The organism is Nostocoides sp., assembly GCF_037045025.1.
Taxonomy (GTDB): Bacteria; Actinomycetota; Actinomycetes; order Actinomycetales; family Dermatophilaceae; genus Nostocoides_A.
The window spans coordinates 115344-173014 of record NZ_JBAOHM010000019.1; the positions used below are offsets into that span (position 1 = coordinate 115344).

Consider the following 57671-nt stretch of genomic DNA (forward strand, 5'->3'; position numbering starts at 1 on the left):
CGCGCGGCTCGGACACGACCAGCGCCGCGACGGTATCGGGGAGGTCGCCGAGTAGCTCCAGCCCGGCGGGATCGGTCAGCACGGCAATGGCGCCCTGGGCGAGCGCCTGGGCGGCGAAGCGGGCGCCGTGCGTGTGCGCGCCCGGGAGCGCGGCATACAGATCGCCCGGGCGCACGGTGCGCGAATCGAGGCTGACCCCGGTCACCGACGCGGCAGCGTGCCCGAGCGGGGTGACGCCAAGGAGCCGCGCCAACCGAGCGATGGGCACCGGGCTGCACTCGGCCGGCCGCGGCAGCGGAGCGGTCACCGGCTCACCCCGGGCCGGCGCCGATCGCTCGGCGATCGGCGAGCACGGCCGGATCGTTGATATTGGGTGGCGTATCCAGCTTCAGCTTGAGGGCGGGCGGCCGGCTGCCGGTGGGTGAGGGCGGGATCTGCAGCGACTGCAGCGCATAGGTCATGACGTCGCGGAAGACGGGGCCGGCCACATACCCACCGTAGTAGCCGTTCTTGGGGTCTTGGATGATCACCGACACGACCAGGCGTGGGTCATCCGCGGGAGCGAAGCCAATGAACGAGGAGGTGTAGCCGGAGTATTTCCCGAGCTCTTTGTTATAGCGCGAGGCAGTTCCGGTCTTACCCGCGACGCGGTAGCCGTCGATTTGAGCTTCCGGCGCCGTGCCGTCCTTGCTCACGACACCTTCGAGCATGGCGGTCAACTCGGTCGCCGCCTGCGGGGAGATCACCCGAACGCCGTCGGCCCGCGGCGTCGGGACGAACTCGCCGTCCTCGTCGGCCACAGCGTCGATCAGCGTCGGCGGCATCCGCAACCCGCCATTGGCGATCGTCTGATAGACCATCGCCGCCTGGATCGCGGTGATCGAGACACCCTGGCCATACATGACGGTGTAACGCTGCGAACCGTTCCACTTGCTCGACGGATAGAACAGGCCCGGTGACTCACCAGGGAACTTGGCGCCAGACAACGCGCCGATCCCGAACTTGCGGAAGTAGCTCTCGATCGTCGCTGCGGAGAGTTGCTCGCCGGCAAGGATGATCCCGGTGTTGCTCGACTGGGCCAGGGCCCCGGCGAAGGTCAGATATTCGGTGTCGTGCTTGTGGGCATCCGTGAACGGCTTGTCCGAGCGATGCATCGAATAGGGAACGATCATCGAGGTGGTGGGGGTGACCTTGCCCTCTTCCAGGGCCGCCGCCGCGGTCATCACCTTGGCGGTCGATCCGGGCTCGAAGACCTCGGTGAAGGCCAGGTTGGTCAGTGACCCGGACGTCACGCTGATGTGGTTGGGATCGAAGGTCGGATACGACGCCAGCGCGAGCAGGTTGCCCGTGCGGACGTCCTGCACGACGACCGTGCCTGACCGGGCCTGTGTCTCGCGAACCTTGCGAGCCAACGCATTTTGCGCCCACCACTGCAGATCGTTGCGGATCGTGAGCCGGACGTCGTGGCCCCGCCTGGCCGAGCTGTCGCTCACCTTGCCATTGGGCAGCCGCACTCCGTCCTGGCCGACCTCGTAGGACAGCTGACCCATCTGGCCGCGCAACTGCTTGTCGAGGACGCTCTCGATCCCGCCCTTGCCGCTCTGGCCTTCGTCGACGAACCCGACGAGGCTGGCGGCGGTCGTCGACTGGGGGTAGCGGCGGATCGAGGTGCGTTCGCTGGTGATTCCGGGAATGCCCAGGTCCGCGATCTTGTGCCAGGTTAGGGGTGAGATGTTCTTGGCGAGGATGTAGTACTTGCGCGTCCCGGTGAGTTTGCTGGCCAAGCTCGCCTGGTCGATCCCGAGCAGGGGCGAGAGGTCCGCGGCGGCTCCCGTGACGCCGACCGTGGTCAGCTTCGTGCCGATCCGCTTCTCGTATTCGGTGACCGCCTGCTGGTTGACGATCACGGTGCGTCGCTCGATGCTCGTGGCGAGAACGGCGCCGGTCGCGTCGGTGATGGTGCCGCGCATGGCGGGCTCGGTCTCCTTGACCGTGCGGATGGCCAGGCCGGCATTGGAGGGGGCGCCGGCGTCGAGCGCCTGGACCCGGATCAGTTGGGCGGCGAACAGGCTGAACACCACCAGGAAGCCGACGAAAAGCGCGCGCGAGCGGGTGCGCGGGTTTGCGCCGGGCACAGCGATCACCAGCCCACGCCCGCGCGGCGGGCCAGGAGGACGCCCGCCGGGAGACGCCTGGCCGGCCGGGGCACTCGGGCCCGAAGGACGGCGACTGGCACTCGCACTGCGGTCGGCGCGGGGCCGAACTAGGGCTGGCGTGGACGTCTTTCGAGGACTCACGTTGGGCTATTCCTCCGTGGGCTCGCCGCCGGGCACCCCGGGCGGCACCGCTTCGCCCGGTGTCGTCTCGGTCGGTGTCGTCTCGGTCGTCGGGGTCAGGCCGGGAGTGGATGTAGCTTGCCCGGTATCGGTGCTCGCACCGGGGGTGGCTGCGCCCGCCGGCGGTTGCGGCGAACCCACGTCGGGTGCGGCGGAATCGCTTGTGGTGGCAGGCGAACCGCTCGAGGGGGCCGACCCATCGGCCGACTGACCCGCGGCCGCATCCGGTGGCGTCGACGGATCGGTGACCACGCTGAAGTCGCTGCTCGTCGCGGCCTCGGCGGAGCCGAGCACCCGGGCCTGCTCCAGGGAAATGAAGGCCGGCGAGGCGGCGGGAACCATGCCGAGGGCCAGCGCCTGCCGGGCGAGCGCCGCCGGTGCACGCACGGCGTCGAGTTCGTCGGTCAACACCTCCTGACGGTCGGCGAGGTAGCTAGACTCGACCGCCAACCGATTGCGGGTGTAGGTCCCCTCGGCCAGTCGCGTGTTGATCAACAGCGTGAGCAGCAAGCCCGCGACCAGCGTGACGAGCATGCCGACAGCGAACCACGCCTGATTGGTGGCAACGCGCCCCGGAACGATCCGCAGTGACGGGCGGCCGCCCCGGCCCCGCCGCACTCGCGCCCGGGTGTGGGCGAGCGCCCGCGGACCCGGCGCCGAGCGCAAGGTCGGTTTGGCGCCGTCGCGGGTCAGCTTGACCGCAGTCTGGGTCAAAGCGCCACCCCCAGTTGACTCGGCTCGCTCAGGCGGGTCCGCTCGGCGGCCCTGACCCGGACCGAGGCCGAGCGCGGATTGCTCGCCTGCTCGTGGGCATCGGCTCCCTCGGCGCCGCGAGTGAGCAGGCGCAGATAGGGGGCGTCCTGGGGCCGCTCCACCGGCATACCAGGCGGCGCGCTGGAGGTAGCTCCTGCTCGCAGAACGGTTTTGGCGATGCGGTCTTCCAAGGACTGGTAGGACATCACGGCGATCCTGCCGCCGACGCCCAGCCGGTCGATGGCCGCCGGAAGCGCCCGGGACCAGGTGGCGAGTTCGTCGTTGACTTCGATACGCAAGGCCTGAAAGGTGCGCTTGGCGATGTGGCCGCCGGTGCGCTGCGCGGACTGCGGAATCGCTGTCGCTAGCACCTCAACCAACTCTCCCGTAGTCGCGAACGCCCGGACTGCCCGCCGCGCGATGATTGCCGAGGCCACTCGTTGGGCATACCTTTCCTCGCCGTAGTCGCGCAGAATCCGGACCAAGTCGGCCCGATCATAGGTATTGACCACGGCCGCCGCGGTGATGCCGCGCCGTTGGTCCATCCGCATATCCAGCGAAACATCGAATCGGTAAGCGAAACCCCGCTCAGGCTCGTCCAATTGCAGCGATGAGACCCCCAGGTCGAACAAGATCGCGGCCACCCGCGTGATGCCGCGCTTGGCCAGCACCTCGGGCAACTCGTCATAGACCGCATGGACGAGTTCGACCCGATCGCCATGGGGACCAAGGCGGTCAGCGGCGAGCGCCAGCGCCTGCTCGTCACGATCGAGCCCGATGAGCCTCGCCGTCGGCGCGACGTCCAGCAGGGCGCCCGCGTGACCGCCCAGACCGACGGTGGCGTCGACCACAACCGCGTCCGGCGCGCTCAGCGCGGGCGCGAGCAACTCGACGATCCGCTCGCGCAGCACCGGGACGTGCCGCTCGGCCGGCGGTGGCGCCTGGCTCATCACCGAGGTCCCTTTCGTGCTGGGCCGCAGGAGGTGGGTCCCCCGCTCTGCTCGGGCGCGAGCCCCGTGGGGTGTCGTGTCGATGGCCCATGGTCCCCATCCGCCGCCCGGCGCGGGGGAAGGCGCGCCGGGATTGCGGCTGGAGGCCACGAGCCACCGAGAGTTCGACGGATGGGGTGAGATCGCTACAGCAGGACGACTCCTTCCTCGTCGAGCGCATCCAGGACGTCGTCGCTCGATGCCTCCACGGCGGCAAAGGCGGCACTGTCCCAGACCTCGAGATAGCTGCCCTGACCGATCACTGCGCACTCGCGCTCGAGTCCGGCCCACTGACGCAAGGCGGTCGGGATGGTCACCCTGCCCTGCCGGTCGACGGTCTCGGTCGAGGCGTGCGCCAGCAGCGCCCGGCGCAGGTGACGCACATTGCGGCTGGCCGAGGATCCCGCAGCCAGCCGGTCGAGAACGCGGTCCTTGAACACCGGATACGGATAGATCGTCACGCACCGGTCCGGTCCCTTGGTGACGACGATGCGCTCGCCGAGGTCGTCGCGGAAGCGCGCCGGGAGGAAGAGCCGGCCCTTGTCGTCCAGCCGCGGGGTATGGATCCCGAGGAACTCGCCGTCCGGCATCTGCCGTCACCTCCCTCACCCACCCAATCGCCCGATTGCACCCGATTTCCCCACTTTACCCCACTACCCACCCCCGTGGGCCGACGGACGGTGATCATTTCCGCCCGGCTGCGGGCGCTGACGTGCTCGGATACGGGTGGGGTGAGGTGGGGAACTTCGCCGGGTGATTCTGCGTCCTTCCATAACAAGTCGGTCCGAACCGCTAGGACCGGCCCGCCTCGTGGGGCAAGATGCCTAAGCCGGTCCGGTGCCGGCCGCGGCGACGAAGGGGTAGATCGGTGACACAGCACGACCAAACGAGTGCGACGACGTCGTCAACTCAGCGCGCGCGTGGGCTCGATGAGGTGCTCGAGGTGACGACCAGCCTGGCCACCTCGATGGGCACCGTCATCCAGGGCAAGCCGGAGGTGATCCAGACGGCCCTGACCGCGCTGCTCGCTGAGGGCCACCTCCTGCTGGAGGATGTTCCGGGCGTCGGCAAGACGATGCTCGCCAAAACGCTCGCGCGCTCCATCGACTGTTCCGTGCGGCGCATCCAGTTCACTCCAGACCTGCTGCCGAGTGATGTCACCGGCGTCAGCGTGTTCAACCAGGATGTGCGGGCCTTCGAGTTCCGTCCCGGGGCGATCTTCGCCAATGTCGTCGTCGGCGACGAGATCAACCGGGCCTCACCCAAGACGCAGTCGGCGCTGCTCGAATGCATGGAGGAGGGCAATGTCACGGTCGACGGACGGACCTACACCCTCCCGCACCCGTTCATCGTCATGGCCACGCAGAACCCGATCGAGATGGAGGGCACCTATCCCCTCCCCGAGGCGCAGCGTGACCGGTTCATGGGCCGGGTTTCGCTGGGCTACCCCAACCCGCGCAGCGAGGCCGACATGCTCCTCTCGCACGGCCAACGCTCCCCGCTCGACGAGCTGCGACCAGTGACCGATGCGGCCACGGTGAGCCGGATGATCCACGCGGTCCGCACCGTGCACACCTCGGAGTCGATCCGTGCCTACATCGTCGACCTCGCGCGCGCCACCCGAGAGAATGCGGCCATTCGCCTCGGCGCCTCCCCGCGGGCGACCTTGCACCTGCTGCGTGCCTCCCGGGCCCACGCCGCGCTCGCCGGGCGCGACTACGTCCTGCCCGACGACGTGCAGGCGATCGTCATCCCGGTGTGGAGTCACCGGTTGATCCTCACCGGCGAGGCCGCGCATGCCAAGCGCTCGCCCGCCGACGTTGTGCGCACGATCATTGATCGGGTGCGCATCCCCTCGCCCGGCTTCTAGCAGGCGGCATGCGACACGTCACGGAGTCCTTGACGCTGCGGGGGCGCTGCTTCCTGGCCGCCGGTGCCGCCCTCGTGGTCTGTGGGCTCGTGCTCGGCTTCCGTGATATCACCCGGCTCGGCGTGCTCGTCGGCGGTCTGCCCCTCATCGTCGGGCTCATCGGCGTGCGCCGTGGACTGGCGCTCACGACCGAGCGGGAGGTCATCCCCTCTCGAGTGCGGATCGACGAGACCAGCGATGTCACGCTCGTCGTCACCAACGCGGGGTCGTCCGCCACACCGATCCTCATGGCCGAGGAACAGCTGGACTACGCCCTCGGCGACCGGCCGCGCTTCGTCGTACCCCGCCTGGGGCCCGGCGAACGGCAGCTGCTGCCTTATCGGGTGCGGTGCAATGTGCGCGGGCGCCACCGTCTCGGGCCGCTCGGTTTGCGAGTCACAGACCCATTCGACCTGACCGTGCGCCTGGCGGTCGTCGCCGACATGGGCGAATTGATTGTCCTGCCTCGAGTCCTCGACCTGACCGGCGGCGGCACGTCGGGCGGGCTGGGCACCGAGGGCACCATTCCGCACATGGTGGCCCTGCACGGGGAGGACGACGTCTCCGTCCGGGAATACCGCGACGGGGATGACTTGCGCCGCATCCATTGGCCGGCGACGGCACGCACCGGCGATCTCATGGTCCGCCAAGAGGACCGGCCAGCCAAACGCCGCGCCGTCGTCCTCCTCGATGACCGGGAGGTGACCAGCTCCGGTCCGCGAACCGCCGGCTCGTTCGAGTGGGCGGTCACGGCGGTCGCCTCGATTTGCGCGATGCTCATCGACGCCGGGCTCTCCACCCATCTCATCCACGGGGGCGGGTGCCTCGAGGCCGCCACCGAAGAGCCGCTGGATCTGGACGATCTCCTCGAATCGCTCGCCCTGGCAGAGCCCGGCCCGAGCGACGCCTTCAGCCAAGGACTCTCGATCGCTGCCGACCGGGTCGGAGATGGCGCGCTCGTCGTCGCCGTGACGGGTCCGCTCGCCGAGTCGGACGCGTTGACGCTCTCCCGGCTGCGATTGGGTGGCTCGGCCGCCATTTGCCTCGTCATGGATCTCGGCGGCAGCGGCAGCAAGGATGCCGCCGCCGCCGCCGCCGAACTGCGCACCCAGGGTTGGGCCAGCGCTGTCGTCGAGAACGGCAGGTCGGTCCCCGAGGCGTGGGCCCAAACAACGTCCGATCTGGTCCAGGCGCGCCGATGAACCGCGCAGCCCGGCCTCTCGACGCGGTTCTCGCCCTCGCCGCGCTCTGGGCCGCGCTGGCGCCGCTGCGGTTGCTGTTCGACTCCTTCGCCTGGGTCAACCCAGCCCTCGGGATCACGCTCGTCATCACCGTCGTCGGGATCCTCGCCCGCGGCGTTTTGGGAGCGCGGTGGCTGGTCGTCGCCCTGCAGGGTCTGGCGGCGGTAGAGGCCTTCAGCTACCTGCATTTGCGCGGGCACCTGTGGCACGGATTGCCCATCCGAGACGCGTTCTTGTCGCTGAACTACCTGCTCTATGACGCGCGGATGACCGTGATGCAGTATGCCGCGCCAGCGCCCGCGGATCGAGGCATCGTCGTCGCTCTCAGCCTGATCATCGGTTGCCTGGCGCTCTGTGTCGATGCCGCCGCCGTCACCCGGCGCTCGCCCGCCGTCGCCGGGCTCGGGCTGCTCGCCGCCTATCTGCTCACCGCCACGAACTCGGGCGATCCGCTGCCCTGGCACGCGTTCGCCCTTCCCGCGGGACTTTGGCTGATCATGCTGGGTCGCAGCGGAATCGACGGGTTGCGCCGCTGGTCCACGGCGATCCCCCTGCGTAGCGGACGCGCCGGCGGACGCGGGAGCAACCCATCGGACGGCTTCGCGGATGCCGCGCGCAATCTCGGGATTGTGAGCGTCGTCGCGGCCCTCGTCATCCCCTGGGCCGTGCCGCATCCCTCGACTCGCTTCCTCAGCGAGGGCCTGGGCACAAGCAGCGACGGCGAAGGTGGAAAGGTCGAGTTGGCGACAACCTTAGACCTCAAGCGCAACTTGGAGGATCGCAGCCAGGCGGTGTGGGTGCGCTACCGCAGCACCGCGGCCGCGGCCGCGCCGCTGCGCGTCGCGGTCCTCGGCGAATACGGGCCGGACGGCCGCTTCCGGGAGAGCCGCGTCTATCCGGCGACCCCGGTGGACGGCAACGGCGCACCGATCGCCGGCACACCCGACCTGCGCGAGATCGGGAGCATGGTCAAGCAGGACGGCATCGCGGTCGAGGAGAGCCGCCTGGACGCCCCACAGATCGCCCTCCCGGACGGCGTGGTCTCGCTCTCGTTGCCCGACGGGGTCGAGGCCACCCGCTTTGGTGACGGGAGCATCGACGTCAGCGAGCCGGCCGCGAGCTACAGCGCCGAGTTCACGACGATCTCGCCCACCCAGGATCTCCTCGAACAGTCCGATGTGACCGAGGACGGCATCTCGGTCCTTCCCGGGGTGGCCCTCCCGGGGCCGGAGTCGCTGGTCGTCGAGCGCGCGGCCACGGCGCGGCTCGATGCCATTTTGGAGCGGATCGTCCCGGACGGCGCCTCGGACCTGGATGCTGCGGTGGCCATCCAGGACTATCTGCGCTCGGACCAGTTCACCTACAGCCTCACCCTCATCGGACCGACCCAGGACGCGAACGGCCGGCTGGTCAACCTCGACCCCGTCTCCCACTTCTTGATGACCAAGCAGGGGTATTGCCAGCAGTTCGCGACCGCGATGATCATGCTGGCGCGCCGGCACGGCATACCGGCCCGAATGGTTGTCGGCTTCCTCCCCGGCACGCTCGAAGCCGGGGTGCGGCAGGTGCGGGCCGCCGACGCGCACGCCTGGCCGGAGCTGTTCTTCGAGCCGATGGGGTGGGTTCGCTTCGAACCCACTCCGGGTTCGCGGAGCGGCGCGGTCCCGTCCTACACCCGGCTCTCCGATAACCGGCCGTCGGCCAGCCGGTCCAGCACGTCCAGCGGGAGCCGGGCACCAACGCAGCGCCCCGATCAGCCGGAGCTGAACGAGCCCGGGACGCGCGACCCCTCGGCATACGACAAGCCGGTCTGGGAACGCCTAGGTGACCTGCCCCGCAGGTCCTGGGTGGTCATCGCGGGGGTCCTCGGGCTGCTCGGAAGCCTCGTCGTCCCGGTGACGGCGGCCCTGCGGCGGCGCCGGCGCCTGACGCGGGCCGCCGACGAGGCAATGCGGATCGAGGTGCGCTGGCTCGATTTGGTCGAGCGTCTGGGCGATCTCGGCATCGCCACACCCGACAGCCTGACGCCGCGGCAGGCCCAGCACTATCTCGCCGATCGGGGTGTGTTGGACGGCGGCGAGAAGGCGGCGCTCGGCCGGGTGGTCGCCGCCGTGGAACAGGCGCGCTATGCGCCGCCGGCCGAGGTGCTCCCCGACCCTGGCAAAGATGTCGAGACCGTGGTGGCCGCCGTCGGCCGCACTCGCTCGTGGCGCACGCGCGTGCGGGCGTGGTTGTTGCCCAGCTCCGGACGCCGAGCCCTCACCGCCGGCACCGAGGCCGTGGTGTCGGTGCCGCGGCGCGGCGCCCAGGCCCTCGCCGGCGTGGCTCGCCGAGTCCGGGATCGGCGGTCCGGGCGACGGAAGTTGTGACCGGGTCCTGACCTCAGTCGAGGTAGTCGCGCAGGACCTGGGAGCGGCTCGGGTGGCGCAGCTTGCTCATCGTCTTGGACTCGATCTGGCGGATCCGCTCCCTCGTCACGCCATAGACCTTGCCGATCTCATCGAGTGTCTTGGGCTGTCCGTCGGTCAAGCCGAATCGCATCGCGACGACGCCTGCCTCCCGCTCGGACAGCGTGTCCAGCACGGAGTGCAGTTGCTCTTGCAGCAGCGTGAAGCTGACGGCGTCCGCCGGCACGACCGCCTCGGAGTCCTCGATCAAGTCGCCGAACTCGGAGTCACCGTCCTCGCCCAGCGGAGTGTGCAGCGAGATCGGCTCACGACCGTATTTTTGGACCTCGATGACCTTCTCGGGGGTCATGTCGAGTTCCTTGGCCAGTTCCTCGGGCGTCGGCTCACGCCCGAGGTCCTGCAGCATCTGCCGCTGCACGCGGGCGAGCTTGTTGATGACCTCGACCATGTGCACCGGGATCCGGATGGTGCGGGCCTGGTCGGCCATGGCCCGGGTGATCGCCTGCCGGATCCACCACGTGGCGTAGGTGGAGAACTTGTAGCCCTTGGTGTAGTCGAACTTCTCGACCGCTCGGATCAGGCCGAGATTGCCCTCCTGAATCAGGTCGAGGAACAACATGCCGCGCCCGGTGTAGCGCTTCGCGAGCGAGACGACAAGGCGCAGGTTGGCCTCCAGCAGATGGTTCTTGGCCTTCTTGCCATCCTGGGCAATCCACCACAACTCGCGCTTGAGCTTCTGGTCGAGCTTGTCCGCGGAGGCCATCCGCTCCCCGGCGAACAGGCCGGCCTCGATCCGCTTGGCGAGTTCGACCTCCTGCTCTGCGTTAAGGAGCGCCACCTTGCCGATCTGCTTGAGGTAGTCCTTGACCGGGTCCGCGGTCGCCCCGGCAGTGACGACCTGCTGGGCGGGCGCGTCGTCCTCGTCGTCGTCGCGGATGACGAACCCTGCGGACTCGTCCAGCTCGTCCTCGGAGGTGGCCGTGGCCGAGCCCTCGTCGGCGCCGTCCTCGGTCTCCTCACTGGTGTCCTCGGCGTCGTCGGCACTCGCGTCGCTGGCCTCGATGCTCGTCTCGGGTGCCTCGTCGCTCCCCTCTTCGACCGCCTCGGCCGCCACGGCCAATTCCTCGGCTTCGGTGGCGTCCAGGTCGGGCTCGACGTCAAGCTCGTCACCGACCTCCTCGTCGCCGTCGTCCGCGGCCGGCTCGGCTGGAGCCGCAGTCGCTGGCTCGGCAGCGGCCCGCTTGCCGGCCGCCTTCTTGGCAGTGGCGGCACGCGCGGTTGCCTTCTTGGCGGGTGTCGGGAGGACCGTGACCTCGATTCCCTGATCCTCCAGCGCCCGGACCACGGCCTTGCGCCGACCCGCAGAGACCTTGGCCGCACGCAGTGCCGTCGCGAGGTCGTCTCCGGTGATCGAACCGGCAGTACGGCCGCGACGGACGAGATCCTGCAGGGCAGGGTGAGCGAATTCGCGGGGTAGTTCAGGAGTGACAGGGGTGGTCGAACGCGGCACGGGCGACACCAGCAACCTTTCCGGCACGGTGAACCCGGCGACGTCGTGGGTTGCCGCCGGGGTTGATCAAAGGGTGTGCGCGGACGGGCACCTGACCGTGTCGGGATCACGTGTCGGGAGGGACCTTCGCAGGTGACCGAGCCCCGCATCGACATTATAAAACCGCGCGGTGCAAACGCCTATTCCGCCAACCGCGAACCCGGACGGGCGACCGTCAGTGCTCGGCCTTGACCGCCAACACCGCGCAGGGACTGTCGAGCAGCACCCGTTGGGCGTTGGAGCCGAGGATCAGCTTGCCGACGGGAGTCCGGCGCCGCAAGCCGATGACGATGAAGTCGGCGGCCACATTGCGGGCTACCTCGATGAGGTCTTCGGCCGGCTCGTTGCCACGGACCATGGTGTGCACATCCACCTCGACACCGCGAGCGCGCGTCTGGTCGAGCAGCTGCTCCAGCTCATCCTCCAGCTGCAGGTCGGGTCCCTCGTCGTGTCGTCCCCCACGAGCGGAGTTGACGACAACGAGCGGCACCTTGCGGAGTTCACACTCGGCTACAGCACGGTCGAAGGCCGCACGCCCCTCGTTGGTCGGGATGAACCCCACGACAATTGTCACCGATGACCTCCTCGTCACACCTGTACCCACAGGCTACTGCCCCGAACTTACCCGACGGTGCGGGAGATCAGGCGGTCGGGGGAGGCGAGGGATCGGCCACGCGCATAGAGCCGCAGCACGAGCGTGGCGAGGACGTGATCGGGGTCGGCTCGGAGGGCGTATTCAGCGGCCAAGGCGGCGGTCGCGCCATCGCCCCAGCATCCGGTGAGCACGGCGAGCATCGCGTAGGGGCCCGCCGCAAGCCGCCCCGGCGTGCGCCTGGCGAGCAGGCACACTCGGTCGGCCAACGCGCGGTGAAACTCCGCCCGCGCCGGTGTGCCATCGCCCCACGCTCGCGGCGTCCGCAGCCGCGAGCCTGCCGCGTAGCGGACGATCTGCTCGGCCCGGCGCACGTGATGGGCGGCCAATTCCTGGACCGGCACCAGACCGGGGACGAGCTGAGCGATCAGAGCATCTCGCCAGTCGGCATCCGCGAGGCTCACGGCGAGCACCAATAGGTGCTCGGGCTCGGGATCCCAACGATCGTCGAGGTCCAACAACGCCCGCCAGGCCCCCTCGGCCCGGCCTACCGAAGCTGCGCTGTGCCCGCGGCCTGAAGTGGCATCGGGGGTTGTTGCCGTCAGCCGGTTGAGGTAGTCCTGGTCCGGCGCGAGGCTGTCAGCAAGCGCTGACCGGCTCGCGAACGGGGAGAAGCCGCGGATCACGAACTCGGCGGCGACCGCGAGCGCCTGGTTCTCGGGCGGCGGGTGCCCCGCTCCTGGGCAGACCGCGCACGGACCGGGTTCGAGATGCCGCCAGGACTCCGCGTCGACCACGAGAAGCGCCGCGACCGGCAGTGCGCGCAACCGCAACCGGCTGGCGAGCCCGCGAAGCAGCGGGCCGCACCGCTCGGCCGCGTCGAAGCCGATCAGACAGACGGCGTCGGGCGTGTGGCGGACGGCGAGGCCGAGCGCGGTGGCGAGCCACGACCGTCGAAAGTCGTCCGAGAGCGGGAGGTCGAGCCGCGTCAAGTGAGACACGAGGCCCGCGCGAAGGCTGACGATGACGAGGCTGGAGCGCGGTCGGAAACCGAGCAGATAGGGCACGGCGGTGAGCAGGTCGGCATCGTTTCGGACTGGAATCGGCATGCCCACAACGATGGGGCAGCCGGGGCGCGCTGTCAGCTGGGACGGCGCCGACCTGTGCAGAACTGTCTGGGCTGATTCGTCGGGTCTGTGGATAACCGGAACCCGGGCCGGGTCAGGTGCGGCGAGCGGAGCCCTTGACGATGATGTGCCGAGCATCCATCGGCCACTGCGCTGCGGGATAACCGGCCGGTTGGGCAAAGGGGGTGCCCGGGTAGGTGGGGGCGGCGCCATCCGGGCTCGGCTGCCCGGCTGCGGCCCGCTCCCAGGCGAGGTAGGCGTCGGTCTCGGTCAAGAAGGTGGCGGCCAACCAGCTCAGCACCATCGCGTCGTCGGCGAGGCCGAAGGCGAGGAGCAGGCCCTCCGGCATGAGGTCGACCGGCGAGACGACATAGGCCAGCGCAGCCCCGAGCAGGGCCAGCCGCCCGATCGTCGTGCCGTTGTAGGTGCCGGCCGTTGTTGCCCGGACCAGGCGCGGCAGCGCCCCCAGGCGGGCGCCGAGAGCCGGGGCGCCGGGACGGGTGGCGGAGCGGACGGCGCTGGCAAGAGTGCGGATCAGGGGCAGACGCGAACGGATCGCCATCGAGTGATCTCCGGGGTAGCGGTCGGCGCCGGCTCACGGGCGCGAGCGGGCACTACTGAAAACGCGTCGGGAGCAGCGGTGATTCCCCGGTTCAGGCGTCGATCACGACCGGAAACTCCCGCCGCGCATTGTCGGCGATGCGCCGGATCAGGTAGGTGTCGAGCCCGGCGCCGACGACACCGCCCGCGACCGGGATCGCCCGGCCGAACCGGGTCAGGACATTCCGTCCGACCGTCGACAGGAGGCGGAAGGCCACCGCCTTGTTGACCACCATCAACACCGGGCCGGGCAGCCGCTGGGCGGCAAGATTGGACAGCCGCCCGGTGGCGACGACCCCGGCCTTCTTGAGCAGATCCTCCGCATCCGCGCCCACGAGGGTCAACAGCACCGCCGAGCGGATCTCCTGCTGGCTGATGTCATAGCCGCGGACCTTCGCCACCGCGGCGACCATGCGGGTCGCGAGCAGATAGAACTCGACGACGTTCGCGGGCAGCGAGACCGGCATCGTGATGAAGCCGCCCATGCTCGTCAGGAAGCCACCCCCGGCGGCGAGCAGCGCGTGGTCCTTGATGATCTCGTCGACGGCGTCCTCGATCCGTGGGTGCTTCTTCAGCGCCGCGGCGGCGACCTCGTCGGCGGAGTCGAAGGGACCACGGCCGTCGATGCCGGTGTCCAGCAGTCGCTCGACGAGCCGGGTGGCGGTGTTACCGACGAAACCCTCGTCCTCCTTCGGTCCGCGCGCGGCCTCCAGCGCCGATTTGCGCGGCGGTGTCACCGCTGTGCCGGGCTTGTCCTTCTCGTCCTTGATCCAGTCGAGGAGGCCCATGTGCAATCCACTCCTTGCTCGTCGGCGCGTGTGCGGAGGAAATCCTTGCACGCCGGCGGCGCAGATGCCGCGGCGCGTCCCGGGCAATCCCGAGGGCCCGCTGTCGCCGGCGCGGCCTAGGTTTGGTCCCGTGCCCGGACCACCTCGCGCGTTGCTCGCGGTCGTCGCGCACGGCGAGCGGATCTGCCTGTATGCCGCGGGCCGGGCCGAGGTGCTCTCCCCCGCTGACGCGGCCGGGCGCATCGATTTGGCCGCGGAGCGGCTGGTCGTCTGGTCGGCAGCCCGGGATCTCACCGCTGTCGTGGCCGCCGGCGCCCGACCGGCCCGCGTGCTGGACCTGGCCGAGGCCCATCGGATCGTGCGCGGGGGCTGGCGCGCCGATCCGGGCCGGGTGTGGGCGGCCGCGACCGGTCTCGACCGCGGCGGGGTTCCCGAGGGACCGGGCGACGATCTGTTTGCCGCCCTGGTCACCGGCCCGGGTGAGGAGGATCTGCTGACGCCCGAGGGCTACCTGCGCCCGGACGCCGTGGCTGGTCGGTGGACTGTCACCGACGACCGGCTGGTCGCGTGGGCGCGCGCCGCGCTCGAGTGCGCCGGACGGCTGGGGCCGCAGCTGGACGGCCTGGGCGCGCGGGCCGCGTCCCTCGCGGCGTCGGAGTCGGCGGCGGCGGTGCTCTGCCTCGAGCTCGAACGCGACGGCCTGCCGATCGACCGGGCGGGCGCGGGCGAGTTGATCGCACTCGCCGCCGGGCCCCGCCCCCGCGACGAGGCGCACGCCCGGGCCATCCGGGCCGAGCGGGACGCGCGGGTGCTCGCGGTTGCGCCCGGACACGACCACACCGACCTGCGCAACCCGGCATCGGTCCGGGCGCTGCTCGCCGCGGTGGGCATCGACGTGCCGACGACCCGCAAGTGGGTCCTGGAGAACCATCGCCACGTCCATCCGGTGATCCCGGCCTTGCTCGACTGGCGCCGCGACGAACGGATCGCGACGACCTATGGCTACGGCTGGCTGGACGCGCACGTCGGCCCCGACGACCGGCTGCGGGGCACGTGGACCGCGTGCGACGGCGCGGCCGGGCGGATGACCGCGCAGAACGGCCTGCACAATCTGCCGGTGCCGATGCGGGCGGCCGTGGCCGCGGCTCCCGGCTGGCGGTTTGTGCGGGCCGACTTGGGGCAGATCGAGCCGCGAGTGCTCGCCGTCGTCTCCGGCGATCCGGCACTCGCCGAGGCCACCGCCTCGCCGGACCTCTATGCCCCGGTCGCCGAGCGGCTCGGCGTCGAGCGCTCGGTGGCCAAGGTCGCGGTCCTGGCGGCGATGTATGGCCAGCGGTCGGGCACCGCCGGGCGGGCGCTCACCGGCCTGCAGCGGGCCTACCCCGTCGCGATGGGCTTCCTCGACGCCGCGTATGCCGCGGGCGTGTCCGGCGCGGACCTGCGGACCTTCGGGGGACGGCGGCTCCGCACGCGCGGCATACGGGATGAGGGCTCCCGGGGGCGTTATGCGCGCAATGCGCTCATCCAAGGAGCGGCGGCCGAACTGTTCAAGTGCTGGGCGGCGACCGTGCGGGCCGCGCTCGTGGATGCGCCCGCCCGGATCGCGCTGTGCCTGCACGACGAGCTGCTGGTGCACACGCCCGCCGGCGACGCGGCGGCCGTCTCCGGCGTCGTCGAGAGCGCTCTCGCCGACGCGGCGCGCCGGTGGAGCGGGGGCGCACCCGTGCGCTTCGTCGCCGACACGACCGTGATCACCCGATGGTCGGAAGCGAAGTAGCCCAGCGCCTGCCGGATCAGCCTGGGGTCTCGTCCTCACCGACCGTGCGCAGGAACTGCTCGAAGTCCGCGGCCAGCTCCTCGCCCGAGGGCAGCGGCGCCGACGGCGGGGCGAGCAGGTTGGGCTTGTCGGCGGCCTCGACGAAGGCGTCATACTGCCGTTCCAAGGCCGCGACGGCGGTGCCGACCTCGGCGTTGCCGGCGATCTCGGCCTCCAGTCGCAGACGGCCCTCGTTTGCCGCGGCGATTAGCGCGTCATTAGGCAGGTTCAGCCCGGTCACGTCGACGATCGCGTTGAGCGCGGTGAGCGCACCGTCATGGAACTCGGCCTGGGCGAGATAGTGCGGAACGTGGACGGCATACCCGACCATCGCCTCGCCCGCCTCCCCGAGCCGCAGCTCCAGCAGCGCGGTGAAACTGCCCGGCAGTTGCACCCGCCCAAAGACCGGGTTGCGCTCACCGATCAGGTTGACGTCGGTGGCGTGCGCCGTCAGCCCGATCGGGCGCGTGTGCGGCACCGCCATCGGGATGCCATGCGCGGTCACGGTCAACCGCACGCCGAGGCGGCGCTGCAACAGCCGGATCGCCTCGACCATCCGCTCCCACTGGTAGTCCGGCTCGGGACCGGTCAGCAGGTAATAGGTCGCGCCGTCGCGGTCGGTCAAGCGATAGAGCAGCAGCGACGGGTCCTCATAGCTGGCGTAGCGCGTCTCCTCGAAGACCATCGCCGGACGCCGGCCCCGGTAGTCGAGCACCTGGTCGACATCGAAGGAGGCGACCACGGTCGCCTCGGAGTGGTCGAGCAGGTGGCTGGTGAGCAGCGCCTGGATGGTGCCGGCGTCGATGAAGCCACCCAACGCGACCAGCAGCGGCCCGGGCACGAGGTCGGCGAGGTCGCCGTCGGCCTCGAATCGGAACAGTTCACTGGGGTTCAGCACGGCAGCATCTCTCCTGCAAGACGACAAGGGATTGTATTCCGCAACGCGCTGCCGGCCCCGTCGATTCCGCCCGGCCCCGGATCAGCGCTCGACCTCGGCGATCGCGCGCAGCACGCGTTTGGCGCTGACCGGGTATGCCGTGCCGAGCCGTTGCGCAAAGACCCCCACTCGCAACTCCTCGATCATCCAGCCGGCGTCGCGGACCCGGTCCGCGCCGCGGGCCTGCGGCGAGAGCGCGGCGAGCAGATCGGCATACGCGCTCTCGACGCGGTCCACATCCGCCATCAGGCGGGTGTCCCGGGCGGGGTCTTGGCCCGCCTTGTCGAGCCGCTCCTCGATCGCGCGCAGGTAGCGCGGCAGGTCCCGAAGGTGGCCGGTGCCGAACTGGGCGATGAAGCCGGGGCCGACGAGCGAGGCGAGCTGGGCGCGCACGTCGGCGACCGTGGCCTGCACGGCCGGGGCGGTCATCTGCTCCAGCCGCTGCTCGATGGCCCGGGCCCGGTCGAGGATCGGCGCGACCTCACCCACGATGCGCAGCACCCGGGCGGCGACATGCGTGCGCACCGCGGCGAGGGCGGCCTCGAACCCGGCCGCGGTGCGCACCCGGCCACCATCGCCACCGGCGACGATCTCGTCGATTGCGGCGGCGAGGGCGTCGTCGAGGAGGGCGGGGACGGAGCCGTGCGGGTTGCGGCCCAGCGCGAGCTTGTCGGCATTGCTCAGCCCGGCGAGGACGCGCTTCCACGGCGGGCTGGTGTTGAGCAACAGCAGCCGGCGCACGCCGAGGCGATGCGCACCGGCCGCCGCGCCGGCACTCGGCAAAACCCTGAGGGACACAGTGGTGCCGGCGTCAACGAGCGCGGGATAGCCGATCACGTCGTGCCCGTCGGCGCGGGTGGTGTAGCTCTCGGGAATCTCGCCGATCGTCCACGACGTCAGCCCGGTTCGCTCAATAGCGGCGCTGGCCCGCGATACTCGGCGTTGGACCTGGCCGGTCAGCCGCTGTTGGAGGGCACCGAGATCCTTGTCGGCGCCGACGACCTCGCCGCGAGCCCCGATGGCCACGAACGTCATCCGCAAGTGGCCCGGCACCTTGGCCGGGTCGAAGTCGCTGCCGGTGACCTGGATCCTGGTGTTTTCCTTGAGAACTCGGGCGATCTCATCAACGATCTGCCCCTCCCCTGGGCGGATCTCCCGGAGCACGTATGCCGCGTGGTTAGGCGCCGGAACGAAGTTGGTTCGCAGCGTCTTAGGTAGCGAGCGGATCAGCGCGGCAACGAGATCGGCGCGCACTCCTGGGACCTGCCAGTCGAATCCCTTGTCCTGCAACTGATTGAGCAGTGCGATCGGGATCTGCACGGTGACCCCGTCCGTGGGCGAGCCGGGATCGAACTGATAGCTCAACCGCAATTCCAGGTCGCCCTGACGCCACGTGCCGGGATAGTCGCCGACGTCGACGCCGGAGTCGTCGGCCCGAGTCAGATCGGCCTCGGTCAGCGTCAACAGGTCCGGATGGTGGCGCCGCTCGCCGCGCCACCACCGGTCGAAGTGCACGGCGGAGACGATTCCCGGTGGCACGCGGGCGTCGAAGAAGGCCTGCACCTGGGCGTCGTCGGCGACGATGCCGCGGCGGCGAGCCCGGTCCTCCAACTCCTCGATGCTCTCTCGCACAGCGCGATTGGCCGTCATGAAGGCGTGCGGCGTGTCCCAGTCGCCCTCGACGAGGGCGTGCCGGATGAACAGCTCCCGGGACAGCTCCGGGTCGATCCGGCCGAACTGCACGGTCCGATCGGCGACGAGCGGAACGCCATACAGGGTCACGCGCTCACTGGCAACGACGCTGCCCTGACTGCGCGACCAGCGCGGCTCGCTGTAGTTGCGTTTGACCAGATGCGCGCCGAGGCGCTCGGCCCACAGTGGGTCGATCCGGGCGTTCACGCGGGCCCATAGCCGCGTGGTTTCGACGAGTTCGGCCGCCATGACAACGTCCGGTTGCTTGCGGAAAAGCACTGACCCCGGCGAGATTCCAAACCGGGCTCCGCGGGCGCCAAGATAATCGCGGGTTCGCTCATCGCGCAGGCCGATGTGCGACAACAAGCCGGCGAGCAGGGCCGGGTGGACGGTGTCGAGGTCCGGGTCGGCGCCGCGCGCGGCGGTTGCGCGCGCGGGATCGATCCGCTGGCTCTTCAGCGCCGCCCGCAACTGCTGATGCAGGTCCTGCCACTCGCGCACCCGCAGGTAGTGCAGGAACTCCCGCTGGCACATGCGACGGAATGCGCTGCTGCTCAACTCCTTTTGCTGGTGCTGCAGGTAGTCCCACAGCTTCAGGTAGCCGGCGAAGTCCGAGCCGTCGACCCGGAAGCGGGCGTGCTGCTGATCGGCCTGGGTCTGCTTGTCGGCGGGCCGCTCCCGGGGATCCTGGATGGACAGCGCCGCAACGATGACGAGCACCTCGCTCGTGCACCCGAGCCGGTCGGCCTCGACGAGCATCCGCCCCATCCGCGGGTCGACCGGCAGCCGGGCCAGGGTCCGCCCGATCGCCGTCAACCGCTCGCCCGGATGCCGCTTGCCCCGCTGCTGCTTACGCCCTGTCAGCGATTCGTCCTTGGGCTGCACGGCGTTCAGCTCGTGCAACAGCCGCAGCCCGTCGGCCACATTGCGCGCGTCGGGCGGGTCGACAAACGGGAAGCGCGCGATCTCGCCGAGCCGCAGATCGATCATCTGCAGCACGACGGCGGCGAGCGAGGTCCGCAGGATCTCCGGCTCGGTGAACGCCGGTCGGGCCTGGTAGTCCTCCTCGGAGTAGAGCCGGATGCAGATGCCGTCGGCGAGCCGGCCGCAGCGACCCGCTCGCTGCCGCGCGCTGGCCTGGCTGATCGGCTCGATCGGCAGCCGCTGGACCTTCAACCGCTGGGAGTAGCGGGAGATGCGCGCGGTCCCGGTGTCCACGACATACCGGATGCCAGGGACGGTCAACGAGGTCTCGGCGATATTGGTCGCAAGGACGATCCGCCGGCCGGGATGCGGCGCGAAGACGCGGTGCTGCTCGGCGGCGGACAGGCGCGAGAAGAGCGGGACGACCTCGGTCTGGGGAAGCGCCATACCGGCTAAAGCGTCTGCGGCGTCCCGGATTTCGCGCTCGCCGGAGAGGAAGACAAGGACGTCGTGGCCGCCCGCCGCGTGCGTGGTCGCCTCGGTCCACAGCTCTTCGACCGCCTCGCAGATGCCGGTGACCTGGTCGCGTTCCTCGCCGTCCACGGTCAGCAGCGGCCGGTAGCGGACCTCGACGGGATACATGCGTCCGGAGACCTCGATGATCGGCGCCGGCCGGCCGCGGTGGCCAAAGTGCTCGGCGAACCGCTGCGGGTCGATGGTCGCCGAGGTGATGATCACCTTCAGATCCGGCCGGCGCGGCAGCAGTCGCTTGAGGTAGCCGAGGATGAAGTCGATGTTGAGGCTGCGCTCGTGGGCCTCGTCGATGATGATCGTGTCATAGCGGCGCAGGTCGCGGTCGCGCTGCATCTCGTTCAACAGGATGCCGTCGGTCATGACCTTGACCGCGGTGTCGGCGCTGGAGGTGTCGGTGAAGCGCACCTGGTAGCCGATCAGCCCGCCGAGTTCGACGTGCAGTTCCGCGCTGATCCGCTCGGCGACCGAGCGGGCGGCGATCCGTCGCGGCTGGGTCAGCCCGATCTGGCCGGACTGCCCGCGGCCGAGTTCGAGGCACATCTTGGGGATCTGGGTCGTCTTGCCCGAGCCGGTCTCGCCCGCGATGACGACTACCTGGTGGTCGCGGATCGCGGCGAGGATCTCCTCGCGCCGCTCGACGACGGGCAGCTCGGGCGGATAGTTCAGGTCGGGAACCGCCCGCGGCAAGGGAGCTTGCGGCTGCGGAGCGGACACAAACGTCAAGGATAGGCGTCCCGGGAGGGGCCCTCGGTGCCCCGAGACCGCTCAGCGAGCGGCGGCGAAGCCCTGCTCGAGGTCGGCGAGGATGTCGTCGATGTGCTCAATCCCGACGGCCAGGCGCACCAGCCCGGGCGTAACACCGGCGGCCAGGCGGTCCTCGTCGCCGCCCTGACTGTGCGTCGTCGTCGCCGGGTGGATCGCCAGTGAACGCACATCGCCGATATTGGCGACGTGACTGTGCAGGGTCAGCGCCTCGACAAAGCGCTTCCCGGCCTCCAGCCCACCGGCGATCTCGAAGGCGAGGACGGCGCCGGCGCCCTTCGGCGCATACCTGGTGGCGCGATCGTTGCTCGGGTCACCCGCGAGCGAGGCCCAGCGGACCGCCTCGACCTGCTCGTGCCCGGCGAGGAACTCGGCGACCCGGCGCGCGTTGTCGAGGTGGCGCTCCATCCGCAGGCTGAGCGTCTCGATGCCCTGAGAGATCAGGAAGGCGTTGAACGGCGAGATCGCCGGGCCCAGGTCGCGCAGCAGCTGGACGCGGGCCTTGAGGATGTAGGACAGGTTCTCGCCACCCGGGCCGGCCGACCCCGAGGTCGGGGCCATAGCGCAGGCCGTGATAGCTCTCGTCCGGAGCGTTGTAGTTCGGATACTTGGCGGGGTCGGCGGTGAAGTCGAAGCTCCCACCGTCGACGATCACGCCGGCGATCGACGTCCCGTGCCCGCCAAGGTATTTCGTCGCCGAATGCAGGACGACATCGGCACCCCACTCCAACGGCCGGAAGACATACGGCGTGGCGATCGTGTTGTCGACGACGAACGGCACGCCGTGCTCGTGGGCAACGGCGGCGATCGCCTCGATGTCCAGCACGTCGGCCTTGGGGTTGGCGATCGACTCGCCGAAGAACGCCTTGGTGTTCGCGCGCACCACCGAGCGCCACGCCCCCGGGTCGGCCTGGTCGTCGACGAAACTGACCTCGACGCCGACCTTGGCGAAGGTGTAGCGCAGCAGGTTGACGGTCCCGCCATACAGGGCCGCGCTCGCGACGATGTGGTCGCCGGCCTCGGCGACATTGAGCAGGCCGAGGGTCGTCGCCGACTGCCCGGAGGCCACCATCAGCGCCCCGACGCCACCCTCGAGCGAGGCGATCCGCTGCTCGACGACGTCCTGGGTTGGGTTCATGATCCGGGTGTAGATATTGCCCGGTTCCGCGAGCGCAAACAGGTTGGCGGCGTGCTCGGTGTCCCGGAAGACATAGGACGTCGTCTGATAGATCGGCAGTGCCCGGGCCCCGGTCGTCGGGTCGGCCTGCTGGCCGGCGTGCACCTGCCTGGTCTCGAACTTCCATTCCGGCGTCATCGTCAGGCTCCTGTCTCGTGGCGTCGGGGTCCACCCTCGACCCGGATGCCGCCCCTCGAACCCGCCATCTCTCGATGCGGACAGCCGCCACGGTCGGCCTCGGCAGCGGAATGATCGCCGCTCCCGGTGAGTTGTCGCTACAACAGTCCCCCGAGTGGAAGGCGCATCATGAGCGGCTACCGTCCCAGCCCCAGCGGCTGGGTTCGTGATCAGGTCGAGGCCATCGAGGCCAATGGGACGACCGCGGGGGTGCAGATCATGGACCGCCCGGTCGTCTTGATGACGATGACCGGGGCCAGGTCGGGCGCCACCTTGAAGGTGCCGGTTATGCGCGTCGAGCACGACGGGACGTATGCCGCGGTCGCCAGCAAGGGCGGCGCCCCGGACAACCCGCAGTGGTACCACAACCTGGTCGCCACCCCGGACATCACCCTCCAGGACGGCAGCGAGGCGCGGCCGGTGCGGGCTCGGCTGATCGACGGCGAGGAACGCACCGAGTGGTGGGAGCGCTGCGTCGCCGCCTTCCCCCCGTACGCCGAGTATCAGACCAAGACCGACCGGCTCATCCCGCTCTTCCTCCTCGAGCCCCGCTGACCCCGACCGCCCACCCACCACCCCCGCTGAGGTCTGCGTTTCTTGCCGAGGTCTGATGATCGGTCATCAGACCTCGGCAAGAAACGCAGACCTCAGCGTGTTTTTGCGGTGCGGCGCAGCCACCACAAGCCGATCACGGGGAGCACCAGCGGCACATAGCCGTAGCCGGAGCCGAAGTGGCTCCATACGGTCTTGTCGGGGAAGGCGTCCGGCGCCAGGTAGGACGCCACGCCGACAGCCAGGACACCGGCGAGTTCGATCGAGCACGCGGTGGTGGCGAGGGCGCGCCAATTCTTGGCCAGGGCGAGCGTCGCGAGCAGATAGATGACCGCGGCCGCGGCGGAGAGCAGATAGGCCAGCGGGGCGCGGTCGAAATACTCGCTGATCTGCAGCACGGAGCGGCCGGTCGCGGCGAGCGCGAGCACGGCATACACCACGACGATCAGCGTTCCCGGGCCCGTGCCGGTGGGGGTGGAGTCAGCCATGGAGGTTCCAGATCTGGGCGATGCGGGCGGCCATCACGGCGACGGCGAACGCGCCGAGGACGCACGCCCCCACGGACCATCGGGTCTTCTCGCGGATCGCGAGCAGCGTCACCAGCGGCGGCACCGTCGGGAGGCTGAGCGCATAGGCGAGGTAGGTCGCCCCCTCGGCAGCCGGGTCGACCCGACCGAAGGTGGTCAGTGCCACGATCGCCAGCGCGATCAGACCAACCTCGACGAGAACGGCCAGCAGCAGCAACGGGTCGTTGATCAGTCGGTCGCGCCAGGCCAGCCAGGCCGCGAGCAGCCCCCACGCCGTCGCCGCCGCGACGACGAGATAGCTCAGCGTGACGACCACGACGGACCAGGCTACGTCACCCCGGTTGCGAGGAGATCACGAGGTATCCCTGCGCGGAAATGATCACCACGACGGCAACCCACTGTGCGGCCGTGGGGCGGGCGCCATACTTCACGACGTCGATCGCCATCAGGCCCACCTGCAGCAACACGATCCAGCCGAGCGTGACGACGGCCATCTCCGCATACTGCAGTGCCGAGGCATAGAACCAGAAGAGCACAAGCGCGCTGGCGACACCCACGGCCAGAGCGGTCTGGCTGCGCGTCGTGACCCACTCCTTGGCGGCGTACGAGAAGACCATGTCTACCGCGGCGAGCACGGCCATCGCGATGCTCGCGCTCACCACGACTGGCCACCCGCCGGGCGCGCGCAGCAGGGGAACCGCATCCATGACGCTCACGACCGATTCCTCCCGCCAACTGACTCGATGGACAGGAGGCAGCGTCGCGCCCGGTGATACGTCGGCCGGCTCAGATCACTCGATCGGGTTGCGCCAGAATCGAATTACCGGAAGTAGCCTCCGATGCCATGACCTTACGCCGCGTCCCTGTCGGCCTCGCGGCTACCGCGCTCGGGTGTGCCGTCGGTATCGGCTCGGCCACCGCCGATCTGGGCCCGATCTCCGGATCGGGAACGATCCGCATGGACGGCGCCGACCGTTATGCGGTCTCAGCGGCCGTCGCCGACCGGATCGTCCAGCCGCCGCAGGAGACGGTGGTCCCGCCTCCGGCGAGGTCTACCCGGACGCCCTGGCGGCGGGCCCCTACGCCGACGTCGCCGGTGCCCCGATCCTGCTCGTGCGCCGCGACTCGATCCCCGACAGCGTGCTGGCGCAGCTGCGTGAGATCTCCCTGGGACGGATCGTTGTCGTCGGGGGGCCGGCGACCCGTCTCCCCCGGAGTCCTCGCGCAGGTGAGACGACCAGGGCGCGAGCGGCTCTCCCCCGAACTGGACGTGCTGCTGGGAGGCGCGCGATCGGCATACGGCGGATCGACGACCTGTGGCCCGCAACCGGTCTATCCATTCCCGAGCGACCTGGACTGCAAGGACTTCGGCAGCCAGCGCGAGGCGCAGGCCTGGTTCGACTACTGGGAGCCCAAGGTCGGCGACAGCTACCATCTCGACGGCGACGACGACGGCTTGGCCGGCGAGATCTGGTAGCGGCCGGGACAAAACGAACCGGGCCCGCGCGCGAGGGGGAGGAGTCCTCGCGCACCGGCCCGGTCCCGGGGAAGGATCTGGGGTTAACCGACCTTGTGCAGCCAGCGCACCGGAGCGCCCTCGCCGGCATAGCGGAAGACCTCCAGCTCGTTGTCCCAGGCCGCGCCGAGCAGCTCCTCGATCATCTCGGTGACGGCCTCGTGGCTGCCGTCGGACTGCGCGAGCACCTCCTTGAGGCGCTCTTCGTGAATCATCACATCGCCGTTGGGGGCCATCCAGGCGTGGTGCAGCCCGAGGCGCGGGGTGTGGCACCAGCGAGAGCCGTTGAGGCCGGCGCTCGGCTCCTCGGTGATCTCGAAGCGCACGCCGGTGAACGAGCGCAACGCGCTGGTCAGGCGGGCCCCGGTGCCCGGCTGGGCCGCCCACGAGATCTCGCCTCGCTTAAGGCCATAGGCGGCCGGCTGATCGGTCCACTCGAAGGGGACCCGGGTGCCGAGGACGCTTTCGAGGGCCCAGATGATGTGCGGGCATAGCGCAGTGGGGGTCGAGTGCACGAACACGACCCCACGCGCGAGCGCACGTGCGCTTCCGACAGACATCCCGGACCTCCCTGGTGTGCGGTGGACGTCTTCCCCAACGCCGCGCACGCCGACAAGCCGGTCGTATCCGTGGGCCCATTGTGCCTCATGACTCTCAGAGACACCAGCCATATGTTCCGGCCACTCCCGTCACAGCCGCATCTGATCATCTCGACCCCACCGGATCGAGGACAGCTCACCGGTCCCACCAACCGCGAGGGGGAGTCGCGGCGGTGGGACCGGGGCCGGATCGGTGCGGGCGAGGGGGGTGCCGGCACCGATCTGCCGGACGCCGCCCGGGGGGGAGGGTGCGGCGACCGGTCGTTGGTTCAACTCCCATGCACCTCTGACTGTTCCACGCCAAGGGCTGGCGTGGTGAGGATTCCGCTAAGAACCTGCTGTGCCGTAGGGAACACGGTCGTGCGGGGCCATCCTCAGCCGCGCAGCAGCGCCGGGTGCAGGTGGGTGGCGGCGCCGGCGGTATAGAACGCCGTCGGGGGCCGGCCGACGCCGCTCGGGCGGGCCTCGGGCGGGTCGGCCTCCTCGACAAAGCCGGCCGTCGACAAGACCTTGCGGATGAACGTCCCGCGGTGCGGCGGGGTGCCCCAGACCGCGGCATAGACCCGGTGGAGGTCGCCGAGCGTGAATGGCGCGCTCACGAACTGGGTCGCGAGCGTCGTGTATTCGAGCTTGGCGCGCACCCGCTCCAAGGCGTCGGCGAGGATGACCTCGTGGTCGAAGGCCAGCCGCTCGATCACCGGGTCGTCGTTGCCGTCGACCGGCAGGTCGGCGATGGCCCACCAGCGCGCCGTCCGCGCATCTGAGCCGGCCACCGGCTCGGGCAGACCCGAAGCAAAGGCGACGTGCGCAATCGAGACCACCCGCATGCGGGGGTCGCGCCCCGGTGCCGAATAGGTGGCGAGCTGCTCGAGATGGAAGCCGGACTCAACGCCGGTCTCCTCGGTCAGCTCGCGCGCCGCGGCGTGCGCCGCGTCCTCGTCGGGCTCGATGAAACCGCCCGGCAGCGCCCAGCTCCCCGCGAACGGGTCCTCCCCCCGCTCGACGAGCAGCACATTCAGCGCCCCGGCCCGGATCGTGAACACGCACAGGTCGACGGTCACGGCGATCGGTGGATAACCCCGGGAGTCGTATGCCGCTCCCTCGCCTTCGGCGCGCGCGCTCACTTCCGCTCCCCCCTCGACCCCGCACCTCGGTCACCGACCGGCTCCAGGGCCGGCCCGACCAGGATGCCGGCAGCGGACATCTCGGCCAGGGCAGCCGCCGTGCTCACCGGGTCCACTCCGGCGTGCAATCCGCGCAGCACCGAGGTGGTGAACCCCAGCCGGACGGCATCCAGCGCCGTGGCGCGCACGCAGTAGTCGCTGGCGATGCCGACGATGTCGAGGTCGAAGACGCCGGCCCGGTGCAGCACGTCAGCCAGCCGCTCCCCCGCCGCGGTGGTGCCCTCGAACGCCGAATAGGCCGGCGCATCCTGGCCCTTGCGCACCGCCTGCACGGGCACGCGCACCTCGCCCAGGGCGGCCGCGAGGCCGGGGTGCACCTGCGCGCCTGCGGTCTCGGCCACGCAATGCTCCGGCCAGGTGCCCTGGAAGTCCGGCTTGGCGGCGAAGTGGCCGCCGTTGTCGCTGCCGGGGGTGTGCCAGTCCTGGCTGGTCACGACCACGGCGTAGCGGTCGGCATCCTCCGCCAGCATTTCCCTGATCCGGGCAGCGACCGCATTACCACCGGAGACGGCGAGGGCTCCCCCCTCACAGAAGTCGGGTTGGACATCGACGATCAGCAGCGCACGCGTCACGACGGCTCTCCTTCCAGTTCGGCGATCATGGCCGGCGGGCCCGAGGCGATCAGGCGCGCGGCGCTCGGCAGCGCGGCCAGGGCGTGAGCGGCATACGACCTGATCGCGGCGAGCTCGGGCCGATGCACGATCTCACCCGCGGACACGGCGGCCACCTGCAGCGGGCGGGCCCCCTCGGGCGTGTGGCCGTCGAGCCGGAAGGCCTCGCGCCCATCGGGGTGGCGGTAGGCCGTCTTGGTCCCTCCGACATTGCCCTTGCCCTCGGCCCGCTTGGCGACCGGCCGCCCATCGAGTTCGACGAGCTTGTAGACGAAGCCGGCGCTCGGGTGGCCCGACCCGGTCGCGACCCGGGTGCCGACGCCATAGGAGTCGACCGGGGAGCGGGCCAGCTCGGTGATCAGGTATTCGTCGAGGTCGGACGTGACGACGATCTTGGTGTCGGTGGCGCCGAGCGCGTCCAGCTGGGCGCGCGCCGCCGCCACCGCGCTCGGCAGATCGCCGGAGTCGATCCGGATCGCCCCGGGCCCGCTCGCTCCCCGCTGCCGCGCCACCTCGACCGCAGTCGCGATCCCCTGCTCGGTGTCATAGGTGTCGACGAGCAGTGTCGTTCCCAGACCGTGCGCGTCCAGCTGCGAGGCGAACGCCTCGGCCTCGCTCGCGTGCGCCATCACGAAGGCATGCGCGGCCGTGCCCGCCGTCGGCACGCCATGCCGCTCCCCCGCCGCCAGATTGGACGTCGTCGCAAACCCGGCGATGTATGCCGCTCTCGCCGCCGCCACCGCCGCCTCCTCGTGGACGCGGCGCGACCCCATCTCGATCAGCGCGCGCCCCTCGGCGGCCAGCACCATCCGGGCGGCAGCGGAGGCAATCGCGCTGTCGTGGTTGAAGATCGACAGCGCAAGGGTCTCCAGCACCAGGCCTTCGGCCAAAGTGGCGCGCACGGATAGGACAGGAGAGGCGGGATACCAGATCTCGCCCTCGGGATAGGCGACGATGTCGCCGGTGAAGCGCCACTGCGCCAGGTGTGCGGCCGTGGCGTCGTCGATCACCCCGGCCGCGACCAGCCACCCCAGGCTGGCCTCGTTGAAGCGGAACTGCTCGAGCGCGTCGAGGAAGCGACCCAGGCCGGCGACCATGCCGAAGCGCCGGCCCTCGGGCAGGCGGCGGGCGAACAGCTCGAAGGTCGCCGGCGCCCCAACTCGACCGTCGCGTAGCAGCGCGGCATACATCGACAGCTCGTAGCGGTCGGTCAGGAGCGCGGTCGTCGGGCGCATGGGGGTAAGCATAACGCCCTGTTTGCCTCATTCTGCGACAAATAACCGGCGGATCTCGGCTTAGATAGGGGCATGGCCACGCGCCCCCACCGCCTGCTCGTCGTCCACCACACGGTCTCCCCCGCGACCGAGGCGATGCTCGACGCGGTCCTGCGAGGCACCCGCGCCGAGGAGATCACCGGCGTCGACGTGGTGACCAAGGCCGCGCTGGCGGCCACCGCGAGCGATGTCCTGGCCGCCGGCGCTGTCGCGCTCGGCACCCCGGCGAACCTCGGCTACATCTCCGGGGCGCTCAAACACTTCTTCGACCAGATCTACTACCCCGTCCGCGAGGAGGCGCGCGGAACGGCATACGGGCTGTTCCTGCACGCCAATGAGGGACCCGACGGGGCGCAGCGCGCCGTCGAGACGATCACGACCGGTCTGCGCTGGGAGCGCGCCGTGCCCGATGTCGTCGTTCGGGACGCGCCGACCGCGGCGGATCTGGAGGCGTGCTGGGAGCTGGGCGCCACCCTCGCGGCCGGCCTCATGCCGGCCGACTGAATTCACACACAACCTGTTCGCCTCTGCGAGCGTCTGCCGGATGTGGGGCGTGTGGGACGCCCCACCGACTCGAAGGAGAGGCATGGACATGCGTTCCGATTCCACGCGACGACGAGGCGGCGGGCGGCGCGGGCTGAGCTGGGGGCTGGCCGCGCTGACCGCGCTCTCGCTGGGCGGTATGGCGATGAGCGCGCCGGCGAGCGCGGCCGGGTGTGACGGCATCTGGCGGGTGACGACCGGCAAGACCCCGGCAGGCAGCGATGTCCGCGCCTTGCTCCCGGTCTCGGCGCAGGAGCTGTGGTCGGCCGGTTCGCTGCCGGCGAGCGGCACCGGCTTCGTCTCCCGGTGGCGCGCGGGGAAACTGACGACGACGCAACTGCCCGGGGTCAACCTCGCGGTGCACCTGACCGGCTCTGCCAGAGATATGTATGCCGCCGGCATGGATTTCGACAACTTCCGTGACCGGCTCTACCACTACGACGGCAGCCGGTGGAACGAGGTGCCGGGCTTGGCCGAAGACCTCGGCGAATACGGCTCGGTCAACGCTATGGAGGTCCGGGACGGCACGCTCTATGTATTCGGGGTTCGCTTCAACCAGCAGGGCGCCATCACCATCGCGCTGACCTGGGACGGCACGCGCTGGACCGCGCTCCCGCACAATCTCGCCGATTCTGCGTATGCCGTTCCGCTCGCCAGCGGTCTGAGCCCGAGCGGCGAGGTGTGGGTGGCCGGCGAGGACGTCACCTTCACCCAGGACCACCCGATCTGGCGCAAGCCGTGGGTCGGCAAGGTCATCGGCAACCGGGTCGTGCGCCAGCCGGCCCCGCGGGTGCCCGGGCTGACCTCGACAATGCCGGCGACCATCACGTTCGATGCCTCCGGACGACCGGTCGTCAGCGGAATGACCGGTGAAGACTGGGTCACCGGCCTCTATCCGTTCTCGGCGACGGGGCGGGCCAGCGGGGGCTGGGCCCTGGATGGCGTCCCCGCATCCGTCGCCCAGAACACCACTGTCTCCGACTCGGCGACTATCGGTGGGCGCGTGTATACGTCGTCGTGGGCGACCATCCTCGACCAGCAGTGGATCAACCTCTCGGCGCGCGGCGCCAAGGGTTTCTCCAACCCGATCGATTTGGCCCGGCATGCCGGTGAGATGCCCTCGGCGCTGGCGGGGCTGCCCAGCGGTGAGGGCTACCTGGCCGCTCGCGTTGGGGACACCACTCGACTGTGGACCGTGTGCGGCTCCGGCGCCCGCGGGTCGGACTCCGCGACGGACGGCGAAGCAACCGGCGCAGCGGCGCGCTCATCCGGCACTGCCGGTGTGGGGCCGCGGCCGACCCCCACCGCGACCGGAGACCAGGCGTTTCCGCGCACCGGGCGGTGGACCATGCCGTCCCTGTCCGAGCGCGTCGCCACCGCCCGCCAGGCCCGGCTCGAGCACGATGTCACCTCGCTCGACGGGCTCGTCGCCCGGTCGGCACGAGCGACCATGCGCACCGGCGCCGCGCTGTCGGGCCCGGCCATCGACCGGCTGCGGACGGCCACCAAGGCCGGCGGGGACGCCGTCTTCGTCGCGCGCGATGCGTGTGCGGACGCCCCCGGGCCGATGCGCTGCCTCGCGCAGGTCGTCACGCAGCGGACCGCCGATGGCGATCGCGATCCGGTGACGGGATACCCGGCGGGCTACGGCCCGAAGGAATACCGCGCGGCATACGGACTGCCGGCGAGCGGGGGCGCGGGCAAGACGATCGGGATATCGATCGCCTATCACCACCCCAACCTGCCCGCCGACCTCGCGAACTATCGCAAGGGTGCCGGCTTGTCCGCGTGCACCAAGGCCAACGGCTGTCTGAAGATCGTCGGCCAGAACGGCGGCGCCCCGCCCACGACAACCAACGACGGGTGGGCGCTGGAGGCCAACCTCGACGTGCAGACCGCGTCAGCGGCCTGCCCGGACTGCAAGATCCTTCTCGTGGAGGCCAATTCCCCCGAAGACAGCGATCTCGGCCAGGCCAACCAAACGGCCGCCCGCCTGGGCGCCTGGGTGATCAGCAACAGCTTCGGCCGCGACGAGGCCACCACCGACCCGCGGACCGCCCCCGAACTGGTCCCGGCCGGGGTCCCCTTGGTCGCAGCGACCGGCGACTGGGGTCATGGCGCGATCTATCCCTCGACGGTCCCGTCGGTGATCGGCGTCGGCGGCACCCGCCTACTGGAGGCCCCCGGCAGCCCGCGCGGCTGGCAGGAGAGCGTGTGGAACTTCTCCGGCGGCGGCTGCTCGGCCGTTCAACCCAAGCCGGTATGGCAGCGGGCAGCCAACTGCTTCGACGCGAAATCGTCGACGACGAGCGTGTCGGCCGTCGCAGACCCGGCGACCGGCGCGGCCGTCTACTTCACCCCGCTGGACCCGGCGCTGCAGGCGGGCTGGTATGTCGTCGGCGGCACGTCCCTGACGGCGCCGCTGGTCGCGGGGATGTCGGCGGTGACTGGGCAGCGCCTCTTGGACAAGGCGATCTGGTCAGGTGGGCTGGCGACGATCGACATCCGCACGGGCGGCCGCACCGGGTGGTGCTCCCCCACCTGGGAGTGCACCGGGGTCGCCGGCTATGACGCGGTGACCGGATTCGGCATACCACGCTGGTGAGGTGCGGACTCGTCGTCGCCGACGGCTGATCTCACGGTTCTGCCGCAACGCAACTGCGTTGCGGCAGAACCTGTTTATCGGCCGTGGCCGGCATCTTCGCAGCTGAGGCGTGCACGGAACCTCGGCTCGGCCCCATACTGGTGCGGCAACCACCCCCCTGACGATGCCCCCGAATCCCAGGAGATGCCGTGACTGCGTTCCCCCGACGCGCCGGAATTAAAGCCTTAGCCGCCACCCCACTGATCACCGCCGCAACCCAGCGGCCGGCAATGGCCGCGCCCCTGCGCGCCCTCGCCATGAACTCCCTGACCTCGACGCTCGGCGTCTGCATGGTCACCTCCACCACCGTCGGGCCCTGGGGCCAGCGGCCGCAGATCCTGCAGGCGCTGAGCGACCTCGGCGCCACCTGGTATCGCACGAACCTCTACACCGGCAACAAGCGCCAGATCAGCTGGCTCCAAGAACTCGGCGCGAACGGCCACCAGCTGCACGCCCTGATGGGCAACCCCTCCCAGATGACCGGCACGCCCGAGCCGCTGGTGGCGCTCGTCGCCGCCAGTTTGACCGGCGTGACCCAGTCGTTCGAGGGACCGAACGAATGGGACCTGCGCGGTGGCGCCGACTGGGTTCCCGAGCTGCGGACCTATCAGACCCGGCTCTACCAGGCCGCCAAGGCCACCGCCGCGACGCGCAACATCCCCGTCGCCGCTCCCGCCTTCGGCACCCCGTGGAAGTCGACCAGCTACGACGCCTTCGGCTATGCCGGCAACATTTGCGATTGGGGCAATAGCCACATCTACACCGGCGGGTTCGTCCCCGGATACCGCACCGATTTGATGCTCGACCTGGAACGGCGGGTCAGCGGGCCGATTCCCCAGATGGTCTCCGAGACCGGCTGGCACAACGCGCCGAATACCACGACGAGCCACTTCTATACCCCCGAGGCCGTGGCCGGGGTCTATGCCCCGCGGCTGCTGCTGGAGTATGTCGCGCGCGGTGTTCCCAAGATGTCCCTCTACGAACTCATCAACGACCGGGCCGACCCGGGGGGCACCGACCGCGAAGCCAACTTCGGGTTGTTGCGGTATGACCTCTCCCGCAAGCCGGCATTTCACTCGATGGCCAACCTCAACGCGGTGATCAACCAGCAGTTCCGCACCGGCGGCCGGGGCCAGCCGGCGCCGCTCTTTGCCGATATCCAGGTCGAGGCAGGCCGGCTCGACGAGCTGGCCACCGTGCTGGTGGCCCGCCCCGATGGCCGTTATCTGCTGTTTGTTTGGCGGCCGCTGGCGGCGATCTACGACCCGCGCAAGCGGCTCTACCTCAACCCCGGGACCATGCCGATGTCCGTCGACTGGACGGCGCCGAAGCGGGTGCGGCGGTTCGTCCCCAACCAGTCCGCCTCGGCGCTGGAGGTGCGCACCGAGAGCCGCACCGAGCTGACCCTCGGTGCCGAGCTGCAGGTCCTGATCGTCGAACCGGCCTGAGCGCGCCCGCCGGATCACCGGCAGGCCCCGGATCACTGGCAGGCCCCGCCCGGCCCGTGGGTTGGGCTGGTTACGGTGTCGGTATGCCCCCCTCGTCTCGCAAGGCCAGCGCCACGGCCGCCGCCGCTCCCGACCGCGCCACGCTGCTGGAGGAGCATGTCCGGTTCGAGCTGTCCCGGTGGACGAGTGCCGCGCTCGAGGCGAGCTTGCGCGAGGAGATCGACGCGCTTTTTGATTGGCTGGCCGGCGTCGACGTCGGCCAGCTGCTGCCGGCGCAGGCGACCGCGCGCACCGTCGCGGACGCGCTGGACCAGGTCGAGGTCAACGAGGAGGTCATCGCCCTCGCCGTGGAGACCGTTGTGTCCGCGCGCACGGCTCTGCTGGCAAGCGATGACACCGTCTTTGACGCGGTCACCGCGCAGGACCTGCACGACCTCGTTGACCTCTTGTCCGGTATGGACGAGCTGCGCGCCCGCACATTGGCGGCGGTGACCGACAACTCGGCCTATCACGAGTTCGTCGCGCACGTCCTTTATCACGGGGTCAAGGCGTTCATGCTCAGCGAGAACGTCCTGGCACGCCGTGTCCCGGGAGCCCAGTCGCTCATCCGGCTGGGTCAACGCGGGCTGAACTCGGCGGCGCCCGGCTTGGAGGCCAACGTCGACCGGCAGCTGCGCCGCTTCGTGCAGGCCCAGATCGGTGACACGCTTAGCGAGAGCAAGCGTTTCCTCGATCAGACGCTCACCGGCGACTCCGCCCACGAACTGCTAGACACCATCCTGCGCCCCCTCGGCCCGACGCCGCTGCGCGACCTGGCCGTGGCCATCGACTCCGACGACCTGGCTGCGCTGACCGAACAGCTGGCCCCGATCGTGCGCGGGATCCTTGTCTCGGGACTGGCCGGCCGCGTGGTGGCACCGGCCGTGGAGCGGGTGCTCACGGCATACGCCGACTGCGGGGTGGGCGCGCTGCTCGCGGATCTCGGCGTCGAGCCGGACGCGCTCGCGCGTCAGCTGGCGGCCGCCGTCCGTCCCGCCGTGGAGCACGCCGACGCGACCGGGTTCTTGGAGGAGCGCATCCGCGCCCGCCTAGGCGCCTTCTATCAGTCTGACGCGTGCTCAATCAGCAGGCGCTGACGCCCCCGAGGCGCTCATCGTCGGGTAACGTCGAGGCGCCCGGGCCATACCGGCCCCGAGGCCCCGAGCTCACCCGAATCGAAAGGAGAGCACTAATGAGCTTCTTCTCCAGGTTGAGGAAGGCCCTGGACTTCCGCTCCTCCAGCGCGGACAAGGCCCAAAAGGATGCCGAGAAGGCCGCCCAAGAGGCTGCGGAGCGCGCCAAAAAGGCCGACGACTGAGCTAGGCCCACCCACGGGGTTGGACTCTTCCGCCGACCGGGGACGTGCCCGACACGCTGATCGCCGAGCGCGGCTATGGCATCCGGATGACGTCGCTCACGCGAACGATTCTCGACGCGCCGCCCGGGCGGGGGGCGCAAGCGGGTCGAGGTCAGTGATCCGACGCTGACCACGGATTTCGATGCGTTGATCGATCCGGTCACCCCTGGGGACCCGTGGCCCACAACTGCGGCTGGGTCAGCGTCGGGACCGATCACGACACCGCCGCCTTTGCGGTGCACACCATCGACACCTGGTGGCGATCCGGTCCGGGAGGCGGTGCCGTCATGGGACGCCAGGCTAACGGGCCCGGGCGACAACGCCGGCGGCCCGAACAGACGACCCTCGCGTCCGCTCTGTTAGCAGGGCGTTAGCACGCGTGCATCTCGATCACGTCGTCAGCCATTCCAGCACTGCACTTGACCTGCACCTTCATCGGTGGGGCGTCAGGGGCTTGAACCCTGGACCGGCGGATTATGAGTCCGCTGCTCTGACCGACTGAGCTAACGCCCCGACCTGCCGCGGCGGCATACCGAAGCAGTGACCGCAGCCTATCCAAGCGGCGCGGGCCCACGGCAGGCGGCAAAGGACGGCCATCGCCAAGGCCCTGCCGGGGCCCAGGGCTGCGCTAGGTTCGTGACTCCGCGAGCCCGAACGGGCTCACCGCGTCGGGCCTGCCCGGCACGACCACACGAAAGGGGTTTCCCAAAGCATGGGCTTCTTGGACAACGTCAAGGACGCACTCGGCTTCGATTCGCCCGCCGAGAACGCGCGCGAGGCGGCCGACAAGGCCGAGGCGAACGCCGCCGAGGCCGCCTCGAAGGCCGCCAACGCCAAGGCCGACGGCGACAACGACTACCCCGAGTTGCAGGCCAAGGCCGATGGCCTCAAGGCCGAGGCCACCTCGCTGCGCGCCGAAGCCGACCGGCTGACCGCGGAGGAAGCGGCCCAAAAGAAGGCCGAGGAGACCAAGGACAACAAGGCCGACACTGCCGCCCCGGCGCCCGCCCCCACACCGGCACCCGCCCCCGCTCCGGCGCCGGCCCCCGAGCCCACGATCGCCCCTGCCCCCGAGCAGAGCAGGTCGGTGCCCGCCCCGGCCGAAGCCGACAAGTCGGCCGCTCCGAAGGAGGCCGCACCCAAGCCGGCGCAAGAGAAGCCGCGCGAGAAGGCCGCGGACAAGCCGAAGCACGACGACGATGACGACGAGTACATCACCTACACCGTCAAGAGCGGCGACACCCTCTCCGAGATCGGCGCGCGCTACGGCGTGCCCTACCGGACGATCGCCAAGATCAACCACATCGACAACCCCGACCTGATTTTCCCCGGTCAGAAGTTCAAGATCCCCAAGCGCTGACCCCGGCGCACACCTCGCTCGAACGCGGCCGTGATCACCATCGCGGCCGCGTTCGTGCGTCCACCCCGGCCGCCGGAAGCAAAGCCGGAGGTCTCGAAACGGGAACAAGGCCGTGTTGCCTCGACCCCCACCGGCCCTGGAATGTAGGTTGCGCGCATGGCCCAACCACTGGTCGTGCTCTCCGGGGTGAACAAGCACTTCGGCGACCTGCACGTGCTGAAGGAGATCAACCTCAGCGTCGAGCGCGGTGAGGTCGTGATCGTCATCGGCCCCTCCGGCTCGGGGAAGTCGACGATGTGCCGCACGATCAACCGCCTGGAGACGATCGAGTCCGGCACGATCACCATCGACGGCCAGCCGTTGCCGCAGGAGGGCAAGGGCCTGGCCCGGCTGCGCGCCGACGTCGGGATGGTCTTCCAGGCGTTCAACCTTTTCGCCCACAAGACGATCCTCGACAACATCACGCTCGGCCCGATCAAGGTGCGCAAGCTGTCCAAGGCTGACGCCGAGAAGCGGGCGATGGAGCTGCTCGATCGCGTCGGCGTCGCCGAGCAGGCCCACAAATACCCCGCCCAGCTCTCCGGCGGCCAGCAGCAGCGGGTCGCGATCGCCCGCAGCCTGGCGATGGAGCCCAAGGTCATGCTCTTCGACGAGCCGACCTCGGCCCTCGACCCCGAGATGATCAACGAGGTCCTCGACGTCATGGTCGCGCTGGCCAAGGAGGGCATGACGATGATCGTCATCACCCACGAGATGGGCTTCGCCCGCAAGGCGGCCAATCGCGTCGTGTTCATGTCCGACGGCCAAATCGTCGAGGAAGCCAGCCCGCAGGAGTTCTTCACCAACCCAAAGTCCGCGCGCGCCAAGGACTTCCTCGGCAAGATCCTCACTCACTGACACCTCATCCCCCGCGGGAACCAACGGAAGGACACATCAATGAACACACGCAGGATCGGCGCCCTCATCGGGGCCGCCACGCTGGCGCTCACCTTGACCGCCTGCGGCGACGACTCGGGGGGCACGAGCACGTCCGGCTCGGGAACGGCCGGGGCAGGCGGCGGCAGCGGCGCGATCAAGATCGGCATCAAGTTCGATCAGCCGGGCCTTGGCCTGAAGGACGGGAACACCTACTCCGGGTTCGACGTCGATGTCGCCAACTATGTCGCCAAGGAACTCGGGCGCAGCCCGGTCACCTTCATCCAGGCCCCGAGCAAGCAGCGCGAGGACCTGATCGCCACCGGCCAGGTCGAGCTGATCTTCGCGACCTACTCGATCACCGACGAGCGCAAGCAGAAGGTCTCCTTTGCCGGCCCCTACTTCGTCGCCGGCCAGGACCTCCTCGTCGCTGCCGACAGCGATATCGCCGGCCCGGAGGACCTCGACGGCAAGAAGCTGTGCTCGGTGACCGGCTCGACCTCGGCCCAGAAGGTCAAGGACAGCTACCCCGGCGTTCAGTTGCAAAACTTCGACACCTACAGCAAGTGCCTCGACCTCGTCGTCAACGGCCAGCTCGACGCCCTGACCACCGACAACACGATTCTCGCCGGGTATGCCGCGCAGCCGGCGTACAAGGGCAAGCTCAAGGTCGTCGGCAAGACCTTCAGCGAGGAGCGCTATGGCGTCGGCCTGAAGAAGGGCGATGTCGCGTTGTGCGAGAAGGTCAACACCGCACTGAAGAAGATGGTCGACTCCGGCGACTGGCAAAAGGCCGTCGACGCCAACTTCGGCCCGGCCGGCTTCAAGGTCGACACCTCCACGAACCCGCCCAAGACCGACGCCTGCTCCTGATCCGTATGCCGCGCGCCCACCGCTTGCTCGTGGGCGCGCGGTCGCGTCGGTTCGACCCGTCCGCCAAGGAGCTGCCCGGTGAGTGAACTCTTCGACCAGTTCGATATCTGGCACGCCTTCGGGCAGACGCTCTATCTGGCGTTCTTCTCCGCGATCGGTGCCTTCGTCATCGGGGTGCTGCTCGCGGTGATGCGCGTGGGACCGGTGCGGATCTTCAATGTCGTCGGAACGGCATACGTCAATCTGATCCGCAACACCCCGCTGACGCTGATCGTCACCTTCTGTCTGCTCGCGCTGCACTATCAGCTGCGGCTCAACCTGGCGCCCGCAGACAGCCCCACATCGATCGTCGACAACGGCGTGCGCTGGGCGATCGTCGGTTTGGCGGTCTATCACGCGGCATTTGTCTGCGAGGCGATCCGCAGTGGGATCAACACCGTGCCTCCCGGCCAGGCCGAGGCGGCCCGCTCGATCGGCCTGGGGTTCGGCCAAAGCCTGCGGTATGTCGTTCTGCCGCAGGCTCTTCGCGGCGCGATCGCGCCGCTCGCGTCGGTGCTGATCGCGTTGATCAAGAACACCACGGTCGCCTATGCGATTGGCGTGGCCGAGACCGCGGCGTTCATGCGGGACGCGTTGGAGTTCCGCATCGATCTGAGCGTCTGGATCTTCCTGATCGTCGCCGGCTTCTTCGTGCTGCTCACGCTGCCGATCGGCGTCGGATTGACCCACCTGTCCCAACGGATGGCGGTCAAGCGATGAGCGCCTCGGTCCTCTTTGACGCCCCCGGCCCCAAGGCCCGCGCTCGGCATCGCCTCGTCGCGATCATCGGCGGGCTGCTCACCCTACTCGTCGTCGTCCTCGTCATCCGAGCGCTGGCGCGCAATGACGAGTTCACCGGCGCCAAGTGGAGCCCGTTCCTGGAATGGAGCACCTGGCGCTACTACCTGCTGATCGGGTTATGGAACACGATCAAGGGGGCGGCGATCTCGGTCGTGCTCGCCCTGGTCTTCGGGTTCGTGTTCGGCGTCGGGCGGCTGTCCGAAGTCCGGCTGGTCCGGTGGGTCAGCGGCGCGATCGTCGAGTTCTTCCGTGCCGTGCCCGTGCTGATCATGATGATCTTCTTCTTCGGCGTCTATGCCTACAACCAGGTCTTCCCCGCGGCGATCAACCCGCTCGCGGCAGTCGTGACCGCGTTGACCCTCTACAACGGCTCGGTCATCGCCGAGTTGGTCCGCTCCGGCGTCTACAGCCTGCCGAGCGGGCAGCGCGAGGCGGGCCTGTCGATCGGGCTCACCCAGGGCCAGGCACTGCGCTCGATCCTGCTCCCCCAGGCCGTCACCGCGATGCTGCCGGCGATGGTCAGCCAGCTCGTCGTCATCCTCAAGGACACCGCGCTCGGGACGATCATCACCTATCCGGAGTTGCTGCAGCAGGGCCAAAACCTCGCCTCGAGCAAGTCGAATGTCATTCCCACCCTGCTCGTGGTCGCGGCGATCTTCATCACGATCAATTACCTGCTCAGCTGGCTCGCCGGCCGCCTGGAGGCGCGGATCAACCGCCGCGGCCACACTGCCGGCACCGCCGTCGGTCGCGCCCCGACCATCCCCGGTGCCTCGGTGGAGGCCGACCCGGGTGAGCCGCTGACGCAGCCGCGCTGACCGGGGTTTCGTGCCGCGCCGAACGGTTTGCTATGGTTTCCCAGCGCCCATTGGCGCGCCAGACCTTCCCCTGTAGCTCAACTGGCAGAGCATTCGGCTGTTAACCGAAGGGTTGTTGGTTCGAGTCCAACCGGGGGAGCTCACCCGCTTCTCGTCCCCGCTGCGCCAACCCACCGGCGGCGTGGCGCGTCTGCACGGCATGAGATCTCACCGCCGCAGCTTCGCCGTGTCTCGGCCGGCTGGGCACGGCCGCGACGTAGCGTTGGACCTCGGTCAACGACGGGAGGATGACATGGCGGCCACGGCGCGGGGCCCGTGGGCACGAGCACTACCACTCCTGGCGCTGACGGGAATGCTCATCGGCTGCACCACTGCGACGACGTCCTCGCCGCGGTCAACGTCCTCGTCAACGACACCCGACCCGTCGGCCGCCGCACGCGCGAAAGCCGAGCGGCTGGCGGCGGCATACGACTATAACGGGGCGATCAGGCTGCTGACCGGGATGCCGGGAGCACAGGATCAGCTCGCCGAGTTGACCCGCCGCAAGCAGGCAGCCACGGCCTACCCCGACAATGCGACGATCAGCCACCTCTTCTATCACTCGCTGATCGTCGACCCGGCGCGCGCGTTCTCCAGCCCAACGGCCCGCGGGTATGACGACTACATGGTCACGATCGAGGAGTTCCGGGCCCAACTGCGCGACCTCTACGACCGCGGCTTCGTGCTGGTGCATCCCGAACGGATTGCCGGCGTCGATGAGGCGGGCGTCGCGGCCTGGAAGCGGATCTATTTACCGCCGGGCAAGCAGCCGCTGGTGCTGTCGGTCGACGACGTCAACTACTACGAATACATGGAGTCCGACGGATTCGCCGCCCGGCTGACGCTCAATTCTCGCGGCAAGGTCGTCAACGACTACGTCGCCGCAGACGGCACGAAGCGCCAAGGCCGCTTCGATGTCGCCCCCATCGTCGACGATTTCGTTGCCAAGCACCCCGACTTCTCCTATCGCGGCGACAAGGGCACGCTCGGCGTCACCGGCTACAACGGCGTCTTGGGATATCGCAGTTCGATGATCAAGTATGGCGACACCGACACGACCCGCGCCGAGATCACCCGGGCGACCCGGGTGGCCACGGCCCTGAAAGCCGACGGCTGGCGGTTCGCGTCGCACTCGTGGGGGCACATCGACTTCACCAAGGACAGCGTCGGCATCCTGGCCGCCGACTCCCAGCGCTGGCGCACCGAGGTCGAACCGATCGTCGGCCCCACGCGGGAGTTCATCTTCCCGTTCGGCGCCGACATCTCCACCGCCGCTCCCTACACGGACGCCAACGCGAAATACCGGCTGCTGCACGGCCAATACGGCTTCGACTACTTCTTCCCGATCAACTCCGCCACGCCGTCGTGGATGCAACTGAGCGCCGGCTCGCTGCGCCAGGCGCGGATCAACGTCGACGGGTTGAGCATGGGCCGGGCGCTGGCCAACAAGCGCCACGTCCTGTGGCAGTTCTTCGACGTCGCCAAGAGCATCGACGCCCGCCGACCGTCGGTGAAGTGATAGTGGCCGAGATGGCCGTGGACGGGCCGTGCCGCCCAAACCGCGATGTCGGCCTCGGCGGCACGAGTGAGACGATAGGTCGTCATCAGCCCGCTGGCTGGGCCCTGCCGACGTGCCTGCCGAGCCCGAAACGGATCCAGCGTCCTCTGCTCTCGAGACCAGCGAAGCGGATCAGCAGTCCATCAAAATGACGTGCAGGGTACGAGGGCCGTGGACGCCTTCGACCCGGCTCAGCTCGATGTCGCTCGTCGCGCTGGGGCCACTGATCCAGGTGAGCGGGCGCCCGGCGCGCACGGCGTCGCCCAGCCGGGCGACGGCCTCGGGGACGTCGCTGACCACCTGATCGGCCCGGACCAGGCAGATGTGCAGGTCGGGGACGAGGCTGAGCGCCCGGCGTCCTTGCCCCGGCGCGTGGTCAAGCACAATCGTCCCGGTCTCGGCGATGCCGACGGCGGCGTCGGTGATCACCGCCGACGTCGTGTCGAGTTCGGCATGGGAGAGAAGGGGATTGTCGCGATGGACGCTCAGGTCGCCGACATCGGCCAGCCACTCCCCCGGTATGCCGCTCGGCGCCACCACGCTGGTGGCGTGGTGATCGCGCAGCGCCGCCCCGATCGCTCCCGCGACCGCGTCCCCGGGGATGCGCACCACGGCGGCCTTGTAGTCCTCGACCCGCTCGACGAACCGGCCGAGGACGTCCGGCATCTCGGTCGGCTGGCCATATTCCCAGGCGGCGACGGCGGGTGCGCCGTTGTCGCCACGCAGCGCGGCCAGCTCGGCACGCTCCTCCTCGACGGCGCGGTTGGCCTCCCGGATGCGCGTGAGGATCGCCTCCCGGCTGCTCATGAGCGGCCACCCTCGTGCTCGCGCTTCCACCAGTCCCGGAACGACTCGGCCGGCGGTGCCGGCAGGTCACGGGCCTTGGACCATTTCGACATCGGCCAGGGCAGCGCGCCGATCCGACCCGACTTCGGCATCACCCGGTTGGACGCCGAGGCGAGCTTTTGCACGGCGGTCAGCCGGCGCGCATCGGCCATCATCCAGCTGGCGCCGGCAAAGATCGCCTGGTTGGCGCCCGGCACGCGAGCGTGCGACTTCTTCTTCTCGACGACCTCGTGCCGCAGTTGGACGAGCAGCTCGGGGAGGTCGATGCGGACCGGGCAGACCTCGAAGCACGCGCCGCACAGGCTGGAGGCATAGGGCAGCGAGGCGTCGATGTCGCTGGTGATGCCGCGCAACTGCGGGGTCAACACGGCACCGATCGGCCCGGGATAGACCGAGCCGTAGGCGTGCCCACCGACCCGCTCATAGACGGGGCAGATGTTCAGGCAGGCCGAGCAGCGGATGCAGCGCAGCGCGGCCCGCCCGTGCAGGTGGGCAAGCGCCTCGGTGCGCCCGTTGTCGATGAGCACGACATGCACGTCGTGCGGCCCGTCACCGCTGGCGCCGCCGGTCCACATCGAGGTGTAGGGGTTCATCCGCTCGCCGGTGCTGCTGCGCGGCAACAGCTGGAGGAAGACCTCCAGGTCGGCGACCGTCGGTAGGATCTTTTCGATCCCAACGACCGAGATCAGCGTCTCGGGCAGGGTCAGGCACATCCGCCCATTGCCCTCGGACTCAACCACCACCAGGGTGCCGGTCTCTGCGACAGCGAAATTCGCCCCCGAGATGGCGACCTTGGCGCGGAGGAACTTCTCCCGCAAGTGGATTCGGGCGGCGCCGGCAAGGTCATGCGGCTCGTCCGAGATGTCGCTCGGCGCCGCGGTGCCGTAGCGGCCCATCTCCTCCAAGAAGATCTCGCGGACCTCGGAGCGGTTGCGGTGGATCGCCGGGACGAGGATGTGGCTCGGCCGGTCATGGCCCAGTTGGACGATCAACTCGGCGAGATCGGTCTCCCAGGCGGCGATCCCGGCCTCTTCGAGCGCCTCGTTCAGGTCGATCTCCTGGGTGGCCATCGACTTGACCTTGACTACCTCGTCGACTCCGGTGGCCTGCACGAGCTGGGTGACGATCCGGTTGGCCTCGGCGGCATCGCTGGCCCAGTGGACGGTCCCGCCGGCCTTGGTGAACTGCTCCTCGAACTGCACGAGATAGCGATCGAGGTGGGCGAGGACGTCGTTCTTGATCGCCTCTCCCGCGCGGCGCAGATCCTCCCAGCCGGGGACCTCGCCGACGACGGCCGCCCGTTTGGCCCGGATGGTCCCGGTCGCGTGCCGCAGGTTGCGCCGCTGCTGGGTGTTGGCCAGCGCCTCTCGGGCGCCGAATCGGAAGGCGGGCATCCCGAGGAAGGTTGCCTCCGGCGGGGCCGGCGTGCGCCGCTGCCGGGTGGAAGCGGCGGTGGCGGGTGTGGTCGCGCGTGTCATGAGTGCGCTCCTTCGGTGGCAGCGAGGATCTCCGCGAGGTGGATCGGCCGAATCCCGGAATTGAGCCGGCTCAAAATCCCGCCAATGTGCATCAGACAGGAATTGTCGCCGGTGACAACATATTCGGCGCCAGTCTCCATCACGTGGGTGGCCTTGTCGGCGCCCATAGCGACGGACACGTCCGGGTTTTTGACCGAGAACGTGCCGCCGAAGCCGCAGCACTGCTCGGCGGCCGGCAGCGGCACGAGCGTGAGTCCGCGGACCGCCTCAAGCAGCCGGAACGGGCGGTCGCCGACCTTGGCCACCCGAACCGAGTGGCAGGTCGGGTGATAGGTGACCCGGTGGGGGAAGTAGGCGCCGACGTCGGTGACGCCGAGGACGTCGACCAGGAACTCGCTCAGGTCGAGCGTCCGCGCCGTCACCGCGCGCACCTTCTCCACGAGCGCCCGATCACCCGTGCGCTCGGCAAGCATCGGGTGCTGATCACGCACCGAGCCCACGCACGAGCCCGACGGTGCGACGACATAGTCGTATGCCGCGAACACGTCCGCATAGTTGCGCACCGTCGGCAGTGCCTCGTCGAAGAAGCCGGTGTTGGTGAACATTTGCCCACAACAGGTCTGTCCGAGAGGGAATTCCACGGTGCAGCCGAGCCGCTCCAGGAGCCCGACGACCGCCTTCGGAGTCTGCGGGAACATCGTGTCGTTAATGCAGGTCGCAAACAGCGCAACGGTTTTGCCCGCCCCGGGCGCCGAGACGGTCATGGCAGCATCCCCGACAGGACGGTCGACTGGAGGCCGATGAGCAGGCAGAGGACGACCAGCAACCCGATGCTCCAGCCGACGACCTTGCGGAAAATCAGCGACTCCTGGCCGAGCAGCCCGACCGCAGTCGCCGCGATCGTCAGGTTCTGCGGGCTGATCATCTTGCCCACCACCCCACCGGAGGTGTTCGCCGCCACGAGCAGCGTCGGATCGATACCCGCCTTGGCGGCGGCGGTCTGTTGCAGCGTGGCAAAGAGCGCGTTCGCGCTGGTGTCGGAGCCGGTGACCGCAGTGCCGATCCAGCCGAGGATTGGCGAGAGGAAGGCGAACGCGGCACCGGTGCCGGCGATCCAGGTGCCGATCGTGATCGTCTGTCCGGAAAGGTTCATGACATACGCGAGCGCGAGGACCGAGGCGATGGTGAGCATCGAGAACCGCATCTTGTGAACCGTTGCTCCGAATTCCGCGGCTGCCTTGCCCAACGGAACCCGATAGACAAGCGCGATGATGATGCCGCAGATCAACAGCAAGGTGCCCGGCGAGGACAGCCACTGGAAGTTGTAGACCGTGGAACTGACCGGCTTTCCCGCCTTGTTGAGGATCTCCCCGTCCAGCCCCGGCCAATGGATCTTGCGGTCGGTGCCGGCCAGGAAGTCCTTGAGCGGCGTCCACAGCTTGGCCAGGGAGAAAACCACGATGACAAGCAGATAGGGGAACAATGCCATCGCGATCCGGCCCGCCGTGATCCGTTGCGCGACAGCGGCCTTGGTGATTGTCGAGACGCCCCCGGCCCCGCCGGCGTCGGGGTCGGTCAGGCCGAGTTCGGCGTGCTCCCGATCCAGTTCTGCATGGAGCCGCTCGTGGGCTTCCGCCTGTCCGGCCGGCTTCCACACCTGCAGCAGCAACACGCCGGCCGCCAGACCGACCAGGGAGGCGATGATGTCGGTCAGCTCAACCGAAATGTGGTTGGAACTGATGAACTGGGCGATCCCGAAGCTGATCCCGACGGTGAGGGCGACCGGCCAGGTCTGCTTGAGGCCGCGAACGCCGTCGGCGAGGTAGACGAGCAGCAATGGGACGAACGAGGCGAGCAGCGGGGTTTGCCGCCCGACATAGGCGCCGATGTCGTGATAGTCGATCCCGGTCAGGTTGCCGGCCGTGATGATCGGGATAGCGATCGCGCCGAAGGCCACAGGCGCGGTGTTGGCCAGCAGCACGATCATCGCCGCCCGCAGCGCGGAGAACCCGACCGCCATCAGCATGACGCCGGTGATGGCAACGGGGGCGCCGAAGCCGGCAAGGGCCTCCATCAACCCGCCGAAACAGAAGGCGATGAGGATCGCTGTGACCCGCGGGTCATCCGAGACGAGGTTGAACGTCTCACGCAGGTCCTCGAAGCGGCCGCTGATCACCGTCACCTGATAAAGCCAGATCGCGGTCAACACGATCCAGGTGATCGGAAAGAGCCCAAAAACCGCTCCCTCGGTTGCCGATAGCAGCGCGAGGCCGGCCGGCATCCGGAAGGCCAGAACCGCCACAAGAATGGCGACGGCGAGCGAGGTCAGCCCGGCAACGTGCGCCTTCCAGCGCAACCCACCGAGAGTGACAAAGATGGTCGCCAGCGGCAACAGCGCAATGAGCGCGCTGAGCCACAGGCTGCCGCCCACCGCCGTGGGGTTGGGGGTGTATGCCGCGGTCATCGCGACCTGCCTCCTTGCGTGATCGGTGAACGGGATTCTGCGACAAGCTCGTCGAGCAGTTCGAGGACATGGCGATAGGGACGTCCGGTCGCCCGGCTCATCCCGATCTCGCACGTCCGGTTGGTCGAGACATAGGCGTCGTATGCCGCGCGGCTCACCTCCGCGGCCTCCCGGCGGGTCGCCGATGCGGTCAACTCCGGATGGAGCAGGCCCCGGTCACCGGCAAACGCACAGCAGCCGGCGTCATCGGGGACGACCACACGATCGGCGCACGCCTGCGCGATCGCCAGCAGGTGCGGGATATCGCCGGCGTGCTGGTCGGAGCACGTCGGGTGAACCACGACCGACCCGACCCGGCGGGTCAGCGTCAGCCCGGGAAGCACCCGGGTCGCAACAAAGCGAGTGCTGTCCATGATGTCCAGCCCAGCCACCTGTTGCGCGAGCACGTGCTCACCTGCCGCCGCCAAGTCGGCGGCCAGGCTATGCAGCCCATGCGTGCACGAACTCGCCTCGGCGACGACGGGAACCGCGCCACCGCGGGTCGCCGTCAGCAGCGCGGTCGCGGTCGCGATCGCCATCGTGCGCAGCCCATCGGTCAATCCCTTGCTGCGCCAAACGGTTCCGCAGCAGAGGGACTCCAAACCCACGGGTAGCTGAGCGCGCACCCCGGCGGCATCGCAGAGCCGGAGGAAGGCAAAGGCGGCCCCCCGCGGCACCGAATCGGCGGCCGTCGGGTCGGGAGATGCAGCAGCGGCGAAGAGCTCGCCCATACAGGAGGCAAAGAAGACCACATCGCCCGGCTCGTGGCGTGCCGACGTCCGGCGGCTCACCCCCGGCCCGGGCAGGTCGTCCCCGACGAGCGGAATGAGATCGGGCGATGCAAACTCGCGGGCGGTCTGCGTCGCCGCGGTCAACACGGCGACGGGAAGGTGTTCCGCCACGCCGATTCCGCAGCGAAGGGCGGTGAGGGTCGTGGCCCAGTTCTCGGCGAGCCCGTCGGCGACGCGTTGGGCGATGACCGGCTGGGCGTCGTGTCGTTTCCGCTTCATCACCTTCCCGGTGTCGATGCCGACCGGGCAGGAGAGCAAGCAGAGGGAGTCGGCGGCGCAGGTCTCGACCGCGGCATACGTGAAGTCGGGTGAGAGCTCCTCGCGGCGGGTTGTGTCGGCGGCCTGCAGCTCTCGCATGAGGACGATCCGCTGACGCGGCGTCGTCGTCACGTCCTTTGCCGGACAGGCGGGTTCGCAATATCCGCATTCGACACACCGGTCGATGTCGGCATCGACGATCTCGGGGATCTTCAGGTCCTTGAGGTGCTGGTCGTGGTCGTCGGTGACGATGACGCCGGGATTGAGGACGCCGCCGGGGTCGAAGAGCCGCTTGATCTCGCGGATCACGGCATAGAGTTCCGGCCCATATTGCCGCTCGACGTAGGGTGCCATGATCCGGCCGGTCCCATGCTCGGCCTTAAGCGAACCATCCGCCGCGAGAACGAGATCGACGAGATCATCGCTGAACGCGGCATACCGCTCAAGCTGGGCCGGGTCGCGCAGATCGGGGTTGATCATGAAGTGCAGGTTGGCATCCTTGGCGTGGCCGAAGATCACCGTGTCTCCGTAGCCGTGGCGTCCGCACAGTTCCTGCAGGTCACCGACCAGGCCGGTCAGCGCCGGCATCGGCACGACGACGTCCTCCAGCAGCGCGGTCGAGCCGGCCGGGCGTGCCCCGGCGACCGCGGTGTAGAGGCCCTTGCGCACCTGCCAGCGGACCGCGCGCTCGGCGGGGTCGCTGGTGAACTCGACCGGGTGGCCGAGGTCGGTGAGTCCGCCGAGGCCCGCCACGACGGCGCCGAGCCGGGCCAGACGTTCACCCAGCTCTTCCGGGCTGTCGGCTTGAGCCTCCACGAGCAAGGCCGTATGCCGCTCGACCGCCAACTCCCGCAGCGACGGCACGGTGACCGGCAGGCGCTGCGCGACCCGGAGCGAGCTGGCGTCGAGCAGTTCGGCAGTCGCCGTCCCGGCGGCCACCAGGGCCGGGAGCGCTTCGGTTGCCCGGCCGATGTCGTCGAAGACGAGGAAGGCGGTGCCCGCGTGCGCGTACAGGGGGACGGTGTTGAACGTCGCCTCGACGAGAAAACCGAGCGTGCCCTCGGAGCCGATCATCAGGTGGGCGAGGATCTGCGTCGCGGTGTCGTAGTCGAGGAAGGCGTTGAGCCCGTAGCCCATCGTGTTCTTCATCGCGAACAAATGCCGGATCCGCTCGACCGATGTGGGATTGCCGCGGACGCGGTCGCGCAGGGCGAGCAGGCCGGCATACAGCTGCGGCTCGAGCGTGCGCAGCCGGTCGTCGGCGTCGGGTGCAGCGGTGTCGATGCGGGTCCCGGACACCAGCACGACCTGCATGCCGCCGAGCGTCCGGTAGGTGTTGGCCGTCGTCCCGCACGTCATCCCGGAGGAGTTGTTCGCGACCACGCCCCCGATCGTGCAGGCGATCTCGCTGGCGGGATCGGGGCCAAGGAGGCGCCCATAAGGCCGCAACCGAGTGTTCACTGCGCGGACGGTTGCCCCCGGCTGGCAGCGCACCCGGGCTCCGTTGTCGAGCACCTCGATCTCGCGGAAGCAGCGCCGGGTGTCGATGAGCAGGCCATCGGTGACCGCCTGGCCCGACAACGACGTCCCACCGGAGCGGAAGGTGACCGATCGACCGGCCGCGGCCGCAACCGCCACCGCGGCGGCGACATCCTGGGCGCCTCGGGCGACAACCACCGCGGCCGGCTCAAGGAGGTAGTGGGAGGCATCGTGGGCCAGCCGAGCCCGGTCCAGCAACCGGTCGCTGACGTGCTCCGCGCCGAGAACCTCTTGCAGCCGGTGGACGAATGCGCCTCCTTCCGCCGACCTCGACTCGCTGGGCATCATCGCTCCTGACGTGGGTAGTAACCGCACGCTAGGGTCGTTCGCCGATCTGGTCAACCGCGGCACGCACCCGAGGCGAGACGCGTCGCACGTGCTCAGGGGTGGGTGGCCTCGTCAGCGGCCGAGGCCGACCTGCTCGCGAAGTCGGGCGCGGGTGTCGCCGACACGTTGCGCGACCTCCGGATCGGACATTCGCATGCCCTTGCCCAAGATCGTCTGGTCGTGCAGGGTGCCGTCGGCCAGGTTCTTGCGGATAACCACTCGCGCTTGACGGGCCCCGACCGGCACGCTCTCGCTCAACACGACGGAGGCCTGCACCCGCTCCCGGAAGGCGGCGAGCAACCCGCTGGCGTTCCGGAACACCCATTGCTGCGGTCGGGAGCCGTCGACCCAGGTGATCGTCAGCGTGAAGTGGTCGTGATCCCACGACCCGGTGTCGACCAGATGCCACGGCCGCGCGAGCACCTCACCGGCGGCCGGAACGGCATACAGCCGAGCGGTGCCGACCGCCACCCAGGTGCCGTCGGTGTCCTGCGCGCTGGCGAGGATCCGCTCCCGCGGGAGCAACCCGAGAGCCGCTCGTATGGCGTCGGGGATCTCCCCGGTGCGCTCCGAGCGGCGCAACGAAAATGCCATCAGGACATCCCTTCTCGCAGATCGGCGAGTTGCCGTTGCAGCCCGGACAGGTCGGCCGAGACCGCCCGGACCTCGCCGGCGTCGACGTGCGGGTCGGCGCTGAGCCGGCGAATGAGCGAGAGGGCATCCTCGATCTGACGGCGCAGAGCGGACTCACGCACCCGTCCCAACAAGGCATCGACATAGCGCGCCTCGGGCAGGCCGGTCGCCGCGTCGACGGTGGTGGGCAACGGCGCCACCGAGAGTTCGGTGATCAATGGCTGCGCGCTCAACGGGGCGTTGGCGGCGGCCGCGTCGACCCAGCCGGCCAGCGTCATCCCCGGAGCGGCCTCGATCCGGCGGATCGCGTCATAGACCACGCCGTGCGCAACGGCAACGAAGGAGGAGGAACCGATGCCCTCCAATGCGTCCCCCGTGACCATGCTGGGGAACTGCAGCAGCACCTGCAGCAGTTGGCGCTCGGCAACGGCCAGGGGGTTGCGCAGGTTGGGCCGGGGCAGCGCCGCGGCCAATTCGGCGGCGCTCGGCTGGACGTGGGCCTCGTCCACGTCACCCGGTCGGCCGCGGTCGGTCCGCTCCTCCCGAGAGCCCCGGGAACGATCACCGTCAGACAGGGTACCCGCGCGTTTGGCCGACGCGGCCAGTTGGTCGACCTCGACGCCGATCCAGCCGGCGACGGTGCGCAGGTATTCGGGGCGCAACGCCGGGTCTTTGATGCTGTTGATAACGGGGGCAACGGCTTTCATAGCTTGCACCCGCCCCTCGGCAGTGGCGAGATTCTGCCGGGCGAGCAGCGTGCGCACGACGAACTCGAACATCGGGACGGCCTCCTCGACGAGATGGGCGACGGCGGCCGGGCCCTTGCGCAGCCGCAGGTCGCACGGGTCCATCCCGTCGGCGGCGACCGCGACATAGGACTGGGCCGTCCAGCGCTGATCCTCCTCGAAGGCCTTCATCGCCGCCTTCTGCCCGGCCGCGTCGCCGTCGAAGGTGAAGACGATCTTGGCCGGCTCCAGACCGGGCTCGTCGCGCATCAGCCGGCGTAACAGCTTGATGTGGTCGACGCCGAACGCCGTGCCGCACGTGGCCACGGCGCCGTCCACGCCGGAGAGCTGGGCCGCCATCACGTCGGTATATCCCTCTACGACAACGGCTTTGCGCTGAGTGGAGATGGCCTTCTTGGCCAGGTCGATGCCATAGAGGACCTGCGACTTCTTGTAGATCGTCGTCTCGGTGGTGTTGAGGTATTTGGCCTCGATCCGGTCGTCGGTGAACAGCCGCCGGGCGCCGAAGCCGATCGTGTCGCCGGAGGTGTCGCGGATCGGCCACATCAGCCGCCCGCGGAAGCGGTCGTAGAGCCCCCGGGAGCCGCGCCCGACCAGCCCGGCCGCGGTCATCTCGTCCTCGGTGAAGCCGCGCCCGCGCAGCAGCGTGGCCAGTTCCTCCCCGCCGCGCGGGGAGTAGCCGACACCGAACTGCAGCGCGGCGGCGCGGTCGAAGTCGCGCTCGCGCAGGAAATCCCGGGCCGCGCGGCTGTCGGGACGGCCATCGAGTAGCCGTTCGGCATAGAACTCCTGGGCGATCCGGTGCGCCTCGATCAGCCGCGTGCGCCGGCCGATCCCCTCGCCCGGGCCGGGACCACCGCCCTCTTCGCGACGCAGTTCCATCCCCAACCGGCCGGCCAATCGCTCGATCGCCTCGACGAACGTCAGGTGGTCGACCTTCTCGACGAAGGCGACGACGTCCCCGCCCTCGCCGCACCCGAAGCAGTGGAAGGTGCCGACCGCATCGCGAACGGTGAACGACGGCGTCTTCTCGTCGTGGAAGGGGCACAACCCCTTCAGGGTGCCCACGCCGGCCGGCCGCAGCGTGACGTGATCGCGCACGATGTCGACGATCGAGGTGCGTTCCTTGACGAGCGCGATGTCCTCGGCCCGGATCCGGCCGGCCACGATCCACGCTCCTTCCCGCTGCGCTGGTGGCGTTGCCCCACTCTAAACGGACCTCGCCCCCGCCGGGCGCGGCCTATCCACAGGTCTTGTCACCCGCACGTCACAGCAATTGCCAGGCATGCCCGATCGCCCAGGCCCGCAGATCGCTCAGGCTGGCGACCTGGTCGGCAATCACCCGCAGCCGCTCGTCATCGCTGCCCGCCGCGGCGAAGTCGGCTTGCCGCTCGACGTCCAGCCGGCCCGGCTCCTCCAGGTAGGCGGCGACGAGTGCGGCGATCAGCTCGCGTTGGCGGGTGAGCTGACCGCGGCGCTCATCGGCATACATGACGAAGTGCGCAGCGACCGCCTTGAGCACCGCACACTCGGCACGGGTGGCGTCCGGGACGACGAGGCGGGCGGCATATCGGACGAGCGGGCCCGGCCCGAAGCGCTCCCGGGTGGCCTGCTCGGAGGCGAGCACGAAGCGGCCGATCAGTCGCGAGGTCATGTCCTTCAGCGCGGCCAGATCCTCCCGCGTCCCGGCGTATGCCGCGGGCACAACTCCCAGCGCGAGCAGCCGCTCCAGCGCGGCCCCGAGGGCGTCGGCGCCCAGGTCGGGCGCATAGGCCCCCTGCGCGACAGCGAGAACCGCGGCGGCCTCCCCGGGGTCACGCAGCCGGCGGGGGTCGAGCCGGCGCGAGGCGATCGCGTCCTCGACGTCGTGGACCGAATAGGCCACGTCGTCCGACCAGTCCATGACATCGGCCTCGAGGCAGCGCTCACCGTTGGGGCGTCCGTCACGCATCCACTTGAACACCTCGACGTCGTCGTCATAGACACCGAATTTGACACTGTCGGCGAGAAATCCGCGGCACCACGGGTACTTCGTCGCCGAATCGAGGCTAGCCCGAGTCAGATTGAGGCCAGCGGAACGGCCGTCAGGGCGAGATCGCTTGGCCTCCAACCGGGTCAGGATGCGCAGCGACTGGGCGTTGCCCTCGAAGCCGCCAATCGCGCCGCACAGCTCGTCCAGTGCTCGCTCCCCGTTGTGGCCGAACGGCGGATGGCCGAGATCGTGCGCCAGGCAGGCCGTCTCGACCACGTCGGCGTTGCAGCCGAGCGCGGCCCCGAACTCCCGCCCGATCTGTCCCACCTCTAAGGAGTGGGTGAGCCGATTGCGGACAAAATCGTCGCTGTCGGGTGCGACGACCTGGGTTTTGGCGGCCAAGCGCCGCAACGACGCCGAGTGGATCAGCCGGCCGCGGTCGCGGGCGAAATCGTCACGGTCGCTGCGTTTGTGGGCCGGATCCTCGGCAACCCAGCGCTCGCGGTCGGCAGCCAGATAGCCGTCGCCAGCCGGGCTCACTCCGGGTCACCGAGCCCGAGCCTTGACCGGTTCTTGGCGACCCAACCCGGTTCCTCACCATAGCGCTGCGGTTTGATCAGCTGTCCTTGGGCGCTGTCCGCGATCAGTTGATCGATGCGCCGATCGCGGGTGGTCGACTGCTTGGCGCTGAGCACCCAGTGCACAGCCAGCCTGCGATAGCTCGCCGGGGCGAGCTCGAACCATTGCGCCGCAACAGCTTCCGACGCCAGACGCGCGGCATACTCGGGCGGTAGAACCCCCTGGCCCTGCTCGTAGGCATAGATCCCCGACTTCTCGGGGGTGCGCGCCTCGTATGCCGCGAGGCCGGCAGGCTGCATCCGTCCCGCCGCGATCAACCGCTCGGCGTGGGCGATGTTCACCTCACTCCACACGCTCCCGCGGCGCCGCGGCGTCCAGCGCTGCCGGGAGGTGTCGGCGTCGATCCGTTGAGACACCGAATCGATCCAGCCGAAGCACAACGCCTCAGGCACCGCCTCGGCCCACATCAGCCCTCGATCGGCAACGTGCTTCTTGCGCAACCCCATCCACAGCTCGCTCGCGCTGTCGTGGTTGGCGGCCAGCCAGGCCCGGAATTCCTCGGGACCGGAGAAGAACAGTGCCGGACGCTCGCGCGTGCCCCCGGGCTGGCCGATCCTCGCGTTCACGGCTCCCACTGTGCCAGACGCGTCCTAGCCGCCGGAGACGGACAACTCGGCCTCGGCGACGAGGGCCGCCTGGGCGGGTGTGAGATCGGGGCTGTCCAGCCACCCCTCCGGCAGCACCACGCGGCGCGGTGACCCCGCGCGACCACGCTGGCCCTCGGCGTCCCGCCCCGGCCACGGCACGGTGGGGTCGAGTTCGCCGAGCAGGGCGTCCAACGCGGCCAGCGAATCGACGAGCGCCAGGCTATTGCGCACTGCCGATCCGGCGGGAAAACCCTTGAGATACCAGGCGATATGCTTGCGGATGTCGCGACACCCGCGCAGCTCGTCGCCATAAAACTCCACGAGGTATACCGCGTGCCGGCGCAGCGTCGCGGCCACCTCACCGAGGCTCGGCTGCACCCGGGCCGCCGAGCCGGCAAAGGCCGCGGCGAGGTCGGTGAACAGCCAGGGCCGGCCGAGGCAGCCGCGACCGACGACCACCCCGTCGCAGCCGGTCCGGGCCACCATGTCCAGCGCATCCTCGGCCGACCAGATGTCGCCATTGCCGAGCACCGGGATCGTGCGGACGGCCTCCTTGAGCCGGGCGATCAGGCTCCAGTCGGCCTGCCCCGAATACGCTTGCGCCACCGTGCGCGCATGCACGCCGACCGCGGCCGCGCCGGCGCCCTCGGCGATCCGCCCGGCGTCGAGATAGGTCAGGTGATCGGCGTCGATCCCGAGGCGCATCTTGACGGTGACCGGAACGGCATACGGACTCGCCTCGCGCACGGCAGCACGCACGATCGCAGCAAAGAGATCGCGCTTCCACGGGAGGGCTCCCCCGCCGCCCTTGCGGGTCACCTTGGGGACCGGGCAGCCGAAGTTGAGGTCGATGTGGTCGGCGCGGTCCTCGGTGACGAGCATCCGGACGGCGGCGGCGGTCGTCGCCGGGTCGACGCTATAGAGCTGCACCGACCGGGGCCGCTCCCCCGGGTCGTGCTCGATCAGCCGCAGCGTCTCCGGGTGCCGCTCGACAAGTGCACGAGCGGTGACCATCTCGTTGACATACAGAGCGTCCGCCCCACTCGCGCCCACCGTCCCGAATTCGCGGCACAGCCGCCGGAAGGCGCGATTGGTGATGCCGGCCATCGGGGCGAGGACGACCGGCGAGGCGATCGTCAACCCTCCCAACTGCAGCGGTGGCAGCACGGTGGGTGAGCAGGCGAGCGTGGTCATGGCGGCATCGATTCTCCCATCCCCGCGGCGCCGCCCGGTGTGCTTGGCTTAGGACATGTCGGTGCTGATCACCGTGCCCGAGCTGGCGGCGTGGCTGGCCGATCCTGCCCGGGCGAGCGGGCTGGTCCTGCTCGACGTCCAATTTCGGCTCTCCCATCCGCGCCTGCCCGCCGGGCCCTCCGGGAGTCAGCTGTATGCCGAAGCGCACCTTCCCGGAGCGCGGTTCGTCGATCTCGACTCGGTCTTGGCGGATCCGCCGGGACCGCGCGGGCGGCATCCGCTGCCGGACATGGAGCGGCTGCAGGCGGCGCTGCGCGATCTCGGTGTCGACGACGACTCGGTGATCGTCACCTACGACGAGGGCAATGCGATGAGCGCTGCCCGTGCCTGGTGGGTGGTCTCCTATGCCGGTCTGTCGGGCGTCCGCGTCCTCGACGGCGGCCTGGCGGCGTGGCGCGCCGCCGGGCTCCAGGTGACCGCTGCGGTGCCGTCCGCGGCCGAGCCTGGCACGGTGACGGTGCGCCCCGGTGGCCTGCCCGTCCTCGACGCGGATGCTGCCGGCGAGCTGGCGCGCACCGGTCTATTGCTGGATGCCCGCTCGCCCGAGCGCTACGCCGGCCGCAGCGAGCCGATCGACCCCGTGGCCGGGCACATTCCCGGTGCCGCAAATGCCCCGATGAGCGACTACGTCGCCGACGACGGCCGCTTCCTCGGCCGGGAGAAGCTGCACGGCTATTTCGCCGACCTCGGCGCCTTCGACCATGCCCGAGTCGGCGTCTATTGCGGCAGCGGCATCACCGCCGCGCACCTGGCACTGGCGTTGCGCGAGATCGGCATTCCCGCGGCACTGTATGCGGGATCGTGGAGTGAATGGGTCGCCGACCCGGCGCGCCCGGTGGCGACCGGTGGGAACCCGTGACCGATCCGGAGCCGATGATCAGGACGCCGACATCACGGCAAGGACGTGAGCGTCGCCGCCGACGATCGTGCTCTCTCGCGAAAGCTGGCCGGTGATCGTGTTCCACCGCACGAGCTGGTCCTGCGTGCCTCGCAGCCTGACGAGGACCTCGCTCCCGCTGGCCCAGCCGACCGGCGCCACGCATCCCGGGCAGCGCACCTGCGCATCGGTCTGCGGGGAGTCGATGAGCAGTTCCTTGCGATTCGGGCTATCCCCGCTCACGGCGACCACGCCGATCAGCGCCCGAGGCAGAGTTGCCGGCAGGATTGCCTCGGTGCTCGGTCGCACTGCCGCGGTGGCCCAGCCGCTGAGGCTCGAGTAGGTCGGGCCCACTACCCCGGCGATCGGGAGCGGATAGCCCTGTCGCCCGGTCAGTTTCGCCCGGGCACTCCACGTCGACAACATGGGGACCGGCGTGCCCGCCTGGTCCTCGATCGCCAGCTGGTAATACCCGCCGGGGGCCCGCTCGGTCAGCCGGCGCGTCGTGCCGGTCGTGATGTCGACATAGAGGCGCTCGTGCTCGCCGACGAGCACGATGCCCTCGTCACCCGGCGTCCAGGCGCCGTCGAGGACCTCGAAGCCAACGTGCGCCCGCGGCGCGTGGCTGGCCGGATCGGGCTCGTCGACCGTGAGCACGACGAGCCCCCCGTTCTCGACATAGAAGAGCCGGCTCCCGTCGGCCGCGATCGCCCGCGCGGGCAGCCGCACTCCCCAACCGTGGCCACTTGCCGCGGATTGCGGGTTGTGCGGCAACGTGTATCGGGCCCCGTCGGCGAGGAGGACGACGACGTCCACCTGATCGGTCCAGGCCCCAACGATGCGCTCTCCCCTCAGCCCGCGCCCTGGCATCGGGGGAGCCTCGCCGGTCAGATCCAGCTCCGCCGGGAGGAACGAATGCTCGGCGCGCGGCAGCGCCGCTAGCCTCGCGTCGTCGGGAAGCAGGACCAGGCGCGTGCCGGTTCGCCGGTCACGAACCGGCGGCGACAACACCACAGACGTCGTGGAGCCGAGCGACGGGCTCGGTGACGGGCCGGGTGTGGGTCGCACCGGGTCGTCGCCAACCACGGTTGACACCGCGTAAACACAACCCGCGATGGCGAGAACTCCGAGCGCCGCGGCGACCCGGATGCGCGGAGGCGTCCGATCCGTTTCGCGCGCACGCGCGACAGCACCCGCGCTGCTCGATTCGGCATCGTCTCCGACCGCGGGCGTGGCGCTCCCGTCGACCGGCCAGGACTCGTCCCGTGCCGGCGACGCCCGACCACGGCCCGGTGGATCGTTTCGCCCCGTCACAGGGCTACGGTACGGGTGCATTAGGGTTGCCCGACGTGTCCACACCGCAGCCGAGCAGCCTGAACGAGCGCCTCATCGCCGGCCTGAACCGGGTGCCGCGCGCCGTTCCGGTGCTCGCGGTGCTGGCCCTGCTGGCCGTGGGGGCGTTTGTCCCGACGTTTGGCTGGATCGCCACCGCGTTGGTCGTGCTCTTCCTCGCCTGGATGCTGCAGGTGAGCTGGCCGCGTCTGGCCGGGGTCGAGCGGCTGATGCGGGTGGCGGTCATCGCGTTCGTGGCGATGATCGCGATCATCCAGTCGCGGCCTCGGGGCTGACCTGGTCGTCGAGCAGCTCGGCCGGATCGATACCGGTCAGCCGCAGATCCTCGGCGCTGAGCGGCCAGTTCCTGGGCGTCGGATACCAGCGTTGCAGGCTGCGCGGCGAGCGGAACGGGTGCCACTGCTCGACCGGCTGGGCAAGCCGATCGGCCACCGCCCACAAGGCCGCTGGATTGTGCCCCATACCGATGTGACTCGCCTTGACCTCGATGTTCTCCGAGGTGCCATAGAGGTCGTTGAGACACGCCTGCCACGGCACGATCCCGTCGGTGCGCGAATAGATCGACGTCGTCGGCACCGGCATCGGGTCGCGTAGGTGCTCCTGCTCGGGCAGGTCGAACTCGTCCTCCGACACGTGCAGGTGGCTATAGCGTTCCAGGAGCAGCGAGGCGTAGGTGTCGGTCCGCTTCATCAGGCGAAACGGGGAGGCCAGAGTGACCACCTGTCGGACGCGCTCGGGATAGGCCCGGGCCAGCTGCCGGGCATACAACCCCCCAAGGCTCCACCCGACCAGGGAGATCTGCCCGTGCTCGTCGGTGAGCGTCTCCAGCGTCACCCGCATCGCGTCGACGATCTCGCGGG

The 57671-nt window shown here is 69.6% G+C and carries 49 protein-coding genes, 2 tRNA genes and 3 pseudogenes (2 of these 54 cut by a window edge); 21 read left to right on the forward strand and 33 right to left on the reverse strand.

The genetic code is table 11. The features are described 5' to 3' along the window. The 5 genes from V9G19_RS27590 to mraZ form a co-directional block, all read right to left on the reverse strand. Window positions 1–307 carry the beginning of a UDP-N-acetylmuramoyl-L-alanyl-D-glutamate--2,6-diaminopimelate ligase gene (locus V9G19_RS27590; RefSeq protein WP_462288581.1) on the reverse strand. Its footprint begins 1199 nt before the window's first position, so the window shows 307 of its 1506 coding nt (coding positions 1–307); the start codon lies at window positions 305–307; its stop codon lies beyond the left edge, outside the window. Window positions 308–311: 4 nt separating this feature from the next. Continuing rightward, the gene (locus V9G19_RS27595; protein ID WP_462288582.1) at window positions 312–2144 is read right to left on the reverse strand and encodes a peptidoglycan D,D-transpeptidase FtsI family protein; all 1833 of its coding nucleotides are present in this window, start codon (window positions 2142–2144) and stop codon (window positions 312–314) included. Window positions 2145–2303: 159 nt separating this feature from the next. Continuing rightward, the gene (gene ftsL / locus V9G19_RS27600; protein WP_462288583.1) at window positions 2304–3050 is read right to left on the reverse strand and encodes a cell division protein FtsL; all 747 of its coding nucleotides are present in this window, start codon (window positions 3048–3050) and stop codon (window positions 2304–2306) included. After that, complete coding sequence (gene rsmH, locus V9G19_RS27605) at window positions 3047–4039, reverse strand: 16S rRNA (cytosine(1402)-N(4))-methyltransferase RsmH (RefSeq protein ID WP_462288584.1); 993 nt, start codon at window positions 4037–4039, stop codon at window positions 3047–3049. The genes ftsL and rsmH overlap by 4 nt, the downstream gene beginning before the upstream one ends. Before the next feature lie 185 nt (window positions 4040–4224). Continuing rightward, on the reverse strand, window positions 4225–4668 hold the full coding sequence (gene mraZ, locus V9G19_RS27610) for a division/cell wall cluster transcriptional repressor MraZ (protein WP_462288585.1): 444 nt from the start codon (window positions 4666–4668) through the stop codon (window positions 4225–4227). A 278-nt stretch (window positions 4669–4946) separates the two neighbouring features. Here mraZ and V9G19_RS27615 point away from each other — a divergent pair, with 278 nt between their 5' ends. From V9G19_RS27615 to V9G19_RS27625, 3 genes are read left to right on the forward strand one after another with little or no spacing between them, the layout of a single operon-like run. Continuing rightward, complete coding sequence (locus V9G19_RS27615) at window positions 4947–5948, forward strand: AAA family ATPase (RefSeq protein ID WP_462288586.1); 1002 nt, start codon at window positions 4947–4949, stop codon at window positions 5946–5948. 8 nt (window positions 5949–5956) lie between these two features. Then, the gene (locus V9G19_RS27620) at window positions 5957–7189 is read left to right on the forward strand and encodes a DUF58 domain-containing protein (protein WP_462288587.1); all 1233 of its coding nucleotides are present in this window, start codon (window positions 5957–5959) and stop codon (window positions 7187–7189) included. Continuing rightward, the gene (locus V9G19_RS27625; protein WP_462288588.1) at window positions 7186–9597 is read left to right on the forward strand and encodes a transglutaminase TgpA family protein; all 2412 of its coding nucleotides are present in this window, start codon (window positions 7186–7188) and stop codon (window positions 9595–9597) included. The genes V9G19_RS27620 and V9G19_RS27625 overlap by 4 nt, the downstream gene beginning before the upstream one ends. A 13-nt stretch (window positions 9598–9610) precedes the next feature. Here the strand turns inward: V9G19_RS27625 and V9G19_RS27630 are convergent, their stop codons facing one another. The 5 genes from V9G19_RS27630 to V9G19_RS27650 all read right to left on the reverse strand — a co-directional run bounded on the left by V9G19_RS27630 (window position 9611) and on the right by V9G19_RS27650 (window position 14292). Next, complete coding sequence (locus tag V9G19_RS27630) at window positions 9611–11155, reverse strand: RNA polymerase sigma factor (protein WP_462288589.1); 1545 nt, start codon at window positions 11153–11155, stop codon at window positions 9611–9613. A 205-nt stretch (window positions 11156–11360) separates the two neighbouring features. Next, on the reverse strand, window positions 11361–11759 hold the full coding sequence (locus tag V9G19_RS27635) for a universal stress protein (RefSeq protein WP_462288590.1): 399 nt from the start codon (window positions 11757–11759) through the stop codon (window positions 11361–11363). A gap of 47 nt (window positions 11760–11806) precedes the next feature. Continuing rightward, window positions 11807–12886 carry a DUF4192 family protein gene (locus V9G19_RS27640; protein WP_462288591.1) on the reverse strand — a complete coding sequence of 360 codons (1080 nt, stop codon included), beginning with the start codon at window positions 12884–12886 and terminating at the stop codon, window positions 11807–11809. 112 nt (window positions 12887–12998) lie between these two features. Next, window positions 12999–13466 carry a YkvA family protein gene (locus V9G19_RS27645; RefSeq protein ID WP_462288592.1) on the reverse strand — a complete coding sequence of 156 codons (468 nt, stop codon included), beginning with the start codon at window positions 13464–13466 and terminating at the stop codon, window positions 12999–13001. 91 nt (window positions 13467–13557) lie between these two features. Then, the gene (locus V9G19_RS27650) at window positions 13558–14292 is read right to left on the reverse strand and encodes an EcsC family protein (RefSeq protein WP_462288593.1); all 735 of its coding nucleotides are present in this window, start codon (window positions 14290–14292) and stop codon (window positions 13558–13560) included. Window positions 14293–14422: 130 nt separating this feature from the next. Here V9G19_RS27650 and V9G19_RS27655 point away from each other — a divergent pair, with 130 nt between their 5' ends. After that, on the forward strand, window positions 14423–16069 hold the full coding sequence (locus V9G19_RS27655; RefSeq protein ID WP_462288594.1) for a DNA polymerase: 1647 nt from the start codon (window positions 14423–14425) through the stop codon (window positions 16067–16069). A gap of 16 nt (window positions 16070–16085) precedes the next feature. On the opposite strand, the gene V9G19_RS27660 is transcribed toward V9G19_RS27655, so the two are convergent. From V9G19_RS27660 to V9G19_RS27670, 3 genes and pseudogenes are all read right to left on the reverse strand, one after another. Then, complete coding sequence (locus tag V9G19_RS27660) at window positions 16086–17006, reverse strand: PAC2 family protein (protein ID WP_462288595.1); 921 nt, start codon at window positions 17004–17006, stop codon at window positions 16086–16088. Window positions 17007–17087: 81 nt separating this feature from the next. Further along, window positions 17088–20909, reverse strand: coding sequence for an ATP-dependent RNA helicase HrpA (gene hrpA, locus V9G19_RS27665; protein ID WP_462288596.1), 3822 nt, complete (start codon window positions 20907–20909; stop codon window positions 17088–17090). 51 nt (window positions 20910–20960) lie between these two features. Continuing rightward, window positions 20961–22272: pseudogene (locus V9G19_RS27670) on the reverse strand (bifunctional o-acetylhomoserine/o-acetylserine sulfhydrylase). Window positions 22273–22440: 168 nt separating this feature from the next. On the opposite strand from V9G19_RS27670, the gene V9G19_RS27675 reads away from it, so the two are divergent. After that, window positions 22441–22866: a nitroreductase family deazaflavin-dependent oxidoreductase gene (locus tag V9G19_RS27675; RefSeq protein WP_462288597.1), complete on the forward strand. Its 426-nt coding sequence runs from the start codon at window positions 22441–22443 to the stop codon at window positions 22864–22866. Between the two features lie 92 nt (window positions 22867–22958). Here the strand turns inward: V9G19_RS27675 and V9G19_RS27680 are convergent, their stop codons facing one another. From V9G19_RS27680 to V9G19_RS27690, 3 genes are read right to left on the reverse strand one after another with little or no spacing between them, the layout of a single operon-like run. Beyond that, a complete protein-coding gene (locus V9G19_RS27680; protein ID WP_462288598.1) occupies window positions 22959–23351 on the reverse strand; it encodes a hypothetical protein in 393 nt (130 codons plus the stop codon). Further along, window positions 23344–23706 carry a hypothetical protein gene (locus V9G19_RS27685; protein ID WP_462288599.1) on the reverse strand — a complete coding sequence of 121 codons (363 nt, stop codon included), beginning with the start codon at window positions 23704–23706 and terminating at the stop codon, window positions 23344–23346. Before V9G19_RS27685 ends, V9G19_RS27680 begins: the two co-directional genes overlap by 8 nt. 16 nt (window positions 23707–23722) lie before the next feature. Further along, window positions 23723–24106, reverse strand: coding sequence for a hypothetical protein (locus V9G19_RS27690; protein ID WP_462288600.1), 384 nt, complete (start codon window positions 24104–24106; stop codon window positions 23723–23725). Between V9G19_RS27690 and V9G19_RS27695 the strand changes: the two are divergent. Then, window positions 24096–24530 (forward strand): annotated as a pseudogene (locus V9G19_RS27695) (cell wall-binding repeat-containing protein); the annotation flags it as partial. The gene V9G19_RS27690 and the pseudogene V9G19_RS27695 overlap by 11 nt on opposite strands. A gap of 420 nt (window positions 24531–24950) precedes the next feature. Here the strand turns inward: V9G19_RS27695 and V9G19_RS27700 are convergent. The 4 genes from V9G19_RS27700 to V9G19_RS27715 all read right to left on the reverse strand — a co-directional run bounded on the left by V9G19_RS27700 (window position 24951) and on the right by V9G19_RS27715 (window position 28535). Then, a complete protein-coding gene (locus tag V9G19_RS27700; protein WP_462288601.1) occupies window positions 24951–25466 on the reverse strand; it encodes a DUF3145 domain-containing protein in 516 nt (171 codons plus the stop codon). A 413-nt stretch (window positions 25467–25879) separates the two neighbouring features. Continuing rightward, a complete protein-coding gene (locus V9G19_RS27705; protein WP_462288602.1) occupies window positions 25880–26629 on the reverse strand; it encodes an NUDIX hydrolase in 750 nt (249 codons plus the stop codon). Next, window positions 26626–27261: an isochorismatase family protein gene (locus tag V9G19_RS27710; protein ID WP_462288603.1), complete on the reverse strand. Its 636-nt coding sequence runs from the start codon at window positions 27259–27261 to the stop codon at window positions 26626–26628. Before V9G19_RS27710 ends, V9G19_RS27705 begins: the two co-directional genes overlap by 4 nt. Then, window positions 27258–28535 carry a nicotinate phosphoribosyltransferase gene (locus V9G19_RS27715; RefSeq protein WP_462288604.1) on the reverse strand — a complete coding sequence of 426 codons (1278 nt, stop codon included), beginning with the start codon at window positions 28533–28535 and terminating at the stop codon, window positions 27258–27260. Before V9G19_RS27715 ends, V9G19_RS27710 begins: the two co-directional genes overlap by 4 nt. Before the next feature lie 72 nt (window positions 28536–28607). Between V9G19_RS27715 and V9G19_RS27720 the strand changes: the two genes are divergently transcribed. The 6 genes and pseudogenes from V9G19_RS27720 to V9G19_RS27745 all read left to right on the forward strand — a co-directional run. Beyond that, window positions 28608–29078 carry a flavodoxin family protein gene (locus V9G19_RS27720; RefSeq protein ID WP_462288605.1) on the forward strand — a complete coding sequence of 157 codons (471 nt, stop codon included), beginning with the start codon at window positions 28608–28610 and terminating at the stop codon, window positions 29076–29078. Window positions 29079–29166: 88 nt separating this feature from the next. Beyond that, window positions 29167–31722, forward strand: coding sequence for a S53 family peptidase (locus tag V9G19_RS27725; RefSeq protein ID WP_462288606.1), 2556 nt, complete (start codon window positions 29167–29169; stop codon window positions 31720–31722). A gap of 188 nt (window positions 31723–31910) precedes the next feature. Then, window positions 31911–33209, forward strand: coding sequence for a hypothetical protein (locus V9G19_RS27730; RefSeq protein WP_462288607.1), 1299 nt, complete (start codon window positions 31911–31913; stop codon window positions 33207–33209). Window positions 33210–33292: 83 nt separating this feature from the next. Beyond that, complete coding sequence (locus tag V9G19_RS27735) at window positions 33293–34345, forward strand: hypothetical protein (RefSeq protein WP_462288608.1); 1053 nt, start codon at window positions 33293–33295, stop codon at window positions 34343–34345. Window positions 34346–34440: 95 nt separating this feature from the next. Continuing rightward, entirely contained in the window at window positions 34441–34566 is a 126-nt protein-coding gene (locus V9G19_RS27740; RefSeq protein WP_462288609.1) for a hypothetical protein, read from the forward strand. A gap of 224 nt (window positions 34567–34790) precedes the next feature. Beyond that, a pseudogene (locus tag V9G19_RS27745) lies at window positions 34791–34871 on the forward strand (ISAzo13-like element transposase-related protein); the annotation flags it as partial. A gap of 173 nt (window positions 34872–35044) precedes the next feature. On the opposite strand, the gene V9G19_RS27750 reads toward V9G19_RS27745, so the two are convergent. Beyond that, window positions 35045–35118, reverse strand: a tRNA-Ile gene (locus V9G19_RS27750). A gap of 199 nt (window positions 35119–35317) precedes the next feature. Here V9G19_RS27750 and V9G19_RS27755 point away from each other — a divergent pair. The 7 genes from V9G19_RS27755 to V9G19_RS27785 all read left to right on the forward strand — a co-directional run bounded on the left by V9G19_RS27755 (window position 35318) and on the right by V9G19_RS27785 (window position 40969). Further along, a complete protein-coding gene (locus tag V9G19_RS27755; RefSeq protein WP_462288610.1) occupies window positions 35318–35965 on the forward strand; it encodes a LysM peptidoglycan-binding domain-containing protein in 648 nt (215 codons plus the stop codon). Window positions 35966–36121: 156 nt separating this feature from the next. Continuing rightward, window positions 36122–36862: an amino acid ABC transporter ATP-binding protein gene (locus V9G19_RS27760; RefSeq protein ID WP_462288611.1), complete on the forward strand. Its 741-nt coding sequence runs from the start codon at window positions 36122–36124 to the stop codon at window positions 36860–36862. A 39-nt stretch (window positions 36863–36901) separates the two neighbouring features. Then, window positions 36902–37753: a glutamate ABC transporter substrate-binding protein gene (locus V9G19_RS27765; RefSeq protein WP_462288612.1), complete on the forward strand. Its 852-nt coding sequence runs from the start codon at window positions 36902–36904 to the stop codon at window positions 37751–37753. Between the two features lie 78 nt (window positions 37754–37831). Further along, complete coding sequence (locus V9G19_RS27770) at window positions 37832–38512, forward strand: amino acid ABC transporter permease (protein ID WP_462288613.1); 681 nt, start codon at window positions 37832–37834, stop codon at window positions 38510–38512. Continuing rightward, a complete protein-coding gene (locus V9G19_RS27775; protein ID WP_462288614.1) occupies window positions 38509–39411 on the forward strand; it encodes an amino acid ABC transporter permease in 903 nt (300 codons plus the stop codon). The genes V9G19_RS27770 and V9G19_RS27775 overlap by 4 nt, the downstream gene beginning before the upstream one ends. Before the next feature lie 66 nt (window positions 39412–39477). Further along, window positions 39478–39550, forward strand: a tRNA-Asn gene (locus V9G19_RS27780). 153 nt (window positions 39551–39703) lie between these two features. Next, window positions 39704–40969, forward strand: coding sequence for a polysaccharide deacetylase family protein (locus V9G19_RS27785; RefSeq protein ID WP_462288615.1), 1266 nt, complete (start codon window positions 39704–39706; stop codon window positions 40967–40969). A gap of 171 nt (window positions 40970–41140) precedes the next feature. On the opposite strand, the gene V9G19_RS27790 is transcribed toward V9G19_RS27785, so the two are convergent. The 10 genes from V9G19_RS27790 to dusB all read right to left on the reverse strand — a co-directional run bounded on the left by V9G19_RS27790 (window position 41141) and on the right by dusB (window position 54521). Continuing rightward, window positions 41141–41815, reverse strand: coding sequence for a LutC/YkgG family protein (locus tag V9G19_RS27790; protein ID WP_462288616.1), 675 nt, complete (start codon window positions 41813–41815; stop codon window positions 41141–41143). Then, on the reverse strand, window positions 41812–43332 hold the full coding sequence (locus V9G19_RS27795; RefSeq protein ID WP_462288617.1) for a LutB/LldF family L-lactate oxidation iron-sulfur protein: 1521 nt from the start codon (window positions 43330–43332) through the stop codon (window positions 41812–41814). The genes V9G19_RS27790 and V9G19_RS27795 overlap by 4 nt, the downstream gene beginning before the upstream one ends. Continuing rightward, entirely contained in the window at window positions 43329–44096 is a 768-nt protein-coding gene (locus V9G19_RS27800; protein ID WP_462288618.1) for a (Fe-S)-binding protein, read from the reverse strand. Before V9G19_RS27800 ends, V9G19_RS27795 begins: the two co-directional genes overlap by 4 nt. Beyond that, window positions 44093–45796: an L-lactate permease gene (locus V9G19_RS27805; RefSeq protein ID WP_462288619.1), complete on the reverse strand. Its 1704-nt coding sequence runs from the start codon at window positions 45794–45796 to the stop codon at window positions 44093–44095. The genes V9G19_RS27800 and V9G19_RS27805 overlap by 4 nt, the downstream gene beginning before the upstream one ends. Then, entirely contained in the window at window positions 45793–48708 is a 2916-nt protein-coding gene (locus V9G19_RS27810) for an FAD-binding and (Fe-S)-binding domain-containing protein (RefSeq protein WP_462288620.1), read from the reverse strand. Before V9G19_RS27810 ends, V9G19_RS27805 begins: the two co-directional genes overlap by 4 nt. Before the next feature lie 114 nt (window positions 48709–48822). After that, on the reverse strand, window positions 48823–49344 hold the full coding sequence (locus V9G19_RS27815) for a hypothetical protein (protein ID WP_462288621.1): 522 nt from the start codon (window positions 49342–49344) through the stop codon (window positions 48823–48825). Continuing rightward, the gene (dnaG, locus tag V9G19_RS27820; RefSeq protein WP_462288622.1) at window positions 49344–51296 is read right to left on the reverse strand and encodes a DNA primase; all 1953 of its coding nucleotides are present in this window, start codon (window positions 51294–51296) and stop codon (window positions 49344–49346) included. Before dnaG ends, V9G19_RS27815 begins: the two co-directional genes overlap by 1 nt. Before the next feature lie 100 nt (window positions 51297–51396). Next, entirely contained in the window at window positions 51397–52641 is a 1245-nt protein-coding gene (locus V9G19_RS27825; RefSeq protein ID WP_462288623.1) for a deoxyguanosinetriphosphate triphosphohydrolase, read from the reverse strand. Beyond that, window positions 52638–53306: a YdeI/OmpD-associated family protein gene (locus V9G19_RS27830; protein ID WP_462288624.1), complete on the reverse strand. Its 669-nt coding sequence runs from the start codon at window positions 53304–53306 to the stop codon at window positions 52638–52640. The genes V9G19_RS27825 and V9G19_RS27830 overlap by 4 nt, the downstream gene beginning before the upstream one ends. A gap of 24 nt (window positions 53307–53330) precedes the next feature. Then, complete coding sequence (gene dusB / locus V9G19_RS27835) at window positions 53331–54521, reverse strand: tRNA dihydrouridine synthase DusB (protein ID WP_462288625.1); 1191 nt, start codon at window positions 54519–54521, stop codon at window positions 53331–53333. A gap of 55 nt (window positions 54522–54576) precedes the next feature. Here dusB and V9G19_RS27840 point away from each other — a divergent pair, with 55 nt between their 5' ends. Next, on the forward strand, window positions 54577–55440 hold the full coding sequence (locus V9G19_RS27840; protein ID WP_462288626.1) for a sulfurtransferase: 864 nt from the start codon (window positions 54577–54579) through the stop codon (window positions 55438–55440). An 18-nt stretch (window positions 55441–55458) separates the two neighbouring features. Here the strand turns inward: V9G19_RS27840 and V9G19_RS27845 are convergent, their stop codons facing one another. Next, complete coding sequence (locus V9G19_RS27845) at window positions 55459–56553, reverse strand: hypothetical protein (protein WP_462288627.1); 1095 nt, start codon at window positions 56551–56553, stop codon at window positions 55459–55461. A gap of 170 nt (window positions 56554–56723) precedes the next feature. Between V9G19_RS27845 and V9G19_RS27850 the strand changes: the two genes are divergently transcribed. Further along, a complete protein-coding gene (locus V9G19_RS27850) occupies window positions 56724–57086 on the forward strand; it encodes a DUF6703 family protein (RefSeq protein ID WP_462288628.1) in 363 nt (120 codons plus the stop codon). On the opposite strand, the gene V9G19_RS27855 is transcribed toward V9G19_RS27850, so the two are convergent. After that, window positions 57061–57671 carry the 3' portion of an esterase/lipase family protein gene (locus tag V9G19_RS27855; RefSeq protein ID WP_462288629.1) on the reverse strand. The gene runs 235 nt beyond the window's last position, so only the last 611 of its 846 coding nucleotides appear in the window; its start codon lies beyond the right edge, outside the window; the stop codon is at window positions 57061–57063. The genes V9G19_RS27850 and V9G19_RS27855 overlap by 26 nt on opposite strands.

Coding starts and splice junctions, on each gene's coding strand:
- V9G19_RS27700 (WP_462288601.1), bottom strand. CDS start 25,466: ATGTCTGTCGGAAGCGCACGTGCGCTCGCGCGTGGGGTCGTGTTCGTG.
- V9G19_RS27765 (WP_462288612.1), top strand. CDS start 36,902: ATGAACACACGCAGGATCGGCGCCCTCATCGGGGCCGCCACGCTGGCG.
- V9G19_RS27680 (WP_462288598.1), bottom strand. CDS start 23,351: ATGGCTGACTCCACCCCCACCGGCACGGGCCCGGGAACGCTGATCGTC.
- V9G19_RS27675 (WP_462288597.1), top strand. CDS start 22,441: ATGAGCGGCTACCGTCCCAGCCCCAGCGGCTGGGTTCGTGATCAGGTC.
- V9G19_RS27840 (WP_462288626.1), top strand. CDS start 54,577: ATGTCGGTGCTGATCACCGTGCCCGAGCTGGCGGCGTGGCTGGCCGAT.
- V9G19_RS27720 (WP_462288605.1), top strand. CDS start 28,608: ATGGCCACGCGCCCCCACCGCCTGCTCGTCGTCCACCACACGGTCTCC.
- V9G19_RS27620 (WP_462288587.1), top strand. CDS start 5,957: ATGCGACACGTCACGGAGTCCTTGACGCTGCGGGGGCGCTGCTTCCTG.
- V9G19_RS27725 (WP_462288606.1), top strand. CDS start 29,167: ATGCGTTCCGATTCCACGCGACGACGAGGCGGCGGGCGGCGCGGGCTG.
- V9G19_RS27775 (WP_462288614.1), top strand. CDS start 38,509: ATGAGCGCCTCGGTCCTCTTTGACGCCCCCGGCCCCAAGGCCCGCGCT.
- V9G19_RS27650 (WP_462288593.1), bottom strand. CDS start 14,292: ATGGGCCTCCTCGACTGGATCAAGGACGAGAAGGACAAGCCCGGCACA.
- V9G19_RS27755 (WP_462288610.1), top strand. CDS start 35,318: ATGGGCTTCTTGGACAACGTCAAGGACGCACTCGGCTTCGATTCGCCC.
- dusB (WP_462288625.1), bottom strand. CDS start 54,521: ATGACCACGCTCGCCTGCTCACCCACCGTGCTGCCACCGCTGCAGTTG.
- V9G19_RS27735 (WP_462288608.1), top strand. CDS start 33,293: ATGCCCCCCTCGTCTCGCAAGGCCAGCGCCACGGCCGCCGCCGCTCCC.
- V9G19_RS27800 (WP_462288618.1), bottom strand. CDS start 44,096: ATGACCGTCTCGGCGCCCGGGGCGGGCAAAACCGTTGCGCTGTTTGCG.
- V9G19_RS27815 (WP_462288621.1), bottom strand. CDS start 49,344: ATGGCATTTTCGTTGCGCCGCTCGGAGCGCACCGGGGAGATCCCCGAC.
- V9G19_RS27640 (WP_462288591.1), bottom strand. CDS start 12,886: ATGCCGATTCCAGTCCGAAACGATGCCGACCTGCTCACCGCCGTGCCC.
- V9G19_RS27810 (WP_462288620.1), bottom strand. CDS start 48,708: ATGCCCAGCGAGTCGAGGTCGGCGGAAGGAGGCGCATTCGTCCACCGG.
- V9G19_RS27625 (WP_462288588.1), top strand. CDS start 7,186: ATGAACCGCGCAGCCCGGCCTCTCGACGCGGTTCTCGCCCTCGCCGCG.
- V9G19_RS27645 (WP_462288592.1), bottom strand. CDS start 13,466: ATGGCGATCCGTTCGCGTCTGCCCCTGATCCGCACTCTTGCCAGCGCC.
- mraZ (WP_462288585.1), bottom strand. CDS start 4,668: ATGCCGGACGGCGAGTTCCTCGGGATCCATACCCCGCGGCTGGACGAC.
- rsmH (WP_462288584.1), bottom strand. CDS start 4,039: ATGAGCCAGGCGCCACCGCCGGCCGAGCGGCACGTCCCGGTGCTGCGC.
- V9G19_RS27795 (WP_462288617.1), bottom strand. CDS start 43,332: ATGACACGCGCGACCACACCCGCCACCGCCGCTTCCACCCGGCAGCGG.
- V9G19_RS27760 (WP_462288611.1), top strand. CDS start 36,122: ATGGCCCAACCACTGGTCGTGCTCTCCGGGGTGAACAAGCACTTCGGC.
- V9G19_RS27740 (WP_462288609.1), top strand. CDS start 34,441: ATGAGCTTCTTCTCCAGGTTGAGGAAGGCCCTGGACTTCCGCTCCTCC.
- V9G19_RS27805 (WP_462288619.1), bottom strand. CDS start 45,796: ATGACCGCGGCATACACCCCCAACCCCACGGCGGTGGGCGGCAGCCTG.
- V9G19_RS27790 (WP_462288616.1), bottom strand. CDS start 41,815: ATGAGCAGCCGGGAGGCGATCCTCACGCGCATCCGGGAGGCCAACCGC.
- V9G19_RS27785 (WP_462288615.1), top strand. CDS start 39,704: ATGGCGGCCACGGCGCGGGGCCCGTGGGCACGAGCACTACCACTCCTG.
- V9G19_RS27715 (WP_462288604.1), bottom strand. CDS start 28,535: ATGCGCCCGACGACCGCGCTCCTGACCGACCGCTACGAGCTGTCGATG.